Origin of the sequence: Spirillospora sp. NPDC048824 (assembly GCF_043198455.1) — a bacterium.
In the GTDB taxonomy this organism is placed as follows: Bacteria; Actinomycetota; Actinomycetes; order Streptosporangiales; family Streptosporangiaceae; genus Spirillospora.
Window position 1 is genome coordinate 1 of sequence record NZ_JBICUS010000020.1, and the last position, 55529, is coordinate 55529.

Here is a 55529-nt window from a genome sequence, read left to right on the forward strand (position 1 = left end):
CGACAAGGACATCGTCGTCCAGACCGGCGTTGACCAGGGGGAAGACGCTGCCTAACGATCACTGACCCCTGTCTCATTTGACTTGACACCTACCGTAGCGGCGGACGCCGGCCTCGTCGTGGGCGTCCAGGACGCCCCGGTCGGCCAGGACGTCCAGGTGGGCCTCGATCTCCAGGACGGCCAGCATCCGGCTGAAGGCGTCCAGGTCGCCGAGCGAGCGCCTGCGGCGCGTCCACGGCATGGCGGCCGCGACCTCGAAGGCCGTCGTGTGGCCCGCGCGGACCTGCGCGGCGGCGGTGTCGAGCCGCTCGGCGTGATGCTCCATCAGCTGGTCGATCCGGGTGTGCACGCTCGGCGTCACGGGGCCGTGCGCGGGCAGCAGCAGCGTGTCGGGCATGTCGCGGACGAGGCGCAGCGACTCCAGGTAGCTGCGCAGCGGCTTGCGCTCCGGCTCGGTCTCCAGCCCGATCGACGGGGTGATGTGCGGCAGGACGTGGTCTCCGGCGAACAGCAGCCCGGCGTCCGCGTCCCGCAGGACGATGTGGCCGCGGGTGTGGCCCGGCGTGGCGAGCACGTCCAGGCCCCGCCCGGTCAGGCCGACGCGTTCCCCGTCGTCGAGCCAGGCGTCCGGGAGGGTGTGCGGGACGTCGCGCTCGGACCGCTCGACGGGCGTCCCCGCGATCTCGTCGGCGATCGCGTCCGCGCCGCAGCGGCGCAGCATCTCGACCTGCCGGGGGTGCAGCCCCCGGCGGACGTCGAACGCCTCGATGGACGCCCGCTCGCCGCGCCCGATGCGCACCCGCGTCCCGAACGACTCGCGCAGGGCGAGGGCCTGAGAGTAGTGGTCCCAGTGCGCGTGCGTGACGAGGAACTGCGCCACGTCGTCCAGCCCGTGGCCGAGCGTGCGCAGGGCACGTTCCAATGACGTCCGCGTGTCCGGCATGGCCCAGCCGGAGTCCACCACGACGACGCCGCCGGCGTCCTCGATGACGTACACGTTGACCGCGTGCAACGCGGGGATCGGCAGCGCCAGGGGGATCCGGTGGACCCCCGGCGCCACGGGATGCGCGCCGGGTTCGGTCCAGTCAGTCGGCTGCTCCACGACCGGTGCCGTCACCGCGCGCCCCCTGTTGTCGATCACCCGTATTGGAATTCCGTTCTACTAGAACGTACTTCATGCCGTACACCCGGTTCGTGACCGGGGTGGTGGCCTGGGTCACCCGTGCCGCGCGTCCCGGTCGGCCGCACGGCGCGCCTCCGCGGCCGCCGCGCCGGCCTCCCGAGCCGCCTCCTCGGCGCGGGCGCGGTTCTGCTCGGCGCGCTCCGCCCGCCGCGCCGCCGCGTCGCGCTCGGCGACCGCCTGCTCCAGCTCGTGCCGGAGCCGCCCCACCTCAGCGGACGCCTCGCCCGCCGCCCGCTTCGCCTCGTCGGCCCGCTCCCGGCGCTCGGCGAGCTTGCGGTCCGCCTCTTCGGCGCGCCTGCGCAGCGTCTCCGCCCGCCGTGCCCGCGCGGCACTCGTCCGGGTGACGTTCGACCTCGCCCGCCGGGGTTCCTTCACCGTCGCGGCCTTCTCCCCCTCCTCCTCCTCCTCGGCCCCCGGTGCCATGGGGAATCCGGCGGGAACGAAACCGGTGTGGCTGCGCGGCTGCGGCAGCCGCCCCTCCCGCACCTCCTCGGCGATGCCCGCGTCCACCGTCGCCGCCTGGAGCGTGTCCTCCACCTCGCGGAGGGCCTGCTCGCGCAGCGGATTGCCCGCCTGCGCGGCGAGTTCGCCCGCGGCGCGCACCAGCGACCCGACCAGTCGGGCCCGGCGCTGCTCCAGGTCCCCGAGCCCGCCGCCCGAGCCCCACGCCGAGCGCAGCTCGTCCCCGACGTCCAGCAGCCTTCCCAGCTCGCCGGCGGCCGAGCGGGCGAGAAGGTTCACCGCCCAGGCCGACAGCGTCGGGCGCCGCAGCGCCCCGATCCGCTTGGCGAGCGGCCCGTCGCCCGCCGCCTTCGCGTCCTGGGCCAGGCGCTTGCGGGTCGCCACGAACTGCGCGGGCTGGACGCCGTAGAGCTCATCGGCCGCACTGGAGAAGTCCACGCCCCGTCTCTACCCGTTTCAGCTCCCCACCCGTTTCAGTTCTCCACCCGGTTCAGCGGGTGTCGAGGAAGCGGTCCAGGACCCGGGTTCCGAAGGCCAGGCCGTCCAGCGGCACCCGCTCGTCCACGCCGTGGAACATTCCGAGGTAGTCCAGATCCGGCCCGAGCAGCAGCGGCGCGAAGCCGAAGCTCGCGATGCCGATCCGGTGGAACGCCTTGGCGTCGGTCCCGCCCGCCATCACGTACGGGACGGGGCGGGCGGACGGGTCCTCGGCGCGCAGCGCGCCCGCGAGCGCGGCGAACGTCGGGCCCGCCGGGTCGGCGGCCGGGGCCTCCTCATGGTTGATGAACTCGCGGGTGACGCCCGGGCCGAGGAGCCGGTCGACGGTGGCGAGGAACTCCTCGCCCGTGCCGGGCAGGTAGCGGCCGTCGACCTGCGCGGTCGCGATGTCCGGCACGACGTTGACCTTGTAGCCGGCGTCGAGCCGGGTCGGGTTGGCCGAGTTGCGGACCGTCCCGGCGAACAGGCGGCCGACGCCGCCGAGGCGGGCGGCCTCCTCGTCGAGCCGGTCGTGGTCGATGGCGGTGCCGAGCGCGTCCGCCAGGCCGTCCAGCAGGGCCCGGACGCCGGGGGTCAGCCGGACGGGCCAGCGGTGGGAGGCCAGCCGGGACACGGCGTGCGCGATCTCGGCGACGGCGTTGCCGGGCGCCGGCTTGGACCCGTGCCCGGCGGTGCCGCGCGCCGTCAGCCTCATCCAGGCGGTGCCGCGCTCTCCGGTCGCGATCGGGTAGATCCGCGTCCCGCCCGCCTCCACGCTGAACCCGCCGGACTCGCTGATCGCCTCGGTGCAGCCGTCGAAGAAGTCCCGGTGCTCGCGCGCGACGTACCGGGACCCGTAGTCGCCGGTGCACTCCTCGTCGGCCAGGAACGCCAGAACGAGGTCCCCGCGCGTGCGCCGCCCCTCGCGGAGCCGCCGCCGGACGGTGGCGAGCGTCATCGCCACGCTGCCCTTCATGTCGACCGCGCCGCGCCCCCACACGCACCCGTCGCGGACCTCGCCCGAGAACGGCGGGACGGTCCACCCGGACGGGTCGGCGGGCACCACGTCCAGATGGCCGTGGACCAGGAACGCGGGATGCGCGGGGTCGGTGCCGGGAATGCGGGCCAGCACGCTGGCGCGGCCGGGCGCGGCCTCGACGATCTTCGCCTCGGCGCCCGCCTCGTCCAGCAGCGCGGCGACGTGCTCGGCGGCCGGCCGCTCCGGGCGCGCCACGCCCTCACCCCGGTTGGTGGTGTCGAAGCGGATGAGATCGGCACAGATCGCGGCCGCCTCGGTCCCGGTCGGGTCGTCGCGCACCTTCCCCCCCCAGCAGCCACTTCCGTAATAAACCTGTATTTTCGCCGCTCGCTGACCTCTGTCAATGGAAGATCAAGAACGTCTCGATCCGGTTTCGACTCCGTGAGCCCCGTACACAAACCGTCACCGTGAGCAGACGCTGCGAGGAATCTAGGTGCCGCGGGTGGCCAAGCACCCGCGGCGCGACGCAGCGACCGGGCCGAGGAGGACCATGTCAAGCCAGAGGGGTGCCGGAAGGGGTGTCCGCGGGAGGGTCGCGGGGCTCGCCGCGGTGGCGCTGGCCGCGTCGCTCGGCCTGTCGGCCTGCGGCGGCGACAGCGCCGGCGCGAGCGACGGCACGTTCACCGTGGGCCATTCCGAACCCGACCACCTGATGCCCGCCAACACCACGAGCAGCTACTCCTTCGACGTGATCACCGAGCTGTTCGACAACCTGATGACGCTCGACGCGGAGGGCGAGGCCGTCCCGCTGGCCGCCGAGTCGGTCACCTCCGACGACCAGAAGGTCTGGACGATCAAGCTGAGGCCGGGGCAGAAGTTCCACAACGGCGAGCCGGTGACCGCGCAGAGCTTCGCCGACGCCTGGAACCACGCCGCGTACGGGCCGAACGCCATGGGCGCCAACGACTACTTCTCGGCCATCGAGGGGTACGAGGCGATGAACCCCGAGGACGAGAACGCGAAGCCGGAGGCCGAAACGCTGTCCGGGGTCGAGGTCGCCGACCAGAACACGCTGAAGGTCACGCTCGGCGACCCGTTCAGCCCGTTCCCGCTCCTGCTCACCCACCCGGCGTACGCGCCGATGCCGAAGGCCGGGCTCAAGGACCCCAAGGCGTTCGACGAGCATCCGATCGGCAACGGCCCGTACATGATGGACGGCGGCTGGGAGCGCAACAAGCAGATCAAGCTCGTCGCGTTCCCCGGCTACACCGGGCCGCGCAAGCCCAAGAACAAGGGCGTGACCTGGAAGAGCTACTCCAGCGCCGACACCGCCTACACCGACCTGCGGGCCGGCCGGATCGACGTCCTGCAGACCATCCCGTCCGGCAAGGTGCCCGAGGCGAAGCAGGTGCTGGGCGACCGGTTCCTCGCCCGCAAGATGAGCACGACCGACTACCTGGGCTTCCCGCTGTTCGACGAGCGGTTCGCCGACCCGGACCTGCGCAAGGCGATCTCGATGGTCATCGACAGGGAGGGCATCAACAAGGCGGTCTACAACGGCGACTACTTCCCGGCCGACTCGCTGGTCCCGTCCATCATCCCCGGCCACCGCGACAACGCCTGCGGCGAGCCGTGCACCTACGACCCGGCCAAGGCCAAGCAGCTGTTCGACAAGGCCGGCGGGTTCAAGGGGACGATGGAGCTGTACTTCTCCAACTCGCAGCCGACCTACGCGCAATGGATGCGGATCGTCGCGAACTCCCTGCGCGACAACCTCGGCATCCAGGACATCGAGTTCCGGCAGGTGCCCGCGTCCGACTACTTCTCCATGCTGAGGGAGCGCGAGGAGAAGGGCCCGTACCGGCAGAACTGGGAGGCCGACTTCCCGAGCCCGCAGAACTACCTGGAGAACCTGTGGGGCTCGGCCAACAACCGCATGGGCTGGACGAACAAGGAGTTCGACGACCTCATCGCCAAGGCCAACCGGACGGCCGACCGGCAGGAGGCCGTGAAGCTCTACAACCAGGCCGAGGACATCGCCATCCGGGAGATGCCGATGATCCCGCTGTGGACGTGGGCGGGCCAGGGCGGCCGGTCGGACGACGTGGGGAACGTCAGGATCACCCCGTTCTCGACCGGCCTGGTCGCCACCGAAGTGACGGTGAAGTAGCCCGCGATGTGGCGCTACGTCGTCCGGCGGCTCCTGCAGGCGGTCCCGGTCTTCTTCGGCACCACGCTGCTCATCTACGCGATGGTGTTCGCGCTGCCGGGCGACCCGATCCAGGCGCTCGCCGGGGACAAGCCGGTCCCGGACAACGTCCTGCGGGAACTCCGGGACCGGTACAACCTGGACGATCCGCTGCTGGTGCAGTACGCGAAGTACATGTGGGGTCTCGTCCAGGGCGACCTGGGCGAGAACTACACCGGCCAGAGCGTCTCGGAGATGCTCAGCGGGCGCTGGGCGGTGACCGCGCAGCTGGCGCTCACCGCCTGGATCTTCGAGCTGGCCATCGGGATCGTCCTCGGCGTGTGGGCGGGCCTGCGGCGCGGCAGGCTCGCCGACACCCTCGTCCTCGGCGGGACGACCCTGGTGATCGCGGTCCCGGTGTTCGTCCTCGGCTACATCGCGCAGATCGTCTTCGGCCTGCACTGGAAGATCTTCCCGACGGCCGGGACGGACGAGGGGTGGCCGCTGAGCTACCTGCTGCCCGGCATCGTGCTGGGCTCGCTCGGCCTGTCGTACGTGGCGCGGCTGACCCGGACGAGCCTGTCGGAGAACCTGCGGGCCGACTACGTCCGCACCGCCAACGCCAAGGGGCTGTCGCGGGCGCGGGTCGTCGGGCGGCACGCGCTGCGCAACTCGCTGATCCCGGTGGTGACCTACCTCGGCGTCGACTTCGGGAACCTGATGGGCGGCGCGATCGTGACCGAGGGCATCTTCAACCTGCCCGGCATCGGCCAGCAGGTGTTCCAGTCGATCCAGCTCAAGGAGGGCCCCGTCGTGGTCGGCGCGGTCACGGTGCTCGTGCTGATCTTCCTGCTGGTCAATCTCCTCGTGGACCTGCTGTACGGGGTCCTGGACCCGAGGATCAGGTACGAGTAGGGGGCGGCGATGACGGCGAAGGAGGCGGAGGCCGAGGCCCTCGCCGCCGCGGGCGGGGAGATCGGCCGGGCCTCGCTGTGGGACGACGCGTGGCGCGACCTGCGGCGCCGCTGGGTCTTCTGGGGTTCGGTGTCGATCCTCGCGGTGGTGGCGTCGATGGCGGCCTTCCCGGGCCTGTTCACCGGCCGCGCGGCCAACGAGGGCTGCGACCCGAACCTGGCCAAGCTGGGCCCGTCCGGCGAGCACTGGTTCGGCACCGACCTCGCGGGCTGCGACTACTACGCGCACGTCGTGCACGGCGCCCGGCCGACGCTGCAGATCGGCGTCGCGGTCACGCTGTTCGCACTGCTGATCGCGCTGGTGTTCGGGATGCTGGCGGGCTACTATGGCGGGTTGCCGGACGCGCTGATCGCCCGGATCACCGACGTGTTCTTCGGGCTGCCGTTCGTGCTGGGCGGCACCGTGATCCTCGTCGCGTTCCCCGGCCACGGCGTCGGCGCGATGACGCTGGTGCTGGTGCTGCTCGGCTGGACGACGATGATCCGCATCATGCGGGGGCAGGTCATCTCCGTCCGCGACGCCGACTACGTGCAGGCCGCGCGGCTGCTCGGCGCGTCCGACCCGCGGATCATGATGCGGCACATCCTGCCGAACGCGATCGCCCCGGTGATCGTGATCGCCACCCTCAACGTCGGCAACGTGATCGTGGGGGAGGCGACGCTGGACTTCCTCGGCGTCGGCCTGCAGTACCCGCAGGTCTCCTGGGGCCTCCAGCTCGGCCAGGCCAAGGACGTCTTCATGACCGACCCGCACCTGCTGATCTTCCCCGCGGCGTTCCTGTCGGCGACGGTCCTGAGCTTCCTGATGCTCGGCGACGCCGTCCGCGACGCCCTCGACCCGAAGCTGCGGTGACCGATGACCGGAGGCATCACATGACGGCGGACCTGAAGGGCGGCCCGGTCCCGGCGCCCCGCCCGGACGCGCCGCTCCTCGCCGTCGACGACCTGCACGTCAGTTTCCGGATGCGCGGCCAGGACGTGCACGCGGTGAACGGGCTGTCGTACACCCTCGCCCAGGGGGAGACGGTCGCGATCCTCGGCGAGTCGGGGTCGGGCAAGAGCGTCGCGGCCCAGGCCGTCATGGGCATCCTCGACGTCCCGCCCGCCCGGATCGGCCGGGGGTCGGTGCGGCTGCGCGGCGAGGAACTGCTGGGCCTGCCCGAGCGGCGGCGCCGCGAGTACCGCGGCGACCGCGTCTCGATGATCTTCCAGGACGCGCTGACCGCGCTGAACCCGGTGTTCACCGTCGGCGACCAGATCCGCGAGATGTACCGGGTGCGCCGCGGCCTCGGCCGCAGGGAGGCGAAGGACCGGGCCGTCGAGCTGATGGAGCGGGTCCGCATCCCGTCGGCGGCGCGGAGGCTCGGCGACTACCCGCACCAGTTCTCCGGCGGAATGCGCCAGCGCATCATGATCGCGATGGCGCTGGCGCTGGAACCGGACGTGCTGATCGCCGACGAGCCGACCACCGCCCTCGACGTGACCGTGCAGGCGCAGGTCATGCGGCTGCTGGCCGGGCTCCAGGACGAGATGGGCATGGGCATGGTGCTCATCACCCACGACCTCGGCGTCGTCGCCGGCGTGGCCGACCGGATCGTCGTCATGTACGCCGGGTCCGTCGCCGAGCAGGCACCCGCCCGGGGGCTGTACGCGCGGCCCGCCCACCCCTACACGCGCGGGCTGCTCGCGTCGGTGCCGCGCCTCGACCGGCGCGGGAAACCGCTCGTCCCGATCAAGGGGGCGCCGCCGGACCCCGCCGCGCTGCCGCCCGGCTGCCCGTTCCGGCCGCGCTGCCCGCGCGCGGAGGCGGTCTGCTCGGCGGAGCGGCCGCCGCTCGTCACCGTCGCGCCCGGCCACGCCGCCGCCTGCCACTTCGCCGAGGAGGTTCACGATGCCGGACCCGAGTGAGCGCGCACCCCGGCGGGACGCCCCGGTCCTCCGGGTGGAGGGGCTCGTCAAGCACTACCCGGTGACCCGCGGCATGCTGCTCAAACGCCCGGTCGGGCACGTCAAGGCCGTGGACGGCGTCGACCTGCAACTGCGCCGCGGCGAGACCCTCGGCGTCGTCGGCGAATCCGGATGCGGCAAGTCGACGCTGGCCAGGCTGCTGCTCGCCGCCGAACGCCCCACGGCCGGGACGGTCCGCTTCGACGGCCGCGACGTCTTCGCCATGCCGAAACCCGAACTGCGGGCGCTGCGCCGCCGGATCCAGATGGTGCTCCAGGACCCCTACTCGTCCCTCAACCCCCGCATGACGGTCGGCGACATCGTGGGGGAGCCCTTCGCGATCCACCCCGAGGCCGCCCCGAAACGGCGGCGGCGGGCGCGCGTCGAGGAACTGCTGGAACTCGTCGGCCTCGACCCCGGCCACGTCAGCCGGTACCCGCACCAGTTCTCCGGCGGGCAGCGCCAGCGCGTCGGGATCGCCCGCGCCCTCGCGCTGCGCCCCGACGTGATCGTGTGCGACGAGCCGGTGTCGGCGCTGGACGTCTCCGTCCAGGCGCAGGTCATGAACCTGCTCGCCGAGCTGCAGCGGGAACTGGGCCTGGCGTACGTGTTCATCGCACACGACCTGGCGGCCGTCCGGCACATCTCCGACCGCATCGCCGTCATGTACCTCGGCAAGGTCGTCGAGACCGGCGACGAGCACCAGATCTACGAGCACCCCACCCACCCGTACACGCAGGCGCTGCTGTCGGCCGTCCCGGTGCCCGACCCGGACGCGCCCGGATGGTCCGGCCGGATCGGGCTGGAAGGGGAACCGCCGTCGCCGCTGGACCCGCCGTCCGGCTGCCGGTTCCGGACCCGCTGCTGGAAGGCCCGCGACGTGTGCGCGGAACGGGAGCCCGCACTGGAGGAGCGGGACGGCTCCGCCCACCCCAGCGCATGCCATTTCGCGGCCGAGGAGGCCCTCACCGAACAAACCTGACGTTCCGCCGGTCTCCCGCAAGGGGTTCCGTAGGGTGGTGGACATGGCGCGCAAGGGCAGGCACGGTCCCCGGCCGAACACCTACAGGATCGACGGCGGGGAAGCCGAACTGCTGCGGGACGCCGACCGCGACGGCGGCTGGATGCTGCTCGTCGGGGGTGTGCCCCAGTCGTACGTGAACCTGTCCGACCCCACCTATCTCGACTTCGAGTACATGCGCCTCATGGGCGACGTGGTCGACTCCCTCGGCGAGGACGGCCGGGCGTTCGACGCGGTCCACATCGGCGGCGCCGGCTGCACCCTGCCCCGCTACATCGCAGCGACCCGGCCCGGGTCCCGGCAGATCGTCCTGGAACCCGACGCGGAGCTGGTCCGGCTCGTCCGCGAGCAGCTTCCCGTCAAGGGGATCCCCGGCCTGCGGATCCGCGTCACCGACGGGCGGACGGGGATCGCGGCGCTCGCCGACGGGGCCGACGACCTCGTGGTGATGGACGCGTTCGCCGAGGCGTCGATGCCGCCCGAGCTCGCGACCCGCGAGTTCGTACTGGACGCCGCGCGGGTGCTGCGGCCCCGGGGCGTATACATGATCAACGTCGCCGACGGGTTCCGGCTGCCGTTCGCCCGCCGGGTCGCCGCCACCGTGCGGTCGGTGTTCCGGCACACGCTGCTGATGGGCGACCCGGGCGTACTGCGGGGCCGCCGGTTCGGCAACCTGATCGTGGCCGGGTCGCGCGAACCGCTCCCGGTGTCCGCGCTGACGCGCCGCGCGGCGGGCGGCATCGTCCGGGCCCGGCTGCTGGAGGGCGGCGACCTCGCCGCGTTCTGCGCGGGCGCCGCGCCGATGCACGACGGCGAGGAGATCGTCGCGCCCGTCCCGCCGCCGCAGGTCTTCGGGAGACCCTGATGGACACCGGGCCGATGGCGGCCGGCGAGGCCGCGGAGTTCGAGGCGATGCGCCCCAGGCTGACGGGCATCGCCTACCGGATGCTCGGGGAGGTCCAGGAGGCCGAGGACGCGGTGCAGGACGCGTTCCTGCGCTGGAACCGCACCGACCGGGCCGCCGCCGAGGAGCCGCGGGCCTGGCTGACCAAGGTCGTCACCAACCTGTGCCTGAACCGGCTGACCTCCGCGCGGGCCCGCCGCGAGTCCTACATCTGGCCGTGGCTGCCCGAGCCGGTGCCGGCCGCCGCGCCGGGGCCGCTGGAGCCGCTGGAGACCGTCCAGCAGCGCGACTCGGTGTCACTGGCGCTGCTGACGCCGATGGAGTCGCTCACCCCCGCCGAACGGGCGGTGTTCGTGCTGCGGGAGGCGTTCGCCTACCCGCACCGGCAGATCGCGGACATCCTGGAGGTGTCGGAGGCGTCGAGCCGGGTGCCGGAGGTCTCCGGCGACCGGATCACGAGCCTGTTCATCATCGTCAATCCCGACAAGCTCGCCTTCGCCGACCGGGCGCTGTCACGTTCCGGGGAGTCGTCCGGTCCATCCTGACGGGAAGGGTCCCGATGGACGGACGGGACCCGAGTCGAAGGAGGAACCGATGATTCTCGTGACCGGGGCCAGCGGCACACTGGGCGGCCCCCTCACCCGCCTGCTCGCCGAGGCCGGGGCGGACGTGCACGGGCTGAGCCGCCGCACCAGGGACCCGGAGGGCGGCGTGACCTGGCACAGGGGCGATCTGTCCACCGGCGAGGGCATCGACGCCGCCGTCGCCGGCGCCGAGACGATCGTGCACTGCGCCAGCGACCCGTTCCACACCAAGCGGGACCTGCCCGCCGCGCGCCTGCTGATCGAGGCCGCGCGCAAGCAGGGCGCCCCGCACCTGATCTACATCTCGATCGTGGGCGTGGACAAGATCCCCTACGGCTACTACCGCACGAAGTACGCGGTGGAGAGGCTCATCGAGGACTCCGGGCTGCCGTACACGATCCTGCGGACCACGCAGTTCCACACGCTCCCGGACATGGCCCTGAACGTCCTCACGAAGATCCCCGGCATCGCCGTGCTCCCGAAGGGACTGCGCGACCAGCCGATCGACGTCGGAGAGGTCGCCGGGCGGCTCGCGGAACTGGCCCTCGCCGGCGGGCCCGCGCGGCGGGTCGACGACATGGGCGGCCCGGAGGTGCTGGCGTTCGAGGAGATGGCCCGCGCGTACCTGCGGGCGCGAGGGTTGCGCCGGCCCGTCCGGGTGCCGCTGCCGCTCTTCGGAAAGGTCGTCCGGGGATTCCGGGACGGGCACCACCTGACGCCCGGCCACGCCGTGGGCGAGCGAACCTGGCGACAATTCCTTGACGAACGCCACACGCGCACCTGACGGACGGATTCCGGTCGGTTCCCCTGCCGTATCGCCCGCATCGCGGCCCGTGATGTCCCATAATCGAGCGATGGAGTCGTCCACCCGAATTCTGATTCTCGGCATGGATTCGTCTGGGAGAATACTCCAGTTCGACCGAAACGCCGCCGCAGTTCTCGCCCCCAAGGGCGACGACCTGCAGGGCGCCCCGCTCGACGAGCTGATCCCCGGCGCGCGGGAGCCGCTGCTTGAGGCGATCAAGGCCGGGCGGGAGCGCACGGCGATGCTCGCCGTGGAGAACCCGGAGGGGGGCACCCTCGACGCGGTCGTCACCGTGCACCCCATGATCACCGTGCACCCCATGAACGGCGGCGCCCCCGACGTCGTGGCGCTCGCCGTCGTCCGGGTGCCGGTGCCGCTCGCCGACCGGTTCGTCGACCCCGCCGTGATCCGCAGGGCGCTGCTGGACGACGCGCTCCCGCGGATCGGCTCCACCCTCGACCTCGAAATGCTGGCGCGCGGCCTGATGGACGTGCTCGTCCCGCATTTCTGCAATTCCGGCGCCCTGCTCCTGCTGGAGCGCCACATCGACGCGGACGAGCCGCCGGACGGCCCGGAAGGCCCGCAGATGCGCCGCATGGCGATCGGGTTCGACGACGACGACCCGGCCTGGGACGCGACGTTCCCCACCGGCGAGTCGCTCGTCTACCCGGCGGACACCCCGCACGCGCTGTGCATGGCGTCGGGCGAGCCGGTGCTGCGCGCCCTCGGCGCCGAGGGCGCCGCGAAGCTCGCGGCCGGATGGCGCCGCCCGCCGGTCGCCGAGCTGCTCAAGGGCGCCTCGATGCTGCTGCTGCCGATCGCGTCCGCGGCGGGCGAACTCGGGTTCTTCGTCTGCACCCGCAACGTCGCGCACCGCCCCTTCGACGCCTACGACGTCGAGATCGGAATGGACTTCGCCAACCGGGCGTCCATCTTCATCGAGAGCGCCCGGCAGTACTCCAGGGAACGCGCCACCGCCCTCACCCTGCAGCGCAGCCTCCTGCCGACGGGTCTGTCGGCGCCGTCGCCGGTCGAGGTGCACCACCGCTACCTGCCGGGCAGCCGCCTCATCGAGGTCGGCGGCGACTGGTACGAGTCGATCGCGCTGCCGGGCGCGCGGGTCGCGCTGGTCGTCGGGGACGTCGCCGGGCACGGGGTGAAGGCCGCCGTCACCATGGGCCGGCTCCGCACCGCCATCCACACCCTCGCCGGGCTCGAACTGCCGCCCGCCGAGGCCCTCGAACGGCTCGACTCGCTGATGCGGACGCTCGGCGAGCGGGAGCCGCACTTCGCCACCTGCGCGTACGTCGTCTACGACGCGGTCAGCGGCAGATGCGAGGTCGCCAGCGCCGGGCATCTGCCGCCGCTGCTCGCCCCGCCCGGCAAGGACTCGGAGTTCCTGCCGGTGCCGCCCGCGCCGCCGCTCGGCGTCGGCGGCGACGGCCCGATCGTCAGCCGCGAGTTCACCGTCGAGGACGGGACGCTGCTGTTCCTCTACACCGACGGGCTCGTGGAGAACCGGGCCCGCGACATCGACGACGGGCTGGCGCGGCTGCAGGCCACCTTCGGCCCCGGCGCCGCCGCCCGCCCGCTGGAGGACCTGTGCCAGGCGGCGCTCGACGGCGTCTACGACGACCAGCACCGCGACGACATCGCGATGCTCGTGGCCCGGCTGGCGCGCATCCCCGCCGACCAGCACGCCACCTGGGAGCTGCCCGCCGAGCCCGCCGCCGTCCGCCGGGCCCGGGGCCTCATCCGCGACCGGCTGGCCCGCTGGGACCTCGACGACATGGCCCACTCCACGATGCTGCTGGCATCCGAGCTGGTCACCAACGCGATCCGGCACGCGGGCGGGCGGATCACGCTGCGGCTGGTGCGGGAGGGCGGCCTGGTCTGCGAGGTCTTCGACTCCTCCGACGGCCGTCCCCGGATCCGCCACCACGACGACGAGGACGACATGACCGAGTCGGGCCGGGGCCTGCACGTCGTGGGACGGCTGGCGCAGCGCTGGGGCGTGCGCCGCACCGTCGGCGGCAAGGTCGTCTGGTGCGAACAGGACCTGCCCTGACCCGCCGCGCGGGCGGGGGAGAGGTCAGCGCAGCACCGAGATGTGAATGTGGTCGTAGTGGTTCTGCGTGAGGCTCCCGCGGTCCTCCATCGGGCGCCAGCCTCCGCCGCGCACGTTCCAGATGTGCTGCTTCCAGATGACGTAGGAGATCCCGAGCCGCCGCGCGTTCCCGACGGCGTAGGCCGCGACCTGGTCGCCGTGCCGCAGCGCGCCGGCGCTCGGCATGCGCCCGCCGGTGCTCTCCATGAAGTCGCAGGCGCGGCCGTCGCCGTGGTCCTGCGCGTCGGCGGTGGAGCGGTGGCAGCCGATCACCGGGAACGGCCCGAAGAGCCTGGCGATCTCCAGCACCACGGCGCGCATCCTCGGCGTCATCCTGTTGCCGGTGATGGGGGTCGACTCGGCCGTCACCCCGTCCGGCCGTCCGGTCAGCCGCGGCCGCCCCTTCCGCTCGGTGGTCCCGGCCGGGGTCCGCGGCGGCGCCAGTGTCGCCACCTTCGTGCCGGGCGGCAGGATCTTCTTCAGCCGCGCCACGAGCTTGCCGGTGTCGCCCTTCGGGGCGCTGACGACCAGGCCGTTCCCGTCCGGCATGCCGAGTGCCCTGGCCTGTTCGCGGGACACGACCGCGTCGATGTCGCCGATGCCCATCGAGGCGTAGGCGCCGACGCGCACCCGGCCGGAGCGCTCGCTGCTGCCCGCGGGGACCACCGCGCCGAGCGGCAGCGTCCCGTCGCGGCTCTGCTCGAAGGACAGGGCCATGCCGCCCGACGCGATCGTCTGCCACAACTGGTCGGATTCCGCCGTCGCCTCGGGCGCGAACGCCCTGAACTTCGACGGGTCCACACCGAGCAGCCCCATGCGGTGCCCGCCGACCTTGGCCCGCGCGGCGTCCACGACCGTGACCCCGGCGACGCCCTTGAGCGCCCTGGCGCGCTCGACGGCCCGGGGCGGCAGAGGGGACGTCCCGGCGACGAGGAGGTGCGGTGTGTAGCGGCGGGTCAGTGGCGCGACCGCCGGGGCCTGCGGCGCCGAACCCCGGTCGACCGACACCAGGTCGTCCGCCCGCGAGTCCTCCACGCCGGCGTGCCACGAGACGAGGACCGTCACGTCGGCCGCCAGCGTCAGCGCGACGGCCGCGGCGACGATGGCGGGCAGCGTCCTCCCGCGCGCGGTCAGTCCCACCAGAAGGACCAGTTCGTCTTGCCGCGGATCTCCTCGGCGTAGCCTGCGAGGCTGCCGGGCCCCTGGAACAGGATGTCGGGGCAGAACGCCCAGTGCTCGGCGGCGACGTGGACGGCGTGCCGGGTCGTGACCGGCGGCGCGGCGACGCTGACCTCCAGGGTGTTGAAGCCGAGCCCGACGACGCGGGCGCCGAAGCGTTCCTCCCAGCTCCGCAGGACGGCGGCGAGCGGCGCCGTCCACTCGTTGTGGTTGAGGGCGCCCTGCCAGCCGGTGACGGCGAGGGCGTCGGCGCCCCGGTCCACCGCGACCAGGCCCAGCGACATGCCCCGCCTGGCGAGCGCGCGGGCGAACCGGTCGGCCACGGCGCCGGGGTCGTCGATCGGGATGCCGGGCGGGGCCAGGCCCGGGCAGTGCCGCCCGAACGGGGCGAGGTCGTCGAGATCCTCCTCGGCGACCTGATCCGCCCAGTCGGCCCACACCTCGTACATGAACGCGTGGGGATGGTAGTTGCCGATCTCCGCCGCCGGCTCGGGCGCGATCTGGCCGGACGCCCAGGGCTGGTCGCTCTCGTCCATCAGCAGCGGCCACAGGCCCGACCGGGGGTGCTCGGCGCGGAGCCCGCCCCACAAATCCCCGTGGACGGGCTCGTCGCTGAGCCAGAACGCGGGACGCATGAGCAGCCGCCGCTGCGGGTAGCCGGGATCGGGCCACACCAGGTCGCCCTCGGGCAGCGGCACCGACAGCGCGCGCTCGGCCGCGCCGCCGGGCCCGCCGCCGACCCCGTCGCTGTCGTCGAACAGCCGCGGCAGATCGCCCGGCAGGTGCCGGACCTCCACATCATCCATTTCACGCCGTTCCGGTACAGAGCATGCCAGTGGCGATCGTAACGGCGGCGGGGTCGCCCTGGGGGACGAGCCGTACGGTTCGGTCGTCCCGGTCAGGCGTCCGATCGTCCGCGGTCCGCGGTCCGCGGCGGCGCCGGACGCGGGCGTGCGAGGTGGCTTGCGGTGTGCTCCAAGGTGAGATGATCGGCGATATGCGCCGTGTGGAGGCCCGGTCCGGCCCACCTGGACTCGTCAGCGGGACCGTACGGGTCCGGCGGGCCGTCCGGGCGCTGCTGCTGGACGGCGACGCGCTCGTCCTGATCCGGCGCACCCGCCCGGGCCGTCCCGTCTACTGGACGACCCCCGGCGGCAAGGTCGAACCCACGGACGCGAGTCCCGAGGCGGCGCTGCGCCGCGAACTCGACGAGGAACTGGGCGCCACCGCCGGGCCCGTCCGGCAGGTCTTCGCCTGCGCGGAGCAGAGCCCGGGCCTCTACCGCCTCAACACGTTCTACGTGTGCCGCCTGACCTCGATGGACGTGTCCCGCAGGCACGGCCCCGAATTCGACGACCCCGGCAACGGCCGCTACGACGTCGACCGCATGGCCTGCACCTCCGCCGGCCTGGCGTCCATCGACCTCATCCCCGAGACGCTCGCCGCGTACCTCCATGACCACGCCGCCGACCTCCCCGGACTGCTGCCGTAGCGCTCAGGGGCTTGCCAGAGCTGTCGGCGTGTGCGAATTTTGCGGTGTTCTGTGATCAAGGAGCCGCAATGCCGCGAACCCTCCTGCGTGTGATGGGGACCGCCGTCCTCACCGCCGCCGCCCTGACCCCCGTGACCGCCGGCGCGGGGGCCGCCGCCACCGAGTTGCGCGCGGGGCGCGGCATGTCGGCGACCATCCGCTACACGGGATACGGCATCCCGCACATCACGGCGAAGGACTACGCCGGACTCGGATACGGCACCGGCTACGCGGCGGCGAAGGACAACATCTGCCTGATCGCGCAGGGCGTCGTCACGCTGAGCGGCGAACGATCCACGTACTTCGGCCCGGACGCCGCACCGGACGGGTCGCTGTCATCTGCGTCCACCAACCTGGCCAGCGACGTGTTCTTCACGGCCGTGAACGACAGCGGAATCGTCGAGAAGCTGAGCGCCGTGCCCGCCCCCTACGGCCCGGCCGCCGAGGTGCACGAGCTGAGCCGCGGCTGGGCGGCCGGATACAACCGGTTCCTGCGCGAAGGCGAGATCACCGACCCGGCGTGCAAGGGCGCGCCATGGCTGCGGCCCATCACCGAACTGGACGTCCAGCGCAGCGGCTACGCCCTCGCCATGCTCGGCGGGTCCGGAATGGTCACCGACCAGATCGTCGGAGCCGGGCCGCCCGGGGAGAACACGCCGCTGCGCAGGACGCAGTCGCCGCAGGAGGCCGCCGAGGCCGCCCGCAACCTGCTGCCGGACGCCGGCATGGGCAGCAACGCGATCGCCGTGGGGGGCCAGGCCACCGCGAACGGGCACGGGCTCCTCCTCGGCAACCCGCACTACCCGTGGCACAACGGGAGGCGCTTCTGGCAGATGCACCAGACGATCCCCGGCAAATTCAACGTCAGCGGCGCGGGCCTCCTCGGCTCGCCCGTGGTCAACATCGGCCACAACTCCACCTTCGCGTGGAGCCACACCGTCGCCAAGGGCGTGCCCCTCACCCTGGCGGAACTGCGCCTGGTGCCCGGCGACCCGACGTCCTACTTCGTGGACGGCAAGAAGGAGAAGATGACCAAGCGGCGGGTCACCGTCCAGGTCAAGCAGCAGGACGGCTCGCTCAAGCCGGTGACGAAGACGCAGTGGCGCAGCCGCTACGGCCCGATCGTCACGTCCGTCTCGGCCGTCGACCTCCCGTGGACGACGTGGAACGCGTACGCGATCACCGACCCGAACGCCACCAACGTGCGCCTCGCCAACACCTCGCTCGCCCTGGGCCAGGCCCGCACGACCGACGACGCCGTCCGCGCGCTCAAGCGAACGCAAGGCCTGCCCTGGGTCAACACCATCGCCGCCGACTCGCGAGGCAACGCACTCTTCGCGCAGATCCAGGTGCTGCCCAACGTCACCGACGAGTTCGCGGACCGCTGCAACAGCCTCCTCGGCCACCTGACGTTCCGCCAGGCCGGCCTGGCGATCCTGGACGGCACCCGATCGTCGTGCGCGCCGGGCAAGGCCCCCGGAACCGTCCAGCCGGGCATCCTCGACCCGGACCGCTACCCGGTACTGAACCGCGCCGACTACGTCACCAACTCCAACGACAGCCACTGGCTGTCCAACCCCGAGGAGCCGCTGACCGGCTACGACCGCATCATCGGCAACGAGAACGCGGTCCGCAGCCTGCGCACCCGCAGCGGCCTCGTCGCCGTCCAGGACCGGCTCGACGAGAGCAGGTTCACCCGGACCGACATGCAGAACCTCGTGTTCGCCAACCGCAACCACGCGGGCGAACTCGCCGCCGACGGCACCGTGGAGATGTGCCGCGACATGCACCTCGGCGAACCCTGCGACATTCTCGCCGAGTGGGACAGGACGGCCGACACCGGCAGCCGCGGTGCCCTCCTGTTCGACCGCTACTGGCGCAAGGCCACCGCCGCCTGGGACTTGTGGAAGACGCCGTTCGACGCGTCCGACCCCGTTGACACACCACGCGACTTCAACACCGGCTCCTGGGCGGCCCGCAAGGCCCTGATCGACGCGGTCGACGAACTGCGCAAGTCGAACATCCCCCTCGACGCGCCCCTCGGCGACCACCAGTACGTCACACGCAACGGCGAGCGGATCCCGATCGGCGGCGGCACCGAGGGCCTCGGCATCCTCAACAAGATCGAGGCCACGTGGACGCCCGGCAAGGGCTACACCGAGGTCAGGACCGGCTCCAGCTACGTCCAGGTGGTCTCCTTCGACGGCGACCGCTGCCCGGACACCCGGACGCTGATGACGTACTCGCAGTCCGCCGACCCGACGTCCCCGCACTACGCCGACCAGACCCGCCTCTTCTCCGAGAAGCGCTGGGTCACCGAAAGCTTCTGCCCCCAGGAGATCGACAAGACCCCCGGCCTGAAGGTCGTCGACCTCAGCGGAGGCTGACCCGGGCCAACCCCTCCAGCAGGCATTCCAGCCCTTGGACGAACGCGGCGTCCCACTCGTCCCCGCTCAGATGGCCGTGCGCGGCGAGGTTCGGATACCGGTCACGGTTGCGGGCGACATGCTCCGCGGCGGCCTCATGCTCCGCGGCCTCGTCGCCGCGCTGTGCCCCGACCTCCATGAGCGCTGAGCCGATGACATAGTTCGCGACCGCGTACGCGGCGCCTGCGAGCTGCGGCCCCGTCAGCCCTGTCGCGGCCAGAACCCCGTACAGGAAATCAGTGCGGGCCATGACGTTGGGGCCCAGAAGGGGACGTCCACCCAGAACCGCCGCCGACCACGGATGGTCCAGCATCGCGGCCCGCCACCCCGACATCAGCGCGGTCACGTCGGCGTGCCAGCCTGGCCCCGCGTCAGGCATGGGGACGTCGCCGAAGATGGCGTCGAGCGCCAGTTCCAGTACGTCGTCCTTCGTCCTGACGTGCCAGTACAGGGTCGTGGATCCGGTGTTGAGACGCTCGGCGAGCCGCCGCATCGTCAACCGCCCGACGCCCTCCTCGTCCAGCAGCGCCACGGCCTCGCCGACGATGCGTTCCCGCGTCAGAGGTGGCGCCTCCCTGCGCTGACGTTCCTGCCGCAGCCACACGCTCTCGCTCATGCGACCCAAGCTAGTACATTGAGCGATTACTAGACCAATGATCCGGTTACTCGAACAGCGTACGAGAGGATGGCATGGGACACATCGAGGTGAGCCGCCTGACATATGCGCTCCCCGACGGCCGGCTCCTCCTGGACGACGTGTCATTCCGCGTCGGCGAAGGCACCAAGGCGGCCCTCGTCGGGCCCAACGGCGCAGGCAAAACGACATTGCTGCGGCTGATCGCGGGTGACATCCGGCCATCGGAAGGCGTCGTGACTGGCTCCGGCGGCCTCGGCGTCATGCGCCAGTTCGTCGGCAGCGTCCGTGACGGGCGGACCGTCCACGACCTTCTGCTTTCGATCGCCCCCGAGAACGTACGGCACGCCGCGGAACGTCTCGCGGCCACCGAACGCGATTTGGCCGACGAGCGCGATATGGTCACCGAACCCGATATGGCCACCGAACGCAGCCAGCTCGCCTACGCGCAAGCCATCACCGACTACACCGACGCAGGCGGATACGACATCGAGGTCGTCTGGGACACCTGCACCACGGCGGCGCTGGGCCTGCCTTACGACGAGGTGAAGGCCCGAGGGGTGAACACCCTGTCGGGCGGGGAGCAGAAACGCCTCGTCCTGGAGGCCCTCCTCCGCGGCCCGGACGAGGTTCTCCTGCTGGACGAACCTGACAACTACCTGGACGTCCCGGCCAAGGAATGGCTGGCCGAAAAGCTGCGGGCCACGAACAAGACCATCCTGCTGGTGTCCCACGACCGCCGACTCCTCGCGGACACGGCCGACCGCATCGTCACCGTGGAGTCGCGGGGCGTCTGGATACACGGCGGCGGCTACCCGGGCTACGCACAGGCCCGCCGCGAACGCACCGGACGCCTCCACGAACTGCGCCGCCGCTGGGACGAGGAGCACACACGCCTCAAGCAACTCGTCCACACGCTCCGCCAACGCGCCGCCAACAACGACGCGGTCGCGTCCTCCTACCAGGCCGCCCGCACCCGCCTGCAACGCTTCGAAGAGGCAGGACCACCGCAGAGCGCCCCCAAGGAACAGAACGTGCGAATGCGCCTGCACGGCGGCCGCACCGGCAAACGATCCCTGATCTGCGAGTCCTTGGAACTGACGGGCCTGACGCGCCCTTTCGACACCGAGATCTGGTACGGCGAACGCGTGGCGGTACTCGGCTCCAACGGCTCAGGCAAATCGACATTCCTGCGCCTCTTGGGCGGACACGACGTCCCGCACACCGGAGCCTTCCGTCTGGGTGCCCGCGTGGTTCCCGGCCTTTTCGTCCAGACGCACACACGCCCAGACCTGCTCGGCCGTACACCGGCGGAAATCGTCATGTCGGAGAACGCACTGACCCGCAACGACGCCATGGCCGCGCTCGCCCGCTACGAACTGGCCCCCGCGGGCTCCCGCCCATTCGAAACGCTCTCCGGCGGCCAGCAGGCCCGCCTGCAGATTCTGCTCCTCGAACTGTCCGGCGCGACGCTTCTCCTGCTGGACGAGCCGACCGACAACCTGGACCTGGCCGGCGCCGAAGCACTCCAGGAGGGTCTGGCGTCCTACTCGGGCACCGTGCTGGCCGTGACCCACGACCGCTGGTTCGCCACCGACTTCGACCGCTACCTGATCTTCGCCTCCACAGGCGACGTCCACGAGTCGCCCACGCCACTGTGGAAATGACGCGTCGGCGCCCCCCGCGGCGCAGGGGTGTCAATCTAACGGCCGGGTACCCCGCTGAATCGCACCAGCCCGTGAAGGGCAGGTCGTGGAGGGGCACGTCGTGACGCGGTGGACGATCATCGCCTGACGGCGGAATGCGGCATGGGGATCTCAAGGGCCGGCGGAGCAATTGCCGGAAGCAGGGGATCTTCGGTGCCTCAAACCGTCCGTAGCCAGTGGTCGAGGGCCACGAAGTCGTCGTCGGTGAGGCCTTGGGACGACGCGACGTGGTGGAGGAGGGCTTGGCCGGGATGGTGCGCGGTCACCCAGTCCCGATCGGCGTCGGTGATCTCGTCGTCGACCCAGGCGAATGGACGCTGGTTCGCCCAGGCCACCACGGTCCTGGTCTTCCAGCAGAGCCCGAACCACTGGTCCTCACGTTCGTGTTCGGCGGAGGGCTCGGGCCAGGTCACGACGGGGAGCCGGGGCAGCCCGCTCCGGGGTGCGATCAGGGCGTTCGCCTCGTCTTCCCAGGTCGTGGCCCAGACCAGGTCGCACGGCAGCGCCGCCAGCCGAGGCCCCACCTGCGGGTCGAGCCGTGCCAGGTGCGCGGTCGCCCCTGTGCCCGACCGCTCGCCTCGGGAGCCGTCGCCGAACGGCAGGAGCGGCCCGTCGACATCAAGGAACAGCAGGGGGTGCTCCAGGTGGCCGGTCATGCCGCGACGTCCTGCCGGCGATCAACCAGGATGCCGCGCTCGAATCGGCCTCCGGCACGGACCAGGGCGAGGAGGCGGGGTGCGTTGACGGCGTGCCGGCGGGCTTGGGCGGATTCGATGAGCTTGAAGGCCATGGCCAGGCCTGCCGTTCGCGAGCCGGGCGCCGTGGTGACCTTGGTGCGGTGCCGGACGGTGGCGAAGGTCGATTCGATGGGGTTGGTGGTGCGCAGATGCACCCGCTGCTCTGCGGGCAAGTCGTAGAAGGCCATCTGTTCGTCCAGGTCGTCACGGATCTTGGCTACGGCCTTGGGGCGCTTGGCGCCGTAGGCGGCCTCGAACTCCTTCACCGCTACGCGGGCGTGCTCTGCTTCTTCGGCGTTCCAGATCTCGGCCAGGTGCTTGTTCGCGCCGGGGTGCGCGGACTCCGGGAGCGCCCCGAGACAGTTTGCGAGCTTATGGAACCAGCACCTCTGCTCGCGAGACTCCGGGAACACCTCGCGCAGCACGCCCCGCCAGCCCAGCGCACCGTCGTCGACCGCGAGCACCGGAGCGTGCATGCCGCGGCGCTTGCAGTCACGCAGCAGGTCGGGCCACGACTCAGCGGATTCCCGGTGGCGGTCGGTCAGCGCGATGAGCTCCGTGCGGCCGTCGGCGCGTACTCCGATCATCACCAGCAGGCACAGCCTGTGTTCCTCCAGCCGGACATTGATGTTCACGCCGTCGGCCCACAGGTAGGCGCCGTCGACCCGCATGGAGACATGGTCGACGCTGGACAGGGTGCCTTCCCCCTGAAGTGTGGATCATGGGTCCAGGGGAAGAAGGTGTCTTTTGATGGCGCTGACGCATTATCCCGGAGGAGTCTAAGGCCGACGCGGTGGCGTTGTTCCTGTCTGACCCGTTCAACACCTGTAAGCGGATCGCTGCCGATCTGGGGATCAGCCGTGGCTTGTAGCGCAACTTGGTGCTGGAGGGCCAGCGGCGCGGGACGCCGCCGACCCGGCTCGCCCCCGCTGCGCCGCCGACGCGGCAGTACCTATCGTCTGCTGACGTGCATGAACAGGAGGATTCAGCACCTCGAGGCGCGGATCCGTGAACTGGAGACCGAACGCGACATACTCCGGAAGGCCCCTGAGTATGCCGCCGGGGAGACGCGCTGATGAACCGCTTCCAGTTCGTCGCCGACCACCAGGCCCGCCTACGGGGTGAAGCGGTTGTGCCGGATGCTGGAGATCGCCTGGTCCAACTACTACCGGGTGGGGGTCGGCCACCCAGGCCCGGGCCGCCCGGGCCCGCGCCGACGCGCAACTGGCCGAACGCACACCGGAGGTCTTCCTATTGATCAACCACCCTCAGCCGTCAACAACGTGCCTGGTCAGTACAGCCAGGGCGTGGGGTGTGTCTCGAAGTCGGCTGAGCGGCGGCATGCCCTGACACGCCCACCCGCTGGAGCGGTGTCCAGGCTCGTGTTCATCCTGTTACTCGCGCCGGCCAGGATTGGCCGTATCTGGTGGACGCCCTCAGTTACCGCCGTCGACGCGAGGGAGCGCCCATGGGTGACCGCATCGGGTCTCGGCGAGTCGCGGAGGCAGCCCTGACCGCGAGCCTTGTGTGCCCCGGGCTATCTGTCATGTCCCTGCTGGTGGCCCTGTTCATGCTCAGTTACACGTGGACGGGGACGGGGCTGAATCGTGTGCTGGCCGTGGCAGCGAGCCTGGCTGCACTGGCGGTTTTCAGCCTCGGCGGAAGTGCCGTACTCCGCGCAAGAATGGGCGAGCCGGTCTTCCGACGTCACCCCCACGCGGGCGAGGTCGTCCGAAGTCTGGTGCGTGCCGTTACCGGGCCCTTCTTTTCCTGGTCGCCCTCATCCTCGCCATCATGCTGTTCGGAGCCTTCGTGATGTGGCTTGCCTCATGGAGCCGTTGAGTCAGTACGGCAGCCTGATTGGTCTACTTCGAGACACGCCCTTGCCGATCCGGGAAGACACACCCTTTCCCGGGAGATCCACAGGTTTCGATCATTGCTCGCCGGCGGGTTGGCGGTGCCCTCGGTTGAGGGTGCCTTTCCATGGGGTGCGGCGCCGGTGCCGTTGTCGCGGGCTCGGGTCCGGTGCGCACGACGAGCTGGTCGTCGGTGGGCTGGTCGTAGGTGGGCTGGTTGTGGGTGGGCTGGTTGTGGATGAGTTGGGTGTAGCGGTGGTGTGTTCCGGCTGCCGGGGGTTCGGGGTGCCGGAGTGTGGTTCCGGTGGTGGACGGTGTCGGCGGCGGGCGTCGCGGGGTGGTTGGAGCCGGTAGGCGTGGCGTCCGTCGGCCGTTCGGGCGATGTGGACCTGGTCGGGGTTGGCCGCCTTGAAGCGATTGTGGAACCCGCAGGTCAGAGCGAGATTATCGATGTTGGTGGGGTTGTCGTCCAGGGCCCAGCCGGACACGTGGTCCACCTCGCACAGCGTCCCTGGCACTTCACAGCCGCCCACTACGCAGGTGGGGTACAGCGTTTCGAGAACTCGGCGCTGCCCCGGGCTGGCGAATCGGGCGGTGCGGCCGAGGTAGAGCGGGATGTGGCCGCGTCCCAGGAGGAGCGGTGACACTCCGGCGGCCAGGGCGATGCGGCGGGCCTGTTCGGCGGGGATGGGGGTGCCGTCGGTGAGGCGGGCGGGGGTGGTGCCGCCGGTGAGGGTGTCCAGGTCGCAGATGACGGTGACCTTGGTGCCCCGGTGTCCGCCGGACAGGACGGTGGTCAGCGCGGCGGCGGTGCGTTCTGACAGGTCGCGGTGGTCGTCGGTCCCGGCCGGCTTGGCCAAGGGACCGAGGGTGCCGTCCCAGAGGGCGGCGTCTTCGGCGTTGAGCCAGCCTTTGATGAACCGGCCGCCGTCCAGGGAGCGGGTGGAGTCGATCCAGGACCGTTCGTACCCGCGCTGGGTGTCGGGGTCGGGGGTTTCGGTGCCGTCGCGTTCGGCGATCAGGTCGGTGATCTTGTTGCCGAATGCGGCGACCTTCCCGGCGGAGAATCCCTGCCCGGCGAGGTCGAGCAGGATCTGTTCGGCCGCCGCGCAGTCCTCGTCGTGCAGGCGGACGACCGCACCGGCGATGGTGGCGGCGTACCCGTGGGACAATTCTCCGGCGGCCAGTCTCCGGGTGAGTTCGGGAAGGCGGTCTCGTTGACGGGCCAGGTTGATGCGCTCCTTGGCGCGCGCCTCGCGCATTCCCATGTGAGAGCGTAGCCATGCGCGCGTGGATGGCAGGCCCCAGCGGCGCATCTCTCCCGAGGCGTCCACCCGCCCGATCAAGAGGGCGAGGGTGCTTTCGTGCAGGTCGGTGGCGCGGGCCAGGGTTTCGGCGTCTTGCATGCAGGCGGCCGCCGATGCGGGCGCGTCCCGCTGTGCGAGCTCGGCCGCGATCAGCGCCGCCGCGTCCACCAGCTCACCGGTGGACATCGACGCCACGTCGATCCCAGTCGAACACATGACTCCATGTTATCGAACACTCACACTCCGTCTCACAGTTTCCGGGTGAGAATATTGACACCCTCCGGACAGCCGACAGCCGACAGCGGAGCCGGGGCTGAGACTTTTCCTGCGCATGAGTACCGGTCTGTTCATCTGGATCTCGCTGAGGACCGTGTCCTGCGCGGGGCATGCGGTCGGCCCACCTTGGTGCACCTTGATGTCCAGGTTCGGGAGATGCCCGCCTCTGCGGCGACGTGGGCGATCGGCCTGTCACGGCACCCTTCCGGCTGAGCGGCACTGGCACTCCCCGGCTGCTGGGCGGCTTGTGTGTCACCCGTTCCGCCGCGCCTCGTGGACGGCCTGGATGAGATCGTCGGGGTCGGGTGCGTTGACGATCTTCCGTTGCGTTCCGCCGGGGATGAGTGCCCACCACTCCTTGTTGGAGATGTCCCACCAGCAGACGGCGCCAGTGAACCGTTCTTGCAGTTCGGCGATGGTCAGTGCCTGAGAGGGGGTGCGGCATGGAGGGGATGTCGGGGCAGGTCGCGTCGATCGCCGTTTCCTGGTGTGTCCGTGCGGCGAGTGCGGCGGTGACGAATGGCGTCAGGATGCGGGTGATCCTCGTGGCGGCGAGTCCTGGCCGGTGGTACGGGGCCAGATTCTCGCCCGTGCTCGACTGGTACCACCATGTGCGGGACGTCGATTCCCGGACGAGGTCAATGCTTTCGCTGAAATGGGCACGTCGGATCGAACACGCGGAGAAGTGGACGCGGCCTGTCGTAGCGGGGGAGTGCCTGCCATCCTTCCCGGGTGACTTCCGTTGAGAGCCTGTCGAGATTGGTTGTCACAGAGGAGGTGGGTTCCGAGGTAGAGCGGCCTTGGGGTTGGTTCCATCGCATTACCATCGGTCCCACCTACTAGTGCGTCGAGGTGGCACCGATGGTGCCAATATCCGCTGCTGAATGGAAAAAGGGCGGCAAGAGTGACAACACCAGTGGGGCGTGCGTCGAGGTGGCCGAATTGAGGTCGGCGTCGGCTGGCGGTGCGGGACTCGAAGGACCCGGATGGGCCGATGCTGGTGTTCGGGGCCGACGCTTGGCAGGCGTTCGCGGGTCGCGTGAAGGGCGGGACGCTCGACCGGGCCTGAGATCAGGAGCAGGGCCCCCCGAACCGTGAACCGCACGGTCCGGGGGCTTTCACGTCACGACGCCGCATCCTCTGCCGCGTCGCCCGCACGATTTCAACGGTCAGTGCTCGGCAGGCTCCCACCACGCCAGGTTGGCGGCTGCGTGGGCCGCCGGCTCGATGATCTCCCAGCACTCGGCGATCAGGCCATCGTCGAACCGCCAGATGTCGACGACCGTGATTTCCGGTCTGCCGGGGAGTCGCCGCCGCGAGTGCAGAACGACGTGATCATCGTCGGCCAGCAGGTGGTGGACCTCGACCTGCATACCGGCCAGCGGCGTGAGTGCCGCGTTCACGGCGGCGAGCCATTCGGCCTTGGTCGAGGACGTCGAGTCCGGCCTGTGATGGACGAAGCCGTCGCTCAGCAACGGTTCGAGCGGGTCGACGCTGCCCGTCTCGATCAGTTCCGCCAGTGCCCGTTGCACGATGCTCTTGTTGTCCGTGGTCAGGGATTCGTCGGTGGTCACGGGCTTGTCGGTGTTCATGGGTTTGTCGGTGGTCATGGACGCAGTGTTTCCACGGTCGCTGGGGTTGTCGATGAAATCCCATTTCATGGCGTCCGGCTCCACGATGAGTACCCTCGATGACCGTGCACACGGTCGGGGAGCTCTTGCGGCAATGGCGGCATCGCCGGCGGCTCAGCCAACTCGATCTCGCGATCGCGGCCGACGTCTCGGCTCGTCACGTCAGCCTGGTCGAGACGGGCAGGTCCAACCCGAGCGCCGACATGGTCCTGCGGCTCGCGGACCAGCTCGATGTGCCCTTGCGCGATCGCAACCGGCTGCTGCTCGCGGCCGGCTTCGCACCCCGGTACGCCGAGCGGCCGCTTGGGGACGAGGCGCTGACGGCGGCCCGGGACGCGGTCGCGAGGGTGCTCCGCGCGCATGAGCCGTATCCGGCGCTGGCCTTCGACCGCCGATGGAACATCGTGATGATCAACCGTGCGGTCGAGCCGTTCCTCGCCGGCGTCGAGCCCGGCCTGCTGCGGCCGCCGATCAACCTGGTCCGGCTGGGGCTGGACCCGCGCGGGTTCGCTCCCATGGTCGTCAACCTGGCGGACGTGCGGGCGGTGTTCCGCTCCCGGATCAGGCGCCAGCTCGCCGTCGCCCCCGACGCAGAGCTCACCGCGCTCTACGAGGAACTTCTCGGCCCCGATTCCGGCGACGCGCCGAGCCGGTCGGCCGAATCCGATGTCGTGATCTCGATGATCCTTCGCGTCGACGGACGGGAGCTGCGGCTGTTCTCGACCATCACCACGTTCGGTACCCCGATGGACATCACGCTGGACGAGGTCGCGATCGAGTCGTACTACCCGGCGGACACGGAGAGCGCCGCCTACTTCGAGAAGACCGGCGGTGACGTCCGAGCCGCCCCTGAGTGAGCAGCGAGCCCGGAACGCGTGACCGGGCATGTGATAGGGACGGGACGCATCGGCATCTGATCGCGGTAGTGGGCGGGGATGCTTCTCGGGAGTGGGGTGTGATGGTGGACGAATGGCCGGGGAGCGCGCTCAGCGACGAGGAACTGGACGTCGCCTACAACGTGCGGAGGAAGGCGGGGGAGGAGCTCTTCGCGCGGCACCTGGCGCGGTACCGGGCCGAGTCGGAGCAGGCCGTCGACGGGCTTTCCGGCCATCCCGGGATCGTCTACGACGAGGCGAGCGGGGAGCGGCTGGACGCCTGGGGCGTCGGCGAGGGGCTGCGGCCCGTGTTCGTCTTCCTGCACGGCGGCTACTGGATGGCGCTGTCGCGGGACGTGTCGTCCTTCATGGCCCGAGCGCTTTCCGAGCAGGGCGTGGCGACCGTCGTGCCCGATTACACGCTGGCGCCCAACGCTTCGCTGGAGGAGATCGTCCGGCAGGTGCGGGCGGCCGTGGCGTGGGTGTACCGGCACGGTCGTGAGCACGGGCTTGATCCGGAGCGGATCGTGGTCGGCGGCAGTTCGGCGGGCGGGCACCTGACCGGCATGACGATGGTCGGCGGGTGGCAGGAGCCGCTCGGGCTCCCCGGAGACGTCGTCAAGGCGGCGATGCCGATCAGCGGGTTGTTCGACATCCGTCCCATCACCCGCGTTTATGTGAATGAGGCCGTGCGGCTGGACCTTGAGCGGGCGGCGGCGCTGAGCCCCGCGCTGCTGCCGGCGGCGTACCGGTGTCCGGCCGTTTTCGTGGTCGCGGAGAACGACGGCGAAGGGTTCCTGGAGCAGTCGCGGCTGTTCCAGCCGGCGTGGGGCGCGGGTGAGCTGATGGTCGTGCCCGGCCGCGACCATTTCGACGTCGTCCTCGACCTGGCCGACCCGGGGTCGCGGGTCGGTGCGGCGCTGCTCGATCTGATCAGCCGGTGAGCATCTGATCAGCCGGTGAGTATCTGATCACGCGGTGAGTGCGGCCGCCTCGCGGTGGAGGTGGTCGAGCATGAGACGGGCGGACGGGGTCGGGGCGCGGTCGGCGGGGAGTGTGACGCCCACCTGGCGGCGGACGGTCTCCAGCGGCACGGGCAGCGGCGTGATGTCGGTGTCGGTGCGGGCCACCAGTTCGGGCAGCGCGGCGATCATGTCGGTGTCGCGGACCAGGGTGCGGACGGTCAGGACGGAGGTGCACTCGACCAGGTTGCCCGGCAGGACGAGGCCCTCCGCGCGGAAGACCTGCTCCAGTTCCGAGCGCAGCGCGGTCTGCTCCAGGGGCAGCACCCACGGGTAGTCGAGCAGGTCGGCGAGACCCAGGGACGGGCGGCGGCGGGCCGGATGGTCGCGGCGGGCGACCAGCTGGACGGGTTCGCCGTAAAGGGTGATCTGGCGGAGGCCGCGCAGGTCGTCGATCGGGTTGAGGCGGCCGAGGATCAGGTCGATCTCGCCGTCGAGGAGGCGGGGAACCTGCGCGTCGAACGTGGCCTCCTGGACGATCACCGTGATGCCGGGACGGTCCTCCTTCAAGGCGGCGATCGCGCGGGGCAGCAGGACGTTGGAGCCGGCGAGGAGCGTGCCGATGGTGACGGTGCCGACCTCGCCGTCCGCGAGGCCGGTGATGCGTTCGCCCGCGCGGCGCAGTTCGGCGAGGACGGCGCGGGCGTGTTCGATGAACGCGTCCCCGAACAGCGTCGGAGTGGCGCCGCGCGGGCCGCGGGTGAACAGTTCGACGCCGAGGATGTTCTCCACCTCGCGCAGGCTGCGCGTGACGGCGGGCTGCGCCAGGTGCAGGTGCTCGGCCGCTCGCAGGATGCTGCCCTGGTCGGCGATGGCGACGACGAGCACGAGGTGCCGGAGCTTCAGCCGTCCGCTGAGCAGGTCGATCGCGCGCATGGGCATTTACTATCACAATCTCGTCATACCTCCACGGTCGATTGGTATTTGCCAGGCATAGCTTGCGGGGCGGAGGATCGGAGGCGTCGGGCCATGCCGGGAGGGGCGGATGAAGGCTGAGCACTACGTCGGCGGGGTCTTCCGTTCGGACGGGACGTCCTTCCCGCTCATCGCCCCGGGCGACGGCTCCGAGCTGGGCGCCGTCCCGGAGGCCACGAGGGAGGTCGTGGACGACGCCGTGAACGCGGCGCGGGCCGCGCTGAAGGGGCCCTGGGGGGCCATGGGCGTCCGGGAACGGGTCGCCGCCCTGAGGTCCGTCGCCGACGGGATCCAGGCCCGGTTCGAGGAGTTCGTCGACGCCGAGGTCGCCGACACCGGCAGGTCCCGGGAGTTCGCGTCGACCGTCGACGTCCCGAGGGCGGTGGGCAACTTCCGCGCGTACGCCGACCTGCTCTACGGGCGTCCCGAACGGGCCTACACGACGCAGGTCCCCGGATGGAGCTCCGGGGTGGGCGAGGCGCTCAACTACACGGTGCGGCGGCCCCTGGGCGTGGTGGCGATCATCTCGCCGTGGAACCTTCCGCTGCTGCTGTCGACCTGGAAGATCGCTCCCGCGCTGGCGTGCGGCAACGCCGTCGTGCTCAAACCGTCCGAGGAGACGCCGTCGACCGCGACGCTGCTCGCCCACGTGATCGACGACGCCGGGCTTCCGGAGGGTGTGTTCAACCTGGTGCACGGGCACGGCACGGGTGCGGCCGGCGAGTTCCTCACCGGGAATCCCGGCGTGGACGCGATCGCGTTCACCGGCGAGTCGGCCACCGGCGCCGCCATCATGCGCAATGCCGCCGACCACGTCACGCCCGTGTCGTTCGAGCTGGGCGGCAAGAACCCGGCGCTGGTCTTCGCCGACGCGGACCTCGACGCCGCCGTGGACGGGACGGTCCGGTCGTCGTTCACCCATTCCGGGCAGATCTGCCTGTGCACCGAGCGCGTCTACGTCGAGCGGCCGGTCTTCGGCGCGTTCGTCGAGAGGCTGCGCGACCGCGTGCGTGCCCTCGACGGCTACGGGCCGATGATCTCGGCGGAGCACCGCGACAAGGTCCTGTCGTACTACCGGCTCGCCCGCGAGGAGGGCGCCACGGTCGTCGCGGGCGGCGGCGCACCGGAGTTCGGCGACGAGAGGGACGGCGGCTTCTACGTGGAGCCCACCGTCCTCACCGGACTTCCGGAGACGGCCCGCACGGTGAGGGAGGAGATCTTCGGGCCGGTCTGCCACATCGCGCCGTTCGACACCGAGGACGAGGCCCTTGCGCTGGCCAACGACAGCCCTTACGGGCTCGCCTCGACGGTGTGGACGCGTGACCTGTCCAGGGCGCACCGGGTGGCACCGCGAATCGAGACGGGGATCGTCTGGGTGAACTGCTGGAACCTGCGCGACCTCCGGACCCCGTTCGGCGGCGTGAAAGTGTCCGGGATCGGGCGTGAAGGGGGAGAGTACTCCTTGGACTTCTTCTCCGAGCCCGTCAACGTGTGCATCCAGATCTGAAAGCGAGTCCCGTGACCGACCCAACGAACCCCGAGGCCGCCGGCTCGACGAACCCCGAGGCCCGCCGCCCGTCTGGCGCCGGCTCGACGAGCATCGAGGCCGCCGCCGGGCGGCTGCTCGGCGCGTACGCGTCCGGGACACCCTGCGCGCCCGTCCGCGATCTGATCACGACGGCGGACGACGCCTACGCGGTGCAGGACAGGGTGACCGAGCGGTGGCTGGGCGAGGGCCGCCGCCTCGCCGGCCGCAAGATCGGCCTGACGTCGCGGGCGGTGCAGGCGCAGATCGGCGTGGACAGCCCCGACTTCGGGATGCTGTTCGCCGACATGGCCGTTCCCGACGGGGAGGAGATCCCCGCCGGTGCGGTGCTGCAGCCGCGCGCCGAGGCCGAGGTCGCGCTCGTGCTGGAGCACGACCTGACCCACGAGCGGCACACCGTCGCCGACGTGATCCGCGCGACGGCGTTCGCGCTGCCCGCCATCGAGGTCGTCGGCAGCCGGGTCCGCGACTGGGACATCACGCTCGCCGACACCGTCGCCGACAACGCCTCGTCCGGCATGTACGCGCTCGGCAACCGTCCCGTCCTCCTCAAGGACGTGGACCTGCGCCTGTGCGGGATGGTCATGGAGCGGCGCGGCGAGCAGGTCTCCACCGGCAACGGCGCCGCCTGCCTCGGGCATCCGCTGAACGCGGCGCTGTGGCTCGCCGACACGCTCGCCCGCGTCGGGCGTCCCCTCCGCGCAGGCGACACCGTGCTGACCGGTGCGCTCGGCCCCGTGGTCCCCGCCGTTCAGGGCGACGTGTTCGAAGCCCGCATCGACGGCCTGGGCGATGTCCGCGTCGCGTTCGGCAAAGAGCCCGGCAGGGAGTCCGGCAGGGAGTCCGGCAGGGAGTCCGGCAAGGAGGGGGCGTGATGGTGGACGTGAACGGGCTCGCGGCGACGCTGGACGAGGCGGCCCGGGACGTCCGGGCGATCCCGAAGCTGACCCGCACGACGCCGTTGGACGTGGCGGCCGCGTACGCGGTGCAGCGCGCCGGGGTCGAGCGGCGGCGCCGGAGGGGCGAGCGGCTCGCCGGGGTGAAGATGGGCTTCACCAGCCGCGCCAAGATGGTGCAGATGGGCGTGGACGACGTCATCTGGGGCCTGCTCACCGACGGGATGCTCGCCGAGTCGTCCGTGGACGTGTCGCGGCTCATCCATCCGCGGATCGAGCCGGAGATCGCCTACCTGATCGGGCGGGAGGTCCGGTCCGCCGCGGAGGTCGAGTCGGCCGTCGCCGGCGTCGCGGTCGGGTTCGAGGTCCTCGACTCGCGGTACACGGGCTTCGAGTTCACGCTCCCGGACGTGATCGCCGACAACGCGTCGGCGTCGCGGTTCGGGTTCGGGGCCTGGCACGTGCCCCGCGACGTGTCGAACGTGGGACTGCTGATGGAGATCGACGGGCGTCCGGTGCAGACGGGCTCGTCCGCCGCGATCCTCGGGGACCCGGCGCGGTCGCTGCGGGCGGCGGCGCGGCTCGCGCTCGGCGCGGGCATGAAGCTCGAACCCGGCTGGATCGTCCTGGCGGGCGCCGCGACGGCGGCCGTGCCGCTCCCGAAGGACGCGCACGTCCGCGTCACCGGAGCCGGGCTCGGCGGAGTGGAGGTGACGACGTGATGGGCGACGCGTTCCTCGTCGAGGGCAAGGCCGCGCCGCGCGGGCGGTTCCCGCACGTCAGGCGGGCCGGCGACCTCGTGTTCGTGTCCGGGACGAGCTCGCGCCGTCCCGACGGGACGTTCGCCGGGGCGAGCGCCGACGCGATGGGCGTCACCGACCTCGACATCCGGGCGCAGACCCGCGCCGTCATCGAGAACATCGGCGGCCTCCTCGACGCGGCCGGGGGAGGGCTGCCCGACATCGTGAACGTCACCACCTACCTGGTCAGCATGAACGACTTCGGTGGGTACAACGAGGTCTACGGAGAGTACTTCGACGAGACGGGCCCGGCCCGCACCACGGTCGCCGTCCACCAGCTCCCGCACCCGCACCTGCTCATCGAGATCTCGTGCGTGGCGCACATTCCCAGGGACCGCACACCCGACAGGCGCACAAGCCCGTGAGGAGGCCGGAGCATGACCCTGCCCCAGCTGTCGTTCGGAACGCCGTTCAACTTCGAGTCGTGGATCGACGATCACCGTGACCTGCTCAAGCCGCCGGTCGGCAACGTCCAGGTGTTCGACGAGGCCGGCCTGATCATCATGGTGGTCGGCGGCCCCAACCAGCGGACCGACTTCCACGACGACCCCACCGAGGAGTTCTTCTACCAGCTCAAGGGCAACATGGTGCTGCGCGTCATGGAGGAGGAGGGGCGCCCGCCGCGAGACCTGCAGATCAACGAGGGCGACGTCTTCCTGCTGCCGGCGCACGTGCGGCACTCCCCGCAGCGGCCCGAGGCCGGATCGATCGGGCTCGTCGTGGAGATCCCGAGGCCGGAGGGGCTGAAGGAGGCGTTCGAGTGGTACTGCACCGAGTGCCACCACCTCGTCCACCGCGCCGAACTCCAGGTCCGCTCGATCGTGGACGACCTGCCGTCCGTGTTCCAGGGCTTCTACGACGGCGACCGCAAATGCCCGGACTGCGGCGCCGTCCACCCGGGCAAGAGGTGGCCGCAGACCATGACCCCGACCACGGCCCCCCGTGTTTGACCGACTGTTTGACCAACCCGTGTTTGACCAGTCCGTGTTTGACCAGTCCATGTTTGACCAGTCCGTGCGTGACCAGTCCGTGTTTGACCAGTCCGTGTGCGACCGACCCGTGCCGGCCGAATCGGTTCTGAGGACACCGCGCCCGATGGAGGCTCCGTGACCGTCATCGACGTCCATGCCCACGTGTTCCCGCGCCTCACCCGCGCCGAGGGCCGCGTGCTCGCCGGCGCGGGGGAGCCGTGGCTGCGCGTCGACGGCGGCGGCACCGGCATGATGATGTGCGGGGACGAGGAGTACAGGCCGGTCGGGGAGGCCCTGTGGGAGCCCGCCCGGCGTCTGGCCGACATGGACGCCATGGGCGTCGATGCCCAGGCGGTGTCGTCCACCCCGCTCATGTTCGGGTACGCGGCCGAGCCGTCCCGCGCCGCCGACTGGTGCGACCTGGTGAACGAGCGCATCCTCGCGTTCTGCGCGGACGCGCCGGACCGGCTGCTGCCGCTGTGCCAGGTCCCGCTGCAGGACCCGGCGCTCGCCTGCGAGGTCGCGACGCGGGCGGCGGCGGCCGGGCACCGCGGTGTGCACATCGGCAACCATGTCGGCGACCGCAACCTCGACGATGACGGGATCACCGCGTTCCTCGCGCACTGCGCCCGGGTCGGGCTGCCGGTCCTGGCGCACCCGTGGGACATGCTCGGCGCGGACCGGATGCGCGGCCACATGCTGCCGTGGCTGTCCGGGATGCCCGCCGAGACGCAGCTGAGCATCCTCGGGCTGATGCTGTCCGGGGCGTTCGAGCGGATCCCGGCTTCGCTGCGGCTGTGCTTCTGCCACGGCGGCGGAAGCTTCGCGTTCCTGCTCGGGCGGGCCGACAACGCATGGCACCGGCGCGACATCGTCCGCGCCGACTCGCCGCGCCCGCCGTCGGAGTACGTCGACCGGTTCCACGTCGACTCCGCCGTGTTCGACCCGCGCGCGCTCCGGCTGCTCATCGACGTGATGGGCTCGGAGCGGGTGATGCTCGGCACCGACTACCCGTTCCCGCTGGGGGAGGAGGAGCCGGGCGCGACGATCCGGGCCTGCCCCGGGCTGGACGACGCCGAACGCGCCCTGCTGCTCGGCGGCAACGCGCGGGCCTTCTTCGCCCAGGCCCGGATCCCCGCCCAGGCGCCGGCGGCCCAGGCGGTCGCCGGGACCGACCCAGTGAGCACGACGACCCAGTGAGCACGACGACCCAGTGAGCACGACGACCCAGTGAGCACGACGACCCAGTGAGCACGACGACCCAGTGAGCACGACGACACCGAGGAAGGACGCCGTGACGGCCGAAGACGAGGCTCGGCGGCTTGACGAGAACGATCCGCTGCCGACGCTGCGCGGCGAGTTCCTCGTCCCGCCCGCCCCCGGCGGGACGTTCGACGAGGCGGCGTACTTCGCCGGGAACTCCCTCGGCCTCCAGCCGAGGAGCGTGGCCGCACGCCTCCGCGAGGAACTGGACGACTGGGCACGGCTCGCCGTCGAGGCCCACACGGAGGGCCGCCGCCCCTGGGTGGACTACCACGAGCTGCTCCGCGAACCCGCGGCGCGCCTCGTCGGCGCGCTGCCGCACGAGGTCGTCGCGATGAACTCGCTGACGGTCAACCTGCACCTGATGATGGCGAGCTTCTACCGGCCCGCCGGGACGCGCACCCGCATCGCCATCGAGGACTCGGCGTTCCCGTCCGACTCCTACGCGGTCGCCAGCCAGGCCGTCCACCACGGGCTCGACCCGGCCGTGACGGTCGCGCGGCTCAAGCCCCGCACCGGCGAGGACAACCTGCGCACCGAGGACGTCCTCGCTTTCCTCGAACGTGAAGGCGAGACGGTCGCGCTCCTCATGCTCGGCGGCGTCAACTACCTGACGGGCCAGCTCATGGACATGGCCGCGATCACCAAGGCGGGCCGCGCCGCCGGGGCGGTCGTCGGCTGGGACCTCGCCCACGCCACCGGGAACGTTCCGCTGCGCCTGCACGACTGGGACGTCGACTTCGCCGCCTGGTGCACCTACAAGTACATGAACGCCGGTCCCGGCGCGGTCGCCGGATGCTTCGTCCACGAGCGGCACGTCCGGGACGCGTCGGTGCCGAAGCTGTCGGGCTGGTGGGGCACCGACCCGGCAGTCCGGTTCCGGATGGAACCCGACATCGCGCCGCCCTCCTCCGCCGACGCGTGGCAGCTGTCCAACCCGCCCATCCTGGCCCTCGCCCCGGTCCTGGCCTCCCTGGAGATCTTCGACCGGGTCGGGATGGACGCGCTGCGCGCCAAGAGCGAGCGGCTCACCGGCTACCTGGCGTCCCGGCTCGCGGGGACCGGCGCCCGGATCATCACCCCGGCCGACCCGGCGGCGCGCGGCGCCCAGCTGTCGCTGCGGGTGGACGACGCGGGCGGGCTGGTCCGGCGGCTCGCCGAGGCGTACGGCGTGGTCGCCGACGCCCGCGAACCCGACGTCATCCGGCTCGCGCCCGTCCCGCTGTACTGCACCTACCACGACTGCCACCGCGCCGCCGAAGCCATCGAAGATCTTGTTTAGGTGTGTCGGTGCATGGGGTGGCCCGGCATCGGGTAGGTTCGGGGGCGTTGCACGATGGCGCCCGGTCAGGCCGGCCGGGCACCAGGCAGTCTCAATGCGTTTTCTCCGGGTGACCGGCGGACGTGAGATGAGTCCGCTTGCAGCCCGGTCCGCCGCCCGGCGGGCCGGTGAGTTGTACCCGAAGGGAAAGACCATGGCCGAAGGCACCGTGAAGTGGTTCAACTCCGAGAAGGGCTTCGGGTTCATCGCGCCCGACGGCGGCGGCCCGGACGTGTTCGTCCACTACTCGGCGATCGCCACCAACGGCTACCGCAGCCTGGACGAGAACCAGCGCGTCTCGTTCGAGATCACCCAGGGCCAGAAGGGCCCGCAGGCCGAGGGCGTCTCGCCGCTCTAACCTGCACCGGCGTGGTCTGACACGCGCTCAGGGCCGGGGACGCACGCCGTCCCCGGCCTTTCGCTTCCCCGACGCCTTCACTTCCCCGACCTTTCGCTCACCCCAGGCTTTTCGGTCTCCCCCTGCCTTTCGCCGTCCTCGCCGGGCCCGTGCCCGCCCTCGTCCCGGGGAAGCCGCTCGCCCGTCCGCAGCCGGTCGAGCCCGAGCCAGATGAACTCCATGGCCATCTGCTCGGCGCGGTCACGCGGGGTGTCGGGATGCTCCAGCCACCACGACACCATCGACAGCATCGACCCGTACATCAGGGGGACGAGCAGCCGCGTGCGCCGCTCGTTCACCTCCAGTGCGGCGGGGGACAGGGCCGGGTCGGCGCGGCGGCGGCGCAGCAGCAGGTCGGCGAACGCGCCCCCGAGGCGGTCGCGGAGCTCCCGCAGCTCCAGCCCGACGTCGTCGGGCTTGTCGAGGTGCCGTATCACCAGCGCCCACGCGTCAGGGTCGGCGGTGGCGTAGTCGAACAGGACCCGGATCATGGCCCGGATGCCGTCCGCCGAGCCGTGCGAGGCGAGCACCGACGCGTTCAGCCGGGCGGTCAGCTCGGCCACGATCGTCTCGGTCACCTCCGCGAACAGCTCCTCCTTCGAGGTGAAGTGCTGGTACAGCAGCGCCTTGGACACCTGCGCCGCCGCGGCCACGTGCTCCATCTGGGTCAGGTGGTAGCCGCGGCGGCCGAACTCCTCCAGCGCCACCTGCAGCAGCTGCTCGCGCCGCCGGGCGTACGGCATCCGCCGCCGCACGCCCGGTGCCCGCTCGCCCGTCCCGTCGGTCATGCGGTGTTGTACTTGCCAAGCTCGGCGCGGGCGACGGAGCGGACGTGGACCTCGTCGGGGCCGTCGGCGAGCCGCAGGGTGCGCAGGCCCGCCCACATCGCGGCGAGCGGGGTGTCGTCGCTGACGCCGGCGCCGCCGTGCATCTGGATCGCCTTGTCGACGACGTCCAGCGCGACCCGCGGCGCGATCACCTTGATCGCCGCGACCTCGGAGCGGGCGGCCTGGACGCCCTGCTTGTCGATCAGCCACGCGGTCTTGAGGGTGAGCAGCCGGGCCTGCTCGATCGCCATCCGCGACTCGGCGATCTGCTGGCGGACGACGCCCTGCTTGGCCAGCGGCCCGCCGAACGCCTCCCGGGACAGGGCGCGCTCGCACATCAGCTCCAGCGCCCGCTCGGCCGCGCCGATCGCGCGCATGCAGTGGTGGATGCGGCCGGGGCCGAGGCGGGCCTGGGCGATGGCGAAACCGCCGCCCTCCTCGCCGATGAGGTTCTCCACCGGGACGCGCACGTCGGTGAACGTGATCTCGCAGTGGCCGTGCTGGTCCTGGTAGCCGAACACGGGCAGCGACCGGACGACCTCCACGCCGGGCGTGTCGAACGGCACCAGCACCATCGACTGCTGCCGGTACGGGTGGCCGTCCGGGTCGGTCTTGCCCATCAGGACCATGATCTTGCAGCGCGGGTCGGCGGCGCCGGTGGTCCACCACTTGCGGCCGTTGATGACGTAGTGGTCCCCGTCGCGTTCGATGCGGGTGGAGATGTTGCGGGCGTCGGAGCTGGCCACATCCGGCTCCGTCATGGCGAACGCGCTGCGGATCTCGCCGTTCAGCAGCGGGGTGAGCCACCTGTCCTTCTGCTCGGGCGTCCCGAACAGGTGCAGTACCTCCATGTTGCCGGTGTCGGGGGCCGCGCAGTTGACGGCCTCGGGCGCGAGCTCCAGGGAGCGGCCCGTGATCTCGGCGAGGGAGGCGTAGTCGGTGACGGTGAGGCCGTGTGCCGGGTCCTCGCTGTCGGGTAGGAAGAGGTTCCAGAGGCCGCGCTTGCGGGCCTCGGCCTTGAGGTCCTCGACGACCTGGGGGAGGTGGTGCTCGCGGCCCGCCGCGCGCAGCTCCGCCCGCTGGGCCTCGTAGACCGGCTCCGCCGGGTAGACGTGGGCGTCCATGAATTCCTGAAGGCGGCCGAGGTACTCCTGGGCCCGCTCGCTCAAACCAAAGTCCATTCCGTTAGAGTAACTGACGAGTCAGTTACTTCGTGAGGGGAGTCCCATGCCAGCCTCGGACACGCCAGCCTCGGACACGGGAGCCTCGGACACGCCAGCCTCGGACACGGCCTTCGACGGTACCGGCAAGGTCGCGCTGATCACGGGCGGATCCAACGGCATCGGAGCCGCGGTGGCGCGCCGGCTGGCCCGGGGCGGCGCGCGGATCGTCCTCGCCGACGTCGACGCGGACGCCGGCACCGCGCTCGCGAAGGAGCTGGACGGCGCGTTCGTCCGCTGCGACGTGCGCGAGCCCGCCGAGAGCGAGGCGGCCGTCGCGACCGCGGTGGACCGGTTCGGCGGGCTGGACGTGGCGTTCCTCAACGCCGGCGTCGCCGGCGGAGGCGGCATGGGCGACGACTTCGACCTCGCCGCTTACCGGCGGGCCATGGGCATCAACCTCGACGGCGTCGTGTTCGGAGTGCACGCCGCGCTGCCCGCGCTCCGCGCCCGCGGCGGCGGCGACATCGTCGCCACCGCCAGCATGGCCGCGCTCACCGCCACGCCGTTCGACCCCGTCTACGGCGCCAACAAGGCGGCCGTGGTCGGTCTCGTCCGCGCGCTCGGCCCCACGTTCGCGGAGGAGGGCATCCGGGTGAACGCGCTGTGCCCCTCGTTCGCCGACACCGACATCCTCACCCCGATGAAGGGGCACCTCCAGGACACCGGTTTCCCGATCCTGGACGTGGACGACGTCGTGGAGGCGTTCATGCGCATCCTCGGCGCCGGCGGCACCGGTGACGCCTGGTACGTGGTGCCGGGCCGCCCGTCCGAGCCGTTCAAGTTCCGCGGCGTCCCCGGCCCCCGCTGAGCGCCCGCCCGAGACACGACGGGCCCGGGACGCCCACAGGAGGGCGACGGGCCGGACACACCCACAGGAGAGTCATGCGCGCGATCCAGATCACCGAGTTCGGCGGGCCCGAGGTGCTGAACGTCACCGAGCTGCCCGACCCGTCCGCCGGGCCGGGGCACCTGCTCATCGACGTGTCGCGGGCCGGGATCAACTACGCCGACACGCACCAGGCCGAGAACAGCTACCTGTCGGAGTCCACGCTGCCGATGGTGCCGGGCGGGGAGGTCGTCGGGACGACCGCGGACGGGCGCCGCGTCGTCGCGCTCGTCGGCACCGGCGGCTACGCCGAGAAGGCCGCCGCGCCCGAGGCCCTCGCGTGGGACGTCCCGGACGACATCGACGACGTCACCGCCCTCGGCATGATCGTCCAGGGTGCGTCGGCGTGGCTGCTGCTGCGCCGCAGCGTCCATCTGGCGCCGGGCGAGTCCGTCGTCGTGCACGCCGCCGCGGGCGGGGTCGGGACCCTCGCCGTCCAGCTCGCCAAGGCGTGGGGCGCCGGACGGGTCATCGCCACCGCCTCGTCGCAGGACAAACGCGACCTCGCCCTCGAACTCGGCGCGGACGTCGCGATCGACGCGAACGAACCCGACCTGAAGGACGCGCTGATCGACGCCAACGGCGGCCGGCGCGTCGACACCGTCCTGGAGATGACGGGCGGGACGGTCACCGACCAGAGCCTGCGCGCCCTCGCCCCGTTCGGGCGCCTCGCCTTCTACGGCATGGCGTCGCGGAAGGAGCCCTCGCCCGTCCGCCCGGCCACGCTGATGGCGCACTCCACCACGATCGCGGGCATGTGGCTGGCGCACGTCTTCCAGCTCCCCGGCGACGTGATGCGCGGTGCCCTCGGCGAGCTGTTCGACCTCGCCGCGGACGGGCGGCTCCGCGTGATCGGCGGCGGCGAGTACGGGCTCGCCGACGTCCGGCGGGCCCACGAGGACCTCCGGGCCCGCCGCACCACCGGCAAGCTCGTCCTCGACCCGTCGCGCTGAGCCCCTCCCGGATCAGCCTGTCCGGATCAGCCTGTCCGGATCAGCCTGTCCGGATCAGCCTGTCCGGATCAGCCGACGAGGCCGTTCTCGTAGGCGTAGACGACGGCCTGGGTGCGGTCGCGCAGCCCGAGCTTGGTCAGCACATGCCCGACATGCGTCTTCACCGTCTGCTCGGCCAGCACCAGCTCGGCGGCGATCTCGGCGTTGGACAGCCCCCGCGCGATCTGCCGCAGCACGTCCAGCTCGCGCGGGGTCAGGCCCGCGGTCGCCTTCGGGCTCGGCCGCTGGTGGCGGCGCCGGCGCGCGAAGTCGCCGATCAGCCGCCGGGTGATGGACGGGGCGAGCAGCGCGTCGCCGCCCGCCACGACCCGCACGCCGTTCACCAGGTCGGCCGCCGACGCGTCCTTCAGCAGGAACCCGCTGGCCCCCGCGCCGAGCGCCTCGTAGACGTACTCGTCCAGGTCGAACGTGGTGAGCACCAGCACCTTCGGGCGTGCACCGGCGGGGTCGGCGTCGGGGTCCGGGTCGCCGATCACCTCGGCGGTGGCGGCGAGGCCGTCCATCTCCGGCATCCGGATGTCCATCACGATCACGTCCGGATCGAGCCGGCGGGCCATCTCCACCGCCTCGCGGCCGTTGCCCGCCTGCCCGATCACCTCGATCCCGGGATCGGAGGACAGCAGTGCCGCGAGCCCGTCGCGGATCATGACCTGGTCGTCGGCGATCAGCACCCGAATCGTCACGGGCCCAACCCTACGGGCATGGAAGATCAGCCCGGGTCGCCATAGGGCAGTTCCGCGGCGACCGACCAGCCGGCGCCGTCCCGCGGGCCGGCGGTGAGGCCGCCGCCGAGCATCGTCACCCGCTCGCGCATCCCGACGAGCCCGTGCCCGCCGCCGTGCGACTCCTCGGGGGTGCTGCGGGCGCCGTCGTCGGTGACCGACACCGCCAGCGACTCCGGCCCGTACCTGATCTCGATGTGAACCTGGGAGCCCGGCGCGTACCGCGACGCGTTGCTCAGCGACTCCTGCACGATCCGGTACGCCGACAGGTCGACCCCCGCGTTCAGCGGCCGCGGCATCCCGACGACGACGCTCGCGACCGACAGCCCGGAACGGCGGGCCCCGCCGATCAGGTCGTCCAGCCGGTCCAGACCGGGCTGGGGCGCGCGCTCGGCGTCGTCGTTCTCGGAGCGCAGCAGCCCCACGACGCGGCGCGTCTCGGTGAGGGCCTCGCGCGCGGCGTCCCGCACCACCCCGAACGTCTGCCGCGCCGCGTCCGGCAGGTCCGGGATCCGGTAGGGCGCGGCCTCCGCCTGCATCGCGATCACCGACATGTGGTGCGCCACCACGTCGTGCAGCTCGCGGGCGATCCGGGCGCGTTCCTCCAGCACCGCCTGCCGGGCGAGGTCCTGCCGGTGCTGCTCCTCGCGCCGGCGCAGCTCCTCGACGGCCGAGTGCCGCCCGCCGACCGCGTCGCCGAAGGTCAGCGCGATCGCCGCGACCCCGGCGAGGATCATGCCGAACCAGCCGGGCATGCCGAGCATCACGGCGGGCGTCAGCACCCCTGCGATGGTGACCGCGCCGACGCCGAGGGTGGTCTGCCGGTCGGCGCCGACCCCGGTGAAGAACAGGATGACGATCAGCGCCAGGATCGCGGTGACCGGCCACGGCATGAAGCCTTCCCCATGCCGGGCGAAGACCGTCAGCAGCAGGCCGGCGGCCGCCACCCTCCACGCGGCGAGGGGCCAGCGCGCCGCGAAGATCAGCGGTGTCGCCTGCAGCACGCCGAGCGGCCAGGCGAGCCCGGTCCGGACGTCGTACTGCACGATGGCGATCGCGATCGACCCGGCCGTGAAGCCGATCGTCATCGCGAGCATGACCGCCAGGATCGGCAGGCGCAGCGCCATCCGTCCGGGCAGCAGCGTGACGGCCGGGTCGTCCCGGCCCGGCATGAGCGCGGAGCGGACGCCGGCGAGCAGCCGGGGACGGACCCCGGGCGCGAAGCGGTCGTGATCGTTCATTTGAACGAAGCCTAGGACGCCGCCGGCCGCCCCGGCGTGACCCGGGGGAGGGAGATGCGAACCGCCTCCCCGGGTATCACCCCTGAGCAGCGCCCTACCACGGGGATCATGCGGCGATCACGCGGCGATCTTGCGGTGATCGCCGGGGCGACGGAGGATGCGGGAATGACCGACCTGAGCCATCCGATCTTCGCCCGGTTCTACCCGCGGCTGGACGCCGCCTCCGCCAGGGCGGGCGGCGACGCGCACCGCGCCGAGCTGCTCACCGGGACGTCCGGCCGCGTGCTGGAGGTGGGCGCCGGGCACGGGGCCAACTTCGCGCACTACCCGCCGGAGGTCACGGAGGTCGCCGCCGTCGAACCCGAGCCGCGGCTGCGCGCCAAGGCCGGCCGCGCCGCCGCCCGCGCGCCCGTCCCCGTCACCGTGCGGCCCGGCGTCGCCGAGGACCTCGACCTCGACGACGCCTCGTTCGACGTGGTGGTGGCGTCCCTCGTGCTGTGCTCGGTGCGCGACCCCGTCCGCGCGCTGACCGAGGTGAGGCGGGTCCTCAGGCCCGGCGGCGAGTTCCGCTACTACGAGCACGTGCGGGGGCGCACGCGGGGGAAGGTGCGGTTCCAGCGCTGCGCCGACGTCGTCTGGCCGTTCCTCGCCGCCGGATGCCACGTGTCCCGCCCGACGGACGAGTGGATCGCCGGCTCCGGGTTCACCGTGCGGGACGAGCGGCGCTTCGAGTTCCCCGCCTCCGGCGCCAACCCGGCCTCCCCGCACGTCATCGGGATCGCGATACGCGACTGAGCGACGGCAAATCCCCGCATAAGGTCCTTTCCCGCATAAGGTCCTTTCCCTCGGGAAGATCGACTCCATGACCACACCGGGCAGCGGAGCCGACCCCACCGGCGACCGGCGGCGGGGCGGACCGGCGCATCCGGCGCTGCTCGCCACGCTCCTCGCGGCGGCCGGAGCCGTCGGCGGGTTCCTGTTCGGCTACGACTCCGCGGTCATCAACGGCGCCGTCGAGGCCGTCGAGGACGAGTTCGCCCTCAGCGGCTTCGGCGTCGGGCTGGTCGTCTCGTCCGCGCTGCTCGGCTGCGCCGCCGGCGCCTGGATCGCCGGCCCGCTCGGCGACCGCATCGGCCGGACGCGGGTCATGCTCATCATCTCGGTGCTGTTCGTGGCGAGTTCGCTCGGCTCCGCGTTCGCCTTCACCGCGGTCGACCTGACCGCCTGGAGGGTGGCAGGCGGCCTGGCCATCGGCGCCGCGTCGGTGATCGCGCCCGCCTACATCGCCGAGATCGCGCCCGCCGCCATGCGCGGCAAGCTCGGCTCACTCCAGCAGATGGCCATCGTCCTCGGCATCCTCGCGGCCCTCATCGTGGACTACCTCATCGCCAGGGCGTCCGACGGCGGCGCGTCCGGGAGGTTCCCGCTGGGCGGCACCGCGTGGCGATGGATGTTCGCGAGCGCCGCCGTGCCCGCCGTGCTGTACGGCGTCATCGCCCTGATCATTCCCGAGTCGCCCCGCTACCTGGTCAGGCGGCACCGGGAGGCGGACGCCCGGCGGTCGCTCGCCCGCGTCATGCCGGCCGGCGACGTGCGCGCCAAGATCGACGACATCCGGCGGTCGCTCGCCGCGGACCGGCCCGTCCGGCTCCGCGACCTGCGCGGCCACCGGCTCGGTCTGCTGCCGATCGTCTGGGTCGGCATCCTGCTGTCGGTCTTCCAGCAGTTCGTCGGCATCAACGTGATCTTCTACTACTCGACCTCGCTGTGGCGGGCGGTCGGGTTCACCGAGAGCGACGCGCTGTTCACCTCGGTGGTCAACGCGGTCGTCAACGTCGTGTTCACGCTGGTGGCGATCGCGCTCATCGACCGGATCGGGCGGCGCCCGCTGCTGCTGGCCGGCGCCACCGGCATGGCCCTGTCCCTCGGCACCCTCGCCGTGTGCTTCGCCACCGCCCCCGTGGTGAACGGCGAGCCGGACCTCGGCGGAGTCACCGGGCCGATCGCGCTGGTGGCCGCCAACACGTTCGTCGCCTCGTTCGCCGCCACCTGGGGCCCGGTGGTGTGGGTGATGCTGGGCGAGATGTTCAACAACTTCATCCGGGCGTCCGCCCTCGCCGTCGCCGCCACCGCGCAGTGGCTCGCCAACTGGGTGATCACCACGACGTTCCCCGCCGTCTCCGGATTCTCCCTCGGCCTGGCCTACGGCCTCTACACGCTGTTCTCCGTCCTGGCGTTCGTGTTCGTGTACCGCGCCGTCCCCGAGACCAAGGGACGTGAGCTGGAGGACATGGACGACCTCGCCTCCCCGAGAGCCCCCGCATAACGCCTGTCGCGGGCGGCGTTTGCCGGGGGCAACGCCCGCCGAGGTCCGCGCCCGTCGGATACAGTGGGACCATGCCGCAGGTATTCGAGACGACGACGCCGGGTCACTCCCGGCGAGACTGCGGCATGTCCTGACATTGCACGCGGCAGGGCCCCGGGAGCGATCCCGGGGCCTGCCGCTTTTCCGGGGGCGGCCCTCCGGGACCGCCGGGCCCTCCACGACGAGAGGAGCGGCCGATGGAACCGGATGCGTCCGGGCGGCACCCCGAATCGATAGCATCGGCAACCGCTGATCCGAGCCCGAGTCCTGACCGAATACTGCGAGGAGTCCCCGTGTCCACCGTGTCTGAGCTGCGCATCACCCTCGACGGGAGCGAGCGGGCGGTGTCGGCCGGCACCACCGCGGGCCGGGCACTGGACGCCGACGGCCGTACCGTGATCGCCGCCCGGGTGAACGGCGAGCTGCGCGACCTCGCCGGCGAGCTGCGCGACGGGGACGCGGTCGAACCGGTCGAGATCGGCTCCGCCGACGGCCGGGCGATCATGCGGCACTCCGCCGCGCACGTGATGGCGCAGGCCGTGCAGGAGCTGTTCCCCGAGGCGAAGCTGGGCATCGGCCCGCCGGTGGAGAACGGCTTCTACTACGACTTCGACGTCGCCGAGCCGTTCACCCCCGACGACCTGAAGCGCATCGAGAAGCGGATGCGCGAGATCGTCAAGCAGGGGCAGCGGTTCTCCCGGCGGCCCGTCTCCGACGACGACGCGCGCACCGAGCTGGCCGCCGAGCCGTACAAGCTGGAGCTGATCGGCCTCAAGGGCTCCGGCCCCGTCGAGGACGCGGCGGACGGCGCGGACGTCGAGGTCGGCGGCGGCGAGCTGACCATCTACGACAACCTCGACGCCAAGTCCGGCGAGCTGCGCTGGAAGGACCTGTGCCGCGGCCCGCACCTGCCGTCCACCCGGGTCATCCCCGCGTTCAAGCTGATGCGCTCCGGCGGCGCGTACTGGCGCGGCAGCGAGAAGAACCCGCAGCTCCAGCGGATCTACGGCACCGCCTGGGAGTCCAGGGACAAGCAGGACGAGTACCTGAAGTTCCTGGAGGAGGCGGAGAAGCGCGACCACCGCAGGCTCGGCGCCGAACTCGACCTTTTCTCGTTCCCGAGCGAGATCGGCAGCGGCCTCGCCGTCTTCCACCCCAAGGGCGGCGTCGTCCGCAAGGTGATGGAGGACTACTCGCGCCGCCGGCACGAGGAGGAGGGGTACGAGTTCGTCAACACCCCCCACATCACCAAGGGCCACCTGTTCGAGACCTCCGGGCACCTCGGCTGGTACAAGGACGACATGTTCCCGCCCATGGAGGTCGACGGAGGCGAGTACTACCTCAAGCCGATGAACTGCCCGATGCACAACCTGATCTTCCGCGCGCGCGGGCGGTCCTACCGGGAGCTGCCGCTGCGGCTGTTCGAGTTCGGGTCGGTGTACAGGTTCGAGAAGTCGGGCGTGGTGCACGGCCTCACCCGCGTCCGCGGCATGACCCAGGACGACGCGCACATCTACTGCACCGAGGACCAGATGGGCGAGGAGATCAAGCGGCTCCTCGACTTCGTCCTCGGCCTGCTGCGCGACTACGGGCTGAACGAGTTCTATCTGGAGCTGTCCACCCGCGACGACTCCGACAAGTTCATCGGCTCGAACGAGATGTGGGAGAAGGCCACCGCGGCCCTGCGCGGGGCGGCCGAGTCCACCGGGCTCGACCTCGTCCCCGATCCGGGCGGCGCCGCCTTCTACGGCCCCAAGATCTCCGTCCAGGCCAAGGACGCGATCGGCCGGACCTGGCAGCTGTCCACCATCCAGGTCGACCCGAACCAGCCCGAGCGGTTCGGCCTGGAGTACCAGGCGGCGGACGGCACCCGGCAGCGGCCCATGATGCTGCACCGGGCCCTGTTCGGGTCGATCGAGCGGTTCTTCGGCGTGCTGCTGGAGCACTACGCGGGCGCGATGCCGCCGTGGCTGGCGCCGGTGCAGGCCGTCGGCATCCCGATCGGCGACGCCCACGTCCCGCACCTGGACAAGGTCGCCGCGCGGCTGCGCGAGCGCGGCGTCCGCGTCGAGGTCGACACCTCCTCGGACCGCATGCAGAAGAAGATCCGCAACGCGCAGAAGCAGAAGATCCCGTACATGCTGCTCGCGGGCGACGACGACGTGGCCAAGGACGGGGTCTCGTTCCGGTACCGCAATGGCGACCAGCGGAACGGGGTCCCGATCGCCGAGGCGGTCGACGAGATCGTCAAGGCGGTCGAGGCCAGGATCCAGATCTGACCCGCGCCGGGGCCGTGCCCGTGCCGGGGGCGCGGGTGAGGCCCTTGACCGCGCCCTCCACACCGGGCTCCGCCGGGGGGGAGTGAGCGCCGCCCGGAGTTGGTAGCCTCGTCGCGCACGTGCGACCGGGGAGATGGCGGAGATGAAGTCCAGGAGACCGGCACGGCGGTCCCGGTCGGTCCTGGCCCGGATCGCCGGCTACGCCGGCACCACGCTGCTGGTGGCGGCGGCCATCGTGGTGCTCCTCGTCCCGCTGCTGGACGACGGGAAGAGCGGCGGCACCGCCGGCGCCCAGGGGTCGGCGAGCCCGTCGTCCACATCACCCGGCGGGCCGCCGGTCGGCCAGGCGGGCCCCGGTATCCAGGTGACCCCGACCGGCCCGGCGCCGCAGCAGAGCGGGAGCGACCGTCCGGACCCCGCCGGCGGCGGCGGGGGCGGCGGGCCGCAGATCCCCGGCCCGGGCGGCAACGGCGGCCTCACGTGGTGCCCGGAGGGCACGGCGGCCTACCGCGCCACGGGCACCGGTGTGGACGTCGTCATCACCGTGGCCTCCAGCGGCGCGATCCGGGCGGAGCTGTCCCTGCGCGGGCGGTCACCGGAGTCGCAGCAGACCACCGTCACGGGCGGCAGGCCGCACACGTTCCATTTCACGGGCGTCTCACCGCAGCTCGTCGAGCGCGTCAAGGTCACCACTGTCTCCGTCGGGGTGTCCATGCAGACGTGCTACGCCCGCGCCGCGGCGTGACGGAGGCCGGCCGGCGTCCGGCGGTGTTCAGCGGTGCGACCCGGCGGCCATGCGGACGTCGCCGACGGACACGTTGACCGCCGCGACCCGCGCGCCGAGCATCATGCCCGCCACCCGTGCCACGTTCGTCTGGACGACCTTGGCCACGTCCTTGATCACGCTGCCGTACTCGACGGCGATGACGAGGTCGAGCGTCACCTCGTCTTCGTCCAGGACGACGCGCACGCCCGTCCCCGCCCGTCCGGCGGCCGGTTCTGGGGACCGCCCGGGGGCGGCCGGATCGGGGCGCGCGACCAGGGCGGCGACCCCGGCCACCCCCAGCGCGGCCAGCGCGGCGATCTTCTCGATGACCTCGTCCTCGATCGTGATGCGCCCCTCCACCGCCGTGGTGACGTCGGACGCCGAGCCCTGCAGCGTCATCGGCAGCGCGTTCGCCCCCGGTGCCGGGGTGCCGGGCGGCTGCGCGACGCCCGGCCACCCCTCCGCGCCCGGCCACCCCTCCGCGCCGGGCTGCCCCTCCGCGCCGGGCTCCTTCGCCGGGCCGTGCTGAACCGCCGGGCCGTGCTGAACCGCCGGGCCGGGCCGCACCGCCGGGCCGGACGTTTCGGCGGGGGCGGCGGGCGGCGCCGGAAGCGGCGTCCCCGGCGGCGGCACCGTGCCCCGGTGGCCGGCCGGCCCGGGGAAGAACGGCATGGACCCGGACTCCGCGCCACCCGCCCCGCGTCTCGGCTCACCGTTCCCGATACCGCCCTTGTCGAGCCCGGTCATGATCGCTCCCATGGTTCGGTTGGACGACCATGGTGTCGGAGCGACCCGCGAGACGTCACGGAAGGGGGTGTTCGCGGGCGCGTCCCGGTGGCAGCCCGGCTACAGCCCGGCACGCGTCTCTCTCTATGCTGCTGGTCAGGCCGTGAACAAAAGGAGACCGCCGCCTTGAGCGCAGAGCCGGAGGAGTCCGTGGTGCAGCAGGGGCGCGAGGGCGCGTCCGGGGCCGGGAACGAGCGCGGGCCCCGCTTCGAGGAGGAGAGGGGCGGCGCGGGCATGCCCGACAACTTCCAGCGGCTCTGGACTCCGCACCGGATGGCCTACATCAAGGGCGAGGGCAGGCCGACGGGGGCGGACTCCGACGAAGGCTGCCCGTTCTGCGAGATCCCCGGCATGTCCGACGAGGACGGCCTCGTCGTGTCCCGCGGCGAGTCGGTGTTCACGGTGCTGAACCTCTACCCCTACAACTCCGGGCACCTGATGGTCGTCCCGTACCGGCACGTCGCCGACTACGCCGACCTGGACGAGCCGGAATACCTGGAACTGGCCACGTTCACCCAGCGGGCCCTCACGGCGCTGCGCAAATGCAGCGGCGCGCAGGGCTTCAACGTCGGCATGAACCTCGGCCTCGTCGCGGGAGCGGGGATCGCCGCGCACCTCCACCAGCACGTCGTCCCGCGCTGGGGCGGCGACACCAACTTCATGCCGGTCGTCGGGCACACCAAGGTGCTGCCGCAGCTGCTGCGCGACACCCGGCAGATGCTCGCCGACGCCTGGCCCGCCGCATGAGCCGGCGGGAACGGCCGGTTCTGGTCTACGACGGCGACTGCGGCTTCTGCACGTCCTCGGTGCGGTTCCTCGAACGGCACGTCCCCGTCCGGGCCACGGTCGTCGCCTACCAGTTCGCCGACCTCCCCGCGCTGGGCACCACCGCGGAGCGGGCCGGGTACGAGGTGCTGTGGATCGACCGAGCCGGGCGGGTCAGCGGCGGCGCGGAGGCCGTCGGACGGCTGCTCACCGAGGCCGGCGGTCCCTGGCGGGCGCTCGGAGTGATCATGCGGGTGGCGCCGGTGAGCTGGGCCGCGCACGCGGTCTACCGGCTCGTCGCGAACAACCGGGACCGGATGCCGGGCGGGACGGCGGCGTGCATGCTGCCCGCCGCCGAGCGTCCCGGCGCCCGCCGCTGAGCCACCGGCGCCCGCGGCCGGATCACCGCGGGGCCGCGGCGGGTTCCTGCCGCGCCGACCGGGCTCGCAGCCGCTCCGGCAGCAGCCCGGTGAGCCGCTCCAGCGGCAGGAACGCCGCCAGCCAGATCGCGTGCGGCAGGAAATGGATCGTCATCAGCGCGTAGGTGACGGCGTGGAAGACGGCGAAGAACAGCACCAGCAGGTACAGCGGCCGACCGCGCAGGAACAGCATCGCCGGCGAGAGCGCCTCGGCGACGAACATGATCCACTGGCTGGCCTTCAGCACCAGCGGGTACCCGATGAGGTCGCGCCCGAGCCCGGTCCCGCGCCGGCTCAGCGCCCACTGCACGGTCGAGCCGTTCGGCCACGCCGGGAACCCGCCGATGCGCACCTTCGCCCACGCGGACAGGAAGTAGGCCGCCACCACCCCGATCTGGACGCAGCGCACCGACCACGCCGACGCCTCGCAGCCCCGGGCGTCGCCGACCCTCGCGCGTCCCACGCTCGGCAGGACGAACAGGGCCACGACGAGCGCCAGGTGATCGTGGTCGACCTTGCCGTAGGACATGCTGATCGTGACCCACCACAGGTAGCCGCAGGCGGCGGCGTAGCCGCTCACCCTCGGCAGCACCCGGCCGGTAGCCGCGACGAGCCCGGCGGCGACGGTCACGGCCAGCAGCGTGTACATGGACCACGGCGTGGGCGCCGGCAGGTGCAGCAGCCGGCCGAGCAGGACGGGCTGGTACAGGTCGGCGGGCAGCCGCGCGTGCGCCAGCGAACTGCCGGTCAGCAGCAGCATGTCGAACGGCAGGAACACGTAGCCGATGATCCGCAGCCAGGCGATCCGGGCGCGGGGGACCGGCCCGAACCACCAGCGGCCCCACGCGTTCCGGACCGGATCGGGCGCGCCCCCCGCCGCCGCGACGGGGCGGGGCGTCTCCGGTGTCGCCGCCGCGGTCACCGCACGTCCCAGACGACGCGGTTCTGCCTCATGGTCGACACGACCTTGCCGTGCTTCAGCGTCTTGATCTCCTGCACGACATAGATTCTGGTCAGCTCGGGCCCGCCCGGGTGCAGCCTGTGCTGCCCTTCGGCGATTCCCTGCAGCAGCGACGGATCGCGGACGATCCGGCTCATCTGGCCCTCGATCTCGGCGCGTTTCATGCCCGTCCCGACCGCCGACCGCGACAGTTCGACGTGTTCGCCGTCCGCGGTGTCGGCCTCCAGCCAGAACGAGCTGATCGTGCCGCCGTCGTCCTGCACCGAGAAGGCGAACTGCGTCATCGGCCCGAGCGGGAAATGGTCGTTGCTCCCGTACGCGCTGGTGCAGAGCAGGGCGCCGACGACGGCGGCGCCGGAGAGGGAGCGCCAGAGCCGTGCGCCGCGTCCCAGCCGGAGGGGAGGAAGATCCACGGCGCAAGCCTAGAGTCCCGCCCGGCGCCAACGGGCGGGACCCTGAGAACCTCCTGCCACTCCTCGGAGCGCGACCCCTCGGGACGCGGCCCCTCGGAAGACGCGGGACGCTACTCCCTGGACTCGGCGGCGACCTTGTCGGCCAGGTGCGGCGGGAGCGGCTCGTAGCGCAGGAACGTCCGGCTGAAGGTGCCGGTGCCCTGCGACATCGACCGCAGGTCGATCGCGTAGCGGATGATCTCCAGCTGCGGCACCTCCGCCTTGATCATCGTGCGGCCGCCGGGCACCGCCTGGGAGCCCTGCACCCGGCCGCGCCGGGAGGTCAGATCGGACATGATCGGGCCCACGTACTCGTCGGCGATCAGCACGGCCACCTCGTCGACCGGCTCCAGCAGCAGGACGGGAACCCGGCCCGCCGCGTCCTTGAGCGCGAGCGCCCCGGCCGCCTGGAACGCCATGTCGGACGAGTCGACCGAGTGGGCCTTGCCGTCGTGCAGGGTGACCTTGATGTCCACCAGCGGGTACCCGGCGGACACGCCGCGGTCCATCTGCTGCCGGACGCCCTTCTCGACCGACGGGATGAACTGCCGCGGCACCACCCCGCCGACGATCTTGTCGACGAACTCGAAGCCCTCACCGGACGGCAGCGGCTCCACGTCGATGTGGCAGATGCCGTACTGGCCGTGCCCGCCGCTCTGCTTGACGTGCCGGCCGAGGCCCTTGGCCGCCCCGCCGAACGTCTCCCGCAGCGGCACCCGCAGATCGATCCGCTCCACCTCGACGCCGTACCGGGACCCGAGCCGGTCGATCAGCACGTCGGCGTGGGCCTCGCCCATGGACCACAGCACGAGCTGCCGCGTCTCGGAGTTGTTCTCCAGCCGCAGCGTGGGGTCCTCGGCGACGAGGCGGCCGAGCGCCTGGCTGAGCTTGTCCTCGTCGGCCTTGGACTTGGCGCGGATCGCCACCGGCAGCAGCGGATCGGGCATCGACCAGGGGGCCATCACCACCGGCGAGCCCGGATCGGACAGGGTGTCGCCGCTCTCGGCGCGGGTGAGCTTCGCCACCGCGCAGATGTCGCCCGCGAAACACGACGAGGCGGTGCGCTGCGTCTTGCCCAGCGGCGAGGTGAGTGCGCCGACCCGCTCGTCGACGTCGTGGTCCTCGTGCCCGCGGTCCTCCATGCCGTGCCCGGAGACGTGCACCGTCGTGTCCGGGCGCAGCGTCCCGGAGAACACCCGCACCAGGGAGATCCGCCCGACGTACGGGTCGGACGTCGTCTTGATCACCTCGGCGACCAGCGGCCCCTCCGGATCGCACGCCAGTTCCCGCGGAGGTCCGCCCTTGACGGGGTTCACGGGGGGAATGCCGTGTTCGAGGGGAGAGGGGAACGCCTGGGTGATGACCTCCAGCAGTTCCAGCATGCCGACGACCGGCCCGGGATGGTCGCCGTGCGGGACCGACGTCGCGAGGACGGGGTAGAAGCTGCCGCGCGCCACCGCGGTCTCCAGGTCCTCGATGAGCGCCTTGACGTCGAGGTCCTCACCGGACAGGTACCTGTCCATGAGGGTCTCGTCCTCGCTCTCCTGGATGATGCCCTCGATCAGCGACGCGCGCTGCTCGGCGATCTGGTCCAGGTACGCCGGGTCGGGGTCGCACTCGGTCCGCCGCCCGGTGGAGTAGTCGAGGCAGCGCCGGCTCAGCAGCCCGATCAGGCCCTTCAGCCCGTCCCCGCCGACCGCCGGGAAGTACAGCGGCGCGACGCCCTCACCGAAGACGTCCTGGCAGGCCATGACCACGTCGTCGAAGTCGCCGCGCTGCTGGTCGATCTTGGTGATGACGACCGCGCGGGGCATCTGCACCGCCGCGCACTCCTCCCAGAGCATCCGGGTCAGGCCGTCGATGCCGTCCACCGCCGAGATCACGAACAGTGCCGCGTCGGCGGCGCGCAGCCCGGCCCGCAGGTCGCCCACGAAGTCGGCGTACCCCGGTGTGTCGATCAGATTGACCTTGATGTCGCCGTGGCTCAGCGGGGCGAGGGCGAGGTTGACCGAGCGCTGCTGGCGTACCTCCACCTCGTCGAAGTCACTGACGGTGGTGCCGTCCTCGACCCGTCCCGCCCGCTGCAGCGTGCCCGTGGCGGCGAGCAGCGCCTCCACGAGCGTCGTCTTCCCGGCCCCGGAATGGCCGACCAGCGCGACGTTGCGCACCTTGTCACACCCGCCGGCCTCCGGTGCCCTGCCGGGGGCACCCGGGTGGCCTCCCTTGTCCGCCATTGACTACCTCCTCGGACGGGTCTCCGCGCGGAGGCCCGCGTGCGGTTGGGGCCAGGCCCAGGCGAGGGGCCGGCCCTGACGTCCGAGTGCGGCGTCCGACCTCGTCCAACGTGCGTGACCGACGTCACACCCGTATCACCACCTTTTCCCGTGACGCGCGGGACCACAAGGGGTGAAGGGCAATCAACCGTGATCTGTCCGCGGCGCACGCCGCCCAAACCCGCCCTGACCACCCTGTGCGCGCAACCGCACTACGATGGGCGCGCTGCGGCGGCCCGGCCCCGTGGGCCTTCTCCCCGAGACACGAGAACGGACGGCGATGCTCAACAAGATCAGGCCCGCGCTGGGGCGCGTCCTCACCCCCGTCGGACGGGCGGTCGCGCGGACCGGGGTGTCCCCCAACGCCATCACCGTCATCGGGACGCTGGGCGTGGCCGCCGGCGCGCTCGTGCTGTTCCCCCGCGGCGAGTTCTTCTGGGGCACGCTGGTCATCACCGCGTTCGTGCTGTTCGACATGCTGGACGGCGCGGTCGCCCGGGCCACCGGGAAGATCTCGAAGTTCGGCGCCTTCCTGGACTCCACGATGGACCGGGTCGCCGACGCCGCGATCTTCTCCGGGCTGATGGTCGGGCTGTACCGGGACGGGCAGGAGCCGCTCGCCGGAGTCGCCCTGTACTGCCTGGTCGCCGGGGTCGTGGTGTCCTACGCCAAGGCCCGCGCCGAAGGGCTCGGCTACACCTGCGACGTCGGCATCGCCGAGCGCGCCGAACGCCTCATCGTCGCCCTCGTCGCCGCCGGATTCGACGGGCTCGGCGTCCCCTACATCCTCGCCGCCGCGCTGTGGGTCCTCGCCGGGCTGAGCACCGTCACGGTCGGGCAGCGGTTCGCCACCGTCCACGCCCAGGCCAAGGACGGCGCGGCCGCCCCGGAGCCGGGCCCATGAGCGCGTCCCGCCCGCCGGGGGACGGCACGGACCGCGCGTCACCGCGCGGCCCCGACCGCCCGTCGCTGCGCGACGAGGTGACCGACGCCGCGTACGCGGCGGGCTGGACGGTCGTCCGCAAGATGCCCGAGGCGGCGGCCCGGCTGGCGTTCACCGCCCTCGCCGACCGCACCTGGCACCGCTACGGCACCGGTGTGCGGCAACTGGAGAGGAACCTGTGCCGCGTCCTCGGCAAGGACGCCGTCGACGACGAGATCCGCATCCTCAGCAAGAAGGTGCTGCGCTCCTACTTCCGCTACTGGCTGGAGGTGTTCCGGCTGCCCGAGTACAGCCGGGCGCGGATCGTCGGGCGGATGCGGGTGACCGGCGAGAAGAAGATCTTCGCGAACCTCGACGCCGGACGCGGCGTCATCCTCGCCCTGCCCCACATGGGCAACTACGAGCACGCCGGCGCATGGCTGGTGCACTGCGGGTACCCGTTCACCACCGTCGCGGAACGGCTCAAGCCCGAGTCGCTGTTCGACCGGTTCGTCGAGTTCCGGGAGGGGCTCGGCATGGAGGTCCTCGCCCACAAGGGCGCCTCCGCGTACGGCCGGATGGCCCAGCGGCTGCGTGCGGGCCGGCCGGTGTGCCTGGTCGTCGACCGAGACCTGACCGAGAGCGGAATCGACGTCGAGTTCTTCGGCGCCACCGCCCGGATGCCCGCCGTCTCCGCCGCGTTGGCGAT

At 71.8% G+C, this 55529-nt stretch carries 51 protein-coding genes and 1 pseudogene (1 of these 52 running past the window's edge); 33 read left to right on the plus strand and 19 right to left on the minus strand.

What is annotated here, in order from left to right; genetic code table 11:
* Window positions 1-73: 73 nt before the first annotated feature.
* The 3 genes from ACGFIS_RS31015 to ACGFIS_RS31025 form a co-directional block, all read right to left on the minus strand.
* Entirely contained in the window at window positions 74-1141 is a 1068-nt protein-coding gene (locus ACGFIS_RS31015; RefSeq protein WP_392973377.1) for an MBL fold metallo-hydrolase, read from the minus strand.
* A 75-nt stretch (window positions 1142-1216) separates the two neighbouring features.
* A complete protein-coding gene (locus ACGFIS_RS31020) occupies window positions 1217-2083 on the minus strand; it encodes a hypothetical protein (protein WP_392973379.1) in 867 nt (288 codons plus the stop codon).
* Between the two features lie 52 nt (window positions 2084-2135).
* Window positions 2136-3440 carry a M20/M25/M40 family metallo-hydrolase gene (locus tag ACGFIS_RS31025; protein WP_392913252.1) on the minus strand — a complete coding sequence of 435 codons (1305 nt, stop codon included), beginning with the start codon at window positions 3438-3440 and terminating at the stop codon, window positions 2136-2138.
* A gap of 211 nt (window positions 3441-3651) precedes the next feature.
* Here ACGFIS_RS31025 and ACGFIS_RS31030 point away from each other — a divergent pair, with 211 nt between their 5' ends.
* The 9 genes from ACGFIS_RS31030 to ACGFIS_RS31070 all read left to right on the plus strand — a co-directional run bounded on the left by ACGFIS_RS31030 (window position 3652) and on the right by ACGFIS_RS31070 (window position 13592).
* Window positions 3652-5271, plus strand: a complete 1620-nt coding sequence (locus ACGFIS_RS31030; RefSeq protein WP_392913250.1) for an ABC transporter substrate-binding protein — start codon at window positions 3652-3654, stop codon at window positions 5269-5271.
* Window positions 5272-5277: 6 nt separating this feature from the next.
* Window positions 5278-6204, plus strand: coding sequence for an ABC transporter permease (locus ACGFIS_RS31035; RefSeq protein WP_392913248.1), 927 nt, complete (start codon window positions 5278-5280; stop codon window positions 6202-6204).
* Window positions 6205-6213: 9 nt separating this feature from the next.
* Window positions 6214-7116 (plus strand): ABC transporter permease, encoded by a 903-nt coding sequence (locus ACGFIS_RS31040; RefSeq protein WP_392913246.1) that lies wholly within the window; start codon window positions 6214-6216, stop codon window positions 7114-7116.
* 20 nt (window positions 7117-7136) lie between these two features.
* Window positions 7137-8171 (plus strand): ABC transporter ATP-binding protein, encoded by a 1035-nt coding sequence (locus ACGFIS_RS31045; RefSeq protein WP_392913244.1) that lies wholly within the window; start codon window positions 7137-7139, stop codon window positions 8169-8171.
* Window positions 8155-9192, plus strand: a complete 1038-nt coding sequence (locus ACGFIS_RS31050) for an ABC transporter ATP-binding protein (protein ID WP_392913242.1) — start codon at window positions 8155-8157, stop codon at window positions 9190-9192. The genes ACGFIS_RS31045 and ACGFIS_RS31050 overlap by 17 nt, the downstream gene beginning before the upstream one ends.
* Window positions 9193-9235: 43 nt before the next feature.
* Window positions 9236-10096: a spermidine synthase gene (locus ACGFIS_RS31055; protein WP_392913240.1), complete on the plus strand. Its 861-nt coding sequence runs from the start codon at window positions 9236-9238 to the stop codon at window positions 10094-10096.
* Window positions 10096-10680, plus strand: a complete 585-nt coding sequence (locus ACGFIS_RS31060; RefSeq protein WP_392913238.1) for a sigma-70 family RNA polymerase sigma factor — start codon at window positions 10096-10098, stop codon at window positions 10678-10680. Before ACGFIS_RS31055 ends, ACGFIS_RS31060 begins: the two co-directional genes overlap by 1 nt.
* Before the next feature lie 49 nt (window positions 10681-10729).
* A complete protein-coding gene (locus tag ACGFIS_RS31065) occupies window positions 10730-11503 on the plus strand; it encodes an SDR family oxidoreductase (RefSeq protein ID WP_392913236.1) in 774 nt (257 codons plus the stop codon).
* Between the two features lie 103 nt (window positions 11504-11606).
* Window positions 11607-13592 carry a SpoIIE family protein phosphatase gene (locus tag ACGFIS_RS31070; protein WP_392913234.1) on the plus strand — a complete coding sequence of 662 codons (1986 nt, stop codon included), beginning with the start codon at window positions 11607-11609 and terminating at the stop codon, window positions 13590-13592.
* Window positions 13593-13616: 24 nt separating this feature from the next.
* Here the strand turns inward: ACGFIS_RS31070 and ACGFIS_RS31075 are convergent, their stop codons facing one another.
* Window positions 13617-14774 (minus strand): hypothetical protein, encoded by a 1158-nt coding sequence (locus ACGFIS_RS31075; RefSeq protein ID WP_392913295.1) that lies wholly within the window; start codon window positions 14772-14774, stop codon window positions 13617-13619.
* Complete coding sequence (locus ACGFIS_RS31080; RefSeq protein WP_392913232.1) at window positions 14762-15616, minus strand: DUF4253 domain-containing protein; 855 nt, start codon at window positions 15614-15616, stop codon at window positions 14762-14764. The genes ACGFIS_RS31075 and ACGFIS_RS31080 overlap by 13 nt, the downstream gene beginning before the upstream one ends.
* 179 nt (window positions 15617-15795) lie before the next feature.
* On the opposite strand from ACGFIS_RS31080, the gene ACGFIS_RS31085 reads away from it, so the two are divergent.
* On the plus strand, window positions 15796-16302 hold the full coding sequence (locus ACGFIS_RS31085; RefSeq protein ID WP_392973381.1) for an NUDIX domain-containing protein: 507 nt from the start codon (window positions 15796-15798) through the stop codon (window positions 16300-16302).
* A 68-nt stretch (window positions 16303-16370) separates the two neighbouring features.
* Entirely contained in the window at window positions 16371-18728 is a 2358-nt protein-coding gene (locus ACGFIS_RS31090; RefSeq protein ID WP_392913228.1) for a penicillin acylase family protein, read from the plus strand.
* Here the strand turns inward: ACGFIS_RS31090 and ACGFIS_RS31095 are convergent.
* Entirely contained in the window at window positions 18715-19383 is a 669-nt protein-coding gene (locus tag ACGFIS_RS31095; RefSeq protein ID WP_392913226.1) for a TetR/AcrR family transcriptional regulator, read from the minus strand. The genes ACGFIS_RS31090 and ACGFIS_RS31095 overlap by 14 nt on opposite strands.
* A 74-nt stretch (window positions 19384-19457) precedes the next feature.
* Here ACGFIS_RS31095 and ACGFIS_RS31100 point away from each other — a divergent pair, with 74 nt between their 5' ends.
* Entirely contained in the window at window positions 19458-21068 is a 1611-nt protein-coding gene (locus ACGFIS_RS31100) for an ABC-F family ATP-binding cassette domain-containing protein (protein WP_392913224.1), read from the plus strand.
* Between the two features lie 197 nt (window positions 21069-21265).
* Here ACGFIS_RS31100 and ACGFIS_RS31105 read toward each other — a convergent pair whose 3' ends face one another.
* The 3 genes and pseudogenes from ACGFIS_RS31105 to ACGFIS_RS31115 all read right to left on the minus strand — a co-directional run bounded on the left by ACGFIS_RS31105 (window position 21266) and on the right by ACGFIS_RS31115 (window position 25223).
* On the minus strand, window positions 21266-21763 hold the full coding sequence (locus tag ACGFIS_RS31105; protein ID WP_392913222.1) for an HAD domain-containing protein: 498 nt from the start codon (window positions 21761-21763) through the stop codon (window positions 21266-21268).
* A pseudogene (locus ACGFIS_RS31110) lies at window positions 21760-22518 on the minus strand (IS256 family transposase); the annotation flags it as partial. The pseudogene ACGFIS_RS31110 and the gene ACGFIS_RS31105, both read right to left, overlap by 4 nt.
* 1259 nt (window positions 22519-23777) lie before the next feature.
* A complete protein-coding gene (locus ACGFIS_RS31115) occupies window positions 23778-25223 on the minus strand; it encodes a DUF222 domain-containing protein (RefSeq protein WP_392973383.1) in 1446 nt (481 codons plus the stop codon).
* A 1054-nt stretch (window positions 25224-26277) separates the two neighbouring features.
* Here ACGFIS_RS31115 and ACGFIS_RS31120 point away from each other — a divergent pair.
* Window positions 26278-26352 (plus strand): hypothetical protein, encoded by a 75-nt coding sequence (locus ACGFIS_RS31120; protein WP_392912986.1) that lies wholly within the window; start codon window positions 26278-26280, stop codon window positions 26350-26352.
* A 100-nt stretch (window positions 26353-26452) separates the two neighbouring features.
* Here the strand turns inward: ACGFIS_RS31120 and ACGFIS_RS31125 are convergent, their stop codons facing one another.
* Window positions 26453-26959 carry a nuclear transport factor 2 family protein gene (locus ACGFIS_RS31125; protein WP_392973385.1) on the minus strand — a complete coding sequence of 169 codons (507 nt, stop codon included), beginning with the start codon at window positions 26957-26959 and terminating at the stop codon, window positions 26453-26455.
* 14 nt (window positions 26960-26973) lie between these two features.
* Here ACGFIS_RS31125 and ACGFIS_RS31130 point away from each other — a divergent pair, with 14 nt between their 5' ends.
* The gene (locus tag ACGFIS_RS31130; protein WP_392912977.1) at window positions 26974-27771 is read left to right on the plus strand and encodes a helix-turn-helix domain-containing protein; all 798 of its coding nucleotides are present in this window, start codon (window positions 26974-26976) and stop codon (window positions 27769-27771) included.
* Window positions 27772-27872: 101 nt separating this feature from the next.
* Entirely contained in the window at window positions 27873-28733 is an 861-nt protein-coding gene (locus tag ACGFIS_RS31135) for an alpha/beta hydrolase (RefSeq protein WP_392912985.1), read from the plus strand.
* 27 nt (window positions 28734-28760) lie between these two features.
* Here the strand turns inward: ACGFIS_RS31135 and ACGFIS_RS31140 are convergent, their stop codons facing one another.
* Window positions 28761-29687 carry a LysR substrate-binding domain-containing protein gene (locus tag ACGFIS_RS31140; RefSeq protein WP_392912976.1) on the minus strand — a complete coding sequence of 309 codons (927 nt, stop codon included), beginning with the start codon at window positions 29685-29687 and terminating at the stop codon, window positions 28761-28763.
* A gap of 109 nt (window positions 29688-29796) precedes the next feature.
* On the opposite strand from ACGFIS_RS31140, the gene ACGFIS_RS31145 reads away from it, so the two are divergent.
* From ACGFIS_RS31145 to ACGFIS_RS31180, 8 genes are all read left to right on the plus strand, one after another.
* Window positions 29797-31233: a 2-hydroxymuconic semialdehyde dehydrogenase gene (locus tag ACGFIS_RS31145; protein WP_392912974.1), complete on the plus strand. Its 1437-nt coding sequence runs from the start codon at window positions 29797-29799 to the stop codon at window positions 31231-31233.
* Window positions 31234-31244: 11 nt separating this feature from the next.
* Window positions 31245-32147, plus strand: coding sequence for a 2-keto-4-pentenoate hydratase (locus ACGFIS_RS31150; RefSeq protein WP_392912973.1), 903 nt, complete (start codon window positions 31245-31247; stop codon window positions 32145-32147).
* Window positions 32147-32890, plus strand: coding sequence for a 2-keto-4-pentenoate hydratase (locus tag ACGFIS_RS31155; protein WP_392912984.1), 744 nt, complete (start codon window positions 32147-32149; stop codon window positions 32888-32890). Before ACGFIS_RS31150 ends, ACGFIS_RS31155 begins: the two co-directional genes overlap by 1 nt.
* Window positions 32890-33333, plus strand: a complete 444-nt coding sequence (locus tag ACGFIS_RS31160; RefSeq protein WP_392912972.1) for a RidA family protein — start codon at window positions 32890-32892, stop codon at window positions 33331-33333. Before ACGFIS_RS31155 ends, ACGFIS_RS31160 begins: the two co-directional genes overlap by 1 nt.
* A 12-nt stretch (window positions 33334-33345) precedes the next feature.
* Complete coding sequence (locus tag ACGFIS_RS31165) at window positions 33346-33918, plus strand: 3-hydroxyanthranilate 3,4-dioxygenase (RefSeq protein ID WP_392912971.1); 573 nt, start codon at window positions 33346-33348, stop codon at window positions 33916-33918.
* Window positions 33919-34074: 156 nt separating this feature from the next.
* Window positions 34075-35139, plus strand: coding sequence for an amidohydrolase family protein (locus ACGFIS_RS31170; protein WP_392912970.1), 1065 nt, complete (start codon window positions 34075-34077; stop codon window positions 35137-35139).
* A 94-nt stretch (window positions 35140-35233) separates the two neighbouring features.
* A complete protein-coding gene (gene kynU / locus ACGFIS_RS31175) occupies window positions 35234-36484 on the plus strand; it encodes a kynureninase (RefSeq protein ID WP_392912968.1) in 1251 nt (416 codons plus the stop codon).
* Window positions 36485-36677: 193 nt separating this feature from the next.
* Window positions 36678-36881, plus strand: a complete 204-nt coding sequence (locus ACGFIS_RS31180; RefSeq protein ID WP_131974991.1) for a cold-shock protein — start codon at window positions 36678-36680, stop codon at window positions 36879-36881.
* A gap of 77 nt (window positions 36882-36958) precedes the next feature.
* On the opposite strand, the gene ACGFIS_RS31185 is transcribed toward ACGFIS_RS31180, so the two are convergent.
* Both ACGFIS_RS31185 and ACGFIS_RS31190 read right to left on the minus strand, forming a co-directional pair.
* Window positions 36959-37708: a TetR/AcrR family transcriptional regulator gene (locus tag ACGFIS_RS31185; RefSeq protein WP_392912967.1), complete on the minus strand. Its 750-nt coding sequence runs from the start codon at window positions 37706-37708 to the stop codon at window positions 36959-36961.
* Window positions 37705-38928: an acyl-CoA dehydrogenase family protein gene (locus ACGFIS_RS31190; RefSeq protein WP_392912966.1), complete on the minus strand. Its 1224-nt coding sequence runs from the start codon at window positions 38926-38928 to the stop codon at window positions 37705-37707. Before ACGFIS_RS31190 ends, ACGFIS_RS31185 begins: the two co-directional genes overlap by 4 nt.
* A gap of 46 nt (window positions 38929-38974) precedes the next feature.
* On the opposite strand from ACGFIS_RS31190, the gene ACGFIS_RS31195 reads away from it, so the two are divergent.
* Together ACGFIS_RS31195 and ACGFIS_RS31200 are read left to right on the plus strand one after the other, a co-directional pair.
* On the plus strand, window positions 38975-39778 hold the full coding sequence (locus tag ACGFIS_RS31195) for an SDR family oxidoreductase (RefSeq protein ID WP_392973387.1): 804 nt from the start codon (window positions 38975-38977) through the stop codon (window positions 39776-39778).
* A gap of 74 nt (window positions 39779-39852) precedes the next feature.
* Complete coding sequence (locus tag ACGFIS_RS31200; protein ID WP_392912964.1) at window positions 39853-40809, plus strand: zinc-binding alcohol dehydrogenase family protein; 957 nt, start codon at window positions 39853-39855, stop codon at window positions 40807-40809.
* A 68-nt stretch (window positions 40810-40877) separates the two neighbouring features.
* Here the strand turns inward: ACGFIS_RS31200 and ACGFIS_RS31205 are convergent, their stop codons facing one another.
* Window positions 40878-41552: a response regulator gene (locus tag ACGFIS_RS31205; RefSeq protein ID WP_392912963.1), complete on the minus strand. Its 675-nt coding sequence runs from the start codon at window positions 41550-41552 to the stop codon at window positions 40878-40880.
* Window positions 41553-41578: 26 nt separating this feature from the next.
* On the minus strand, window positions 41579-42832 hold the full coding sequence (locus ACGFIS_RS31210; protein ID WP_392912962.1) for a histidine kinase: 1254 nt from the start codon (window positions 42830-42832) through the stop codon (window positions 41579-41581).
* 165 nt (window positions 42833-42997) lie between these two features.
* Here ACGFIS_RS31210 and ACGFIS_RS31215 point away from each other — a divergent pair, with 165 nt between their 5' ends.
* The 4 genes from ACGFIS_RS31215 (at window position 42998) to ACGFIS_RS31230 (ending at window position 48221) form a co-directional block, all read left to right on the plus strand.
* Entirely contained in the window at window positions 42998-43627 is a 630-nt protein-coding gene (locus tag ACGFIS_RS31215) for a class I SAM-dependent methyltransferase (RefSeq protein WP_392912961.1), read from the plus strand.
* A 67-nt stretch (window positions 43628-43694) separates the two neighbouring features.
* On the plus strand, window positions 43695-45158 hold the full coding sequence (locus ACGFIS_RS31220; protein ID WP_392912960.1) for a sugar porter family MFS transporter: 1464 nt from the start codon (window positions 43695-43697) through the stop codon (window positions 45156-45158).
* 332 nt (window positions 45159-45490) lie between these two features.
* Entirely contained in the window at window positions 45491-47476 is a 1986-nt protein-coding gene (thrS, locus tag ACGFIS_RS31225) for a threonine--tRNA ligase (RefSeq protein ID WP_392973389.1), read from the plus strand.
* 142 nt (window positions 47477-47618) lie between these two features.
* The gene (locus ACGFIS_RS31230) at window positions 47619-48221 is read left to right on the plus strand and encodes a hypothetical protein (RefSeq protein WP_392973391.1); all 603 of its coding nucleotides are present in this window, start codon (window positions 47619-47621) and stop codon (window positions 48219-48221) included.
* A 27-nt stretch (window positions 48222-48248) separates the two neighbouring features.
* Here the strand turns inward: ACGFIS_RS31230 and ACGFIS_RS31235 are convergent, their stop codons facing one another.
* Entirely contained in the window at window positions 48249-48989 is a 741-nt protein-coding gene (locus ACGFIS_RS31235; protein ID WP_392973393.1) for an Asp23/Gls24 family envelope stress response protein, read from the minus strand.
* Between the two features lie 165 nt (window positions 48990-49154).
* Between ACGFIS_RS31235 and ACGFIS_RS31240 the strand changes: the two genes are divergently transcribed.
* Together ACGFIS_RS31240 and ACGFIS_RS31245 are read left to right on the plus strand one after the other, a co-directional pair.
* The gene (locus ACGFIS_RS31240; RefSeq protein WP_392912956.1) at window positions 49155-49775 is read left to right on the plus strand and encodes an HIT family protein; all 621 of its coding nucleotides are present in this window, start codon (window positions 49155-49157) and stop codon (window positions 49773-49775) included.
* Window positions 49772-50173, plus strand: coding sequence for a thiol-disulfide oxidoreductase DCC family protein (locus ACGFIS_RS31245; protein ID WP_392912955.1), 402 nt, complete (start codon window positions 49772-49774; stop codon window positions 50171-50173). The genes ACGFIS_RS31240 and ACGFIS_RS31245 overlap by 4 nt, the downstream gene beginning before the upstream one ends.
* A gap of 22 nt (window positions 50174-50195) precedes the next feature.
* Here ACGFIS_RS31245 and ACGFIS_RS31250 read toward each other — a convergent pair whose 3' ends face one another.
* The 3 genes from ACGFIS_RS31250 to ACGFIS_RS31260 all read right to left on the minus strand — a co-directional run bounded on the left by ACGFIS_RS31250 (window position 50196) and on the right by ACGFIS_RS31260 (window position 53859).
* On the minus strand, window positions 50196-51134 hold the full coding sequence (locus tag ACGFIS_RS31250; RefSeq protein ID WP_392912953.1) for a hypothetical protein: 939 nt from the start codon (window positions 51132-51134) through the stop codon (window positions 50196-50198).
* Entirely contained in the window at window positions 51131-51586 is a 456-nt protein-coding gene (locus ACGFIS_RS31255; protein ID WP_392912952.1) for a hypothetical protein, read from the minus strand. The genes ACGFIS_RS31250 and ACGFIS_RS31255 overlap by 4 nt, the downstream gene beginning before the upstream one ends.
* 110 nt (window positions 51587-51696) lie before the next feature.
* Entirely contained in the window at window positions 51697-53859 is a 2163-nt protein-coding gene (locus ACGFIS_RS31260; RefSeq protein WP_392912951.1) for an elongation factor G-like protein EF-G2, read from the minus strand.
* 319 nt (window positions 53860-54178) lie between these two features.
* On the opposite strand from ACGFIS_RS31260, the gene pgsA reads away from it, so the two are divergent.
* Together pgsA and ACGFIS_RS31270 are read left to right on the plus strand one after the other, a co-directional pair.
* Window positions 54179-54802 (plus strand): phosphatidylinositol phosphate synthase, encoded by a 624-nt coding sequence (pgsA, locus tag ACGFIS_RS31265; RefSeq protein WP_392973405.1) that lies wholly within the window; start codon window positions 54179-54181, stop codon window positions 54800-54802.
* On the plus strand, window positions 54799-55529 hold the 5' portion of the coding sequence (locus ACGFIS_RS31270; RefSeq protein WP_392912949.1) for a phosphatidylinositol mannoside acyltransferase. The gene runs 232 nt beyond the window's last position; 731 of the gene's 963 nt are visible here — the first part of the coding sequence; its start codon is at window positions 54799-54801; the stop codon falls past the right edge of the window. Before pgsA ends, ACGFIS_RS31270 begins: the two co-directional genes overlap by 4 nt.

What these genes read in the sequence shown, in the direction of transcription:
- ACGFIS_RS31030 (WP_392913250.1), top strand. Translation starts at nt 3,652, where the DNA reads ATGTCAAGCCAGAGGGGTGCCGGAAGGGGTGTCCGCGGGAGGGTCGCG.
- ACGFIS_RS31035 (WP_392913248.1), top strand. Translation starts at nt 5,278, where the DNA reads ATGTGGCGCTACGTCGTCCGGCGGCTCCTGCAGGCGGTCCCGGTCTTC.
- ACGFIS_RS31040 (WP_392913246.1), top strand. Translation starts at nt 6,214, where the DNA reads ATGACGGCGAAGGAGGCGGAGGCCGAGGCCCTCGCCGCCGCGGGCGGG.
- ACGFIS_RS31045 (WP_392913244.1), top strand. Translation starts at nt 7,137, where the DNA reads ATGACGGCGGACCTGAAGGGCGGCCCGGTCCCGGCGCCCCGCCCGGAC.
- ACGFIS_RS31050 (WP_392913242.1), top strand. Translation starts at nt 8,155, where the DNA reads ATGCCGGACCCGAGTGAGCGCGCACCCCGGCGGGACGCCCCGGTCCTC.
- ACGFIS_RS31055 (WP_392913240.1), top strand. Translation starts at nt 9,236, where the DNA reads ATGGCGCGCAAGGGCAGGCACGGTCCCCGGCCGAACACCTACAGGATC.
- ACGFIS_RS31060 (WP_392913238.1), top strand. Translation starts at nt 10,096, where the DNA reads ATGGACACCGGGCCGATGGCGGCCGGCGAGGCCGCGGAGTTCGAGGCG.
- ACGFIS_RS31065 (WP_392913236.1), top strand. Translation starts at nt 10,730, where the DNA reads ATGATTCTCGTGACCGGGGCCAGCGGCACACTGGGCGGCCCCCTCACC.
- ACGFIS_RS31070 (WP_392913234.1), top strand. Translation starts at nt 11,607, where the DNA reads ATGGATTCGTCTGGGAGAATACTCCAGTTCGACCGAAACGCCGCCGCA.
- ACGFIS_RS31080 (WP_392913232.1), bottom strand. Translation starts at nt 15,616, where the DNA reads ATGGATGATGTGGAGGTCCGGCACCTGCCGGGCGATCTGCCGCGGCTG.
- ACGFIS_RS31085 (WP_392973381.1), top strand. Translation starts at nt 15,796, where the DNA reads ATGATCGGCGATATGCGCCGTGTGGAGGCCCGGTCCGGCCCACCTGGA.
- ACGFIS_RS31090 (WP_392913228.1), top strand. Translation starts at nt 16,371, where the DNA reads ATGCCGCGAACCCTCCTGCGTGTGATGGGGACCGCCGTCCTCACCGCC.
- ACGFIS_RS31095 (WP_392913226.1), bottom strand. Translation starts at nt 19,383, where the DNA reads ATGAGCGAGAGCGTGTGGCTGCGGCAGGAACGTCAGCGCAGGGAGGCG.
- ACGFIS_RS31100 (WP_392913224.1), top strand. Translation starts at nt 19,458, where the DNA reads ATGGGACACATCGAGGTGAGCCGCCTGACATATGCGCTCCCCGACGGC.
- ACGFIS_RS31105 (WP_392913222.1), bottom strand. Translation starts at nt 21,763, where the DNA reads ATGACCGGCCACCTGGAGCACCCCCTGCTGTTCCTTGATGTCGACGGG.
- ACGFIS_RS31115 (WP_392973383.1), bottom strand. Translation starts at nt 25,223, where the DNA reads ATGTGTTCGACTGGGATCGACGTGGCGTCGATGTCCACCGGTGAGCTG.
- ACGFIS_RS31130 (WP_392912977.1), top strand. Translation starts at nt 26,974, where the DNA reads ATGACCGTGCACACGGTCGGGGAGCTCTTGCGGCAATGGCGGCATCGC.
- ACGFIS_RS31135 (WP_392912985.1), top strand. Translation starts at nt 27,873, where the DNA reads ATGGTGGACGAATGGCCGGGGAGCGCGCTCAGCGACGAGGAACTGGAC.
- ACGFIS_RS31140 (WP_392912976.1), bottom strand. Translation starts at nt 29,687, where the DNA reads ATGCGCGCGATCGACCTGCTCAGCGGACGGCTGAAGCTCCGGCACCTC.
- ACGFIS_RS31145 (WP_392912974.1), top strand. Translation starts at nt 29,797, where the DNA reads ATGAAGGCTGAGCACTACGTCGGCGGGGTCTTCCGTTCGGACGGGACG.
- ACGFIS_RS31155 (WP_392912984.1), top strand. Translation starts at nt 32,147, where the DNA reads ATGGTGGACGTGAACGGGCTCGCGGCGACGCTGGACGAGGCGGCCCGG.
- ACGFIS_RS31160 (WP_392912972.1), top strand. Translation starts at nt 32,890, where the DNA reads ATGGGCGACGCGTTCCTCGTCGAGGGCAAGGCCGCGCCGCGCGGGCGG.
- ACGFIS_RS31165 (WP_392912971.1), top strand. Translation starts at nt 33,346, where the DNA reads ATGACCCTGCCCCAGCTGTCGTTCGGAACGCCGTTCAACTTCGAGTCG.
- ACGFIS_RS31180 (WP_131974991.1), top strand. Translation starts at nt 36,678, where the DNA reads ATGGCCGAAGGCACCGTGAAGTGGTTCAACTCCGAGAAGGGCTTCGGG.
- ACGFIS_RS31185 (WP_392912967.1), bottom strand. Translation starts at nt 37,708, where the DNA reads ATGACCGACGGGACGGGCGAGCGGGCACCGGGCGTGCGGCGGCGGATG.
- ACGFIS_RS31190 (WP_392912966.1), bottom strand. Translation starts at nt 38,928, where the DNA reads ATGGACTTTGGTTTGAGCGAGCGGGCCCAGGAGTACCTCGGCCGCCTT.
- ACGFIS_RS31195 (WP_392973387.1), top strand. Translation starts at nt 38,975, where the DNA reads ATGCCAGCCTCGGACACGCCAGCCTCGGACACGGGAGCCTCGGACACG.
- ACGFIS_RS31200 (WP_392912964.1), top strand. Translation starts at nt 39,853, where the DNA reads ATGCGCGCGATCCAGATCACCGAGTTCGGCGGGCCCGAGGTGCTGAAC.
- ACGFIS_RS31210 (WP_392912962.1), bottom strand. Translation starts at nt 42,832, where the DNA reads ATGAACGATCACGACCGCTTCGCGCCCGGGGTCCGTCCCCGGCTGCTC.
- ACGFIS_RS31215 (WP_392912961.1), top strand. Translation starts at nt 42,998, where the DNA reads ATGACCGACCTGAGCCATCCGATCTTCGCCCGGTTCTACCCGCGGCTG.
- ACGFIS_RS31220 (WP_392912960.1), top strand. Translation starts at nt 43,695, where the DNA reads ATGACCACACCGGGCAGCGGAGCCGACCCCACCGGCGACCGGCGGCGG.
- ACGFIS_RS31230 (WP_392973391.1), top strand. Translation starts at nt 47,619, where the DNA reads ATGAAGTCCAGGAGACCGGCACGGCGGTCCCGGTCGGTCCTGGCCCGG.
- ACGFIS_RS31235 (WP_392973393.1), bottom strand. Translation starts at nt 48,989, where the DNA reads ATGACCGGGCTCGACAAGGGCGGTATCGGGAACGGTGAGCCGAGACGC.
- ACGFIS_RS31245 (WP_392912955.1), top strand. Translation starts at nt 49,772, where the DNA reads ATGAGCCGGCGGGAACGGCCGGTTCTGGTCTACGACGGCGACTGCGGC.
- ACGFIS_RS31260 (WP_392912951.1), bottom strand. Translation starts at nt 53,859, where the DNA reads ATGGCGGACAAGGGAGGCCACCCGGGTGCCCCCGGCAGGGCACCGGAG.
- pgsA (WP_392973405.1), top strand. Translation starts at nt 54,179, where the DNA reads ATGCTCAACAAGATCAGGCCCGCGCTGGGGCGCGTCCTCACCCCCGTC.